Origin of the sequence: Pseudomonas sp. BE134 (assembly GCF_031456105.1) — a bacterium.
Lineage (GTDB): Bacteria > Pseudomonadota > Gammaproteobacteria > Pseudomonadales > Pseudomonadaceae > Aquipseudomonas.
In genome coordinates this window covers 56,806-112,940 of record NZ_JAVDUA010000022.1, presented here as the reverse complement: position 1 = coordinate 112,940, position 56,135 = coordinate 56,806, and the positions used below count along the sequence as shown (strand labels likewise).

Here is a 56,135-nt window from a genome sequence, read left to right as displayed (position 1 = left end):
AAGCCGGGAGACGTTCGGCTGGCGAACTGATTTCACGGTCCTACAGACGCGCTGATTTTGGGGAAGGATTCCGACGCGTTCTGTCGGTTGTTGGGTCAGACGGGATTTGGGTAGGCTTTGGGTGTCGCTGGAACTTCAGCGATCAGGCCTGGAAACCTGATAAACACGTCAACAGCTCATGGCATACTGCGGCGCTTTTTTCTGCTCGCAATGTTCTGTTATGGCAGCTGTGCGCGGGAGACCTTCGGGTCTGCCGGGTTTTGGCGGGTTTATCCGGTTTTCCAGCCTGCGCACGGCTGCCACCCTTTCGTCTGGAAGCGAAAATGGCGGCTCCAATAAATACGCCAATGAGTAATTTCCGCATGATCAAAGAAACTCCGAACCCTCCTGAAACCGACGACGTTTCCCCCTACGAATCCGTCGATTCCAAAAAATTCCACGACGCCGCCGAACGCGCACTGAATCACTACCTCAATCCCGCAGCCCTGAAATCACCGGCCACCCGCAAACCCAGCACGATGTTCATGCTTGCGCCCGATATCAAAGACGAAGACCTGTTGGCCCACACCTGTGAATCACTGGCCCAGGCCAGTGTGATGGCCAGCGATTTTGCCGGCTATCTGGAAGGCCCGCATCGCAACACCGCCATGGCGATCCAGCAAATCGTCATGCTGGCCGAACTGGCGGCGAAGCGGATGCTCGACAATCTGGAACTACCCAAATCCACGCCACACCGCTGATCCCAAAACAAAAAGCCAATCCCTTGTGGGAGCGAGCCTGCTCGCGAAAGCGGTCGGACATTCAAAATTGATGTCGACTGACACACCGCTATCGCGAGCAGGCTCGCTCCCACAGTTTTGGTCGGTGTACATCCGGTAATCCGGGGACTCGCATAAAGCCGGGGAAGAATGTTAGCGTGCTTGGCATTCTCCACGCCCGACGAGCCCTCCTCCCATGAAAAAGACCGTCCTCGCCTTCAGCCGTGTCACTCCTGAAATGGTTGAACGCCTGCAACAAGAATTCGACGTCATCGTGCCGAACCCGAAAAACGGCGACATCAACGCCCAATTCAACGAAGCCCTGCCTCACGCCCACGGCCTGATCGGCGTCGGTCGCAAGCTTGGTCGCGCGCAACTGGAAAACGCCGCCAAACTGGAAGTGGTCTCCAGCGTCTCGGTCGGCTACGACAACTACGATGTCGCCTACTTCAATGAACGCGGGATCATGCTCACCAACACCCCCGACGTGCTCACCGAAAGCACCGCCGACCTGGCGTTTTCCCTGCTAATGAGCAGCGCTCGTCGTGTTGCCGAACTGGACGCCTGGACCAAGGCGGGCCAATGGCAAGCCACCGTCGGCGCACCGTTGTTCGGCACCGATGTGCACGGCAAAACCCTGGGCATCGTCGGCATGGGCAACATTGGCGCGGCCATTGCCCGCCGGGGTCGCTTGGGGTTCAACATGCCGATCATTTACAGCGGCAACAGCCGCAAGACCGAGCTGGAACAAGAACTCGGCGCTCAGTTCCGCACGCTGGATCAACTGCTGGCCGAAGCCGATTTCGTCTGCCTGGTCGTGCCGCTCAGCGAAAAAACCAAACATCTGATCAGCCACCGCGAACTGGCGCTGATGAAACCAAGCGCGATCCTGGTCAACATTGCGCGCGGCCCGGTCGTCGACGAACCGGCCCTGATCGAAGCGTTGCAAAACAACCGCATTCGCGGCGCCGGTCTGGACGTCTACGAAAAAGAACCGCTGGCCGAGTCGCCGCTGTTCCAATTGAAAAACGCGGTGACATTACCGCACATTGGTTCCGCGACTCACGAAACCCGCGAAGCCATGGCCAATCGCGCATTGGCCAACTTGCGCAGCGCCTTGCTGGGCGAGCGACCGCAGGATCTGGTCAACCCGCAAGTCTGGAAAGTCTAACTAAAACGGGCAGATACTTTTAATGTATCTGCCCGCTTGTTACACAACTTGCAATTCAGTCCAGCGACGAAAAAAAGTTCAGCCCTATACACTCCAGATACCTAATCCGAACTTACGGACAAACAGTGATGGAGCACTTTAACCTTGAACAACATTTCCACGGACAAACTCATCAGATACAGCAAGTTTTCGCTAATGGCTTATATAAGCTTTTTTGGCCTGCTGGTGATGTACAGTAATTTCACCGACTATTCATCCAACTATGAATATGTCGGTCATATCCTGAGCATGGACACCACTCGGGAAAACCTGAACCTGAGCTACAGGGCCATTACCTCGCCCATGCTGCACCACCGCATCTATTGGTTCATTATTACCCTGGAAGTGATCTACACGGCTTTTTGTCTGGTCGGTGCCTATCACCTTTACCGGAACATAAACGCGCCTGCCGAGGTTTTTCATGAAGCCAAAAAGTTTTCAATCATCGGATTAGTGATCGCCATATTTGTCTATTACGTCTGTTTGCAAGTGATCGGTGTCGAATGGTTCAACATTGATGAATCACAAACATGGAACGCCAAGGACTGGGCGCGGCATATTGTCGATTTCATACTCCCGTTGCTGATATTCGTCGCCCTCAGGACCGAGCGTTGAGTAGCCTCGACGCTCACTCCAAGCCGTTCATGCAAGTTTGCCAGTGCCTTGCGCCATCGGTGTCCTGGGCTTACGAAACACCAGGACATTGCCGAGCATTACCAACACCAAACCGACCAGTGCCGGTGCGGTCCATTGATAGCCTTCGACAAACGCCGAGACATTCAGCGCCACCACCGGGAACAACACCGTGCAATACGCCGCGCGCTCGGGCCCCATGCGACCAACCAGTGTCAGGTAAGCGGTGAAGCCAATCACGGAACCCGGAATGACCAGGTACAGCAGCGAACCGATGTAGCGCGCATTCCATTCGATATCGAACGGGATGCCTTTGACCAGGCACCACACCGTCAACATTGCCGCGCCATAGGCCATGCCCCAGGCGTTGGTGGTCAGCGGCTTCAGACCGGCCTTCTGTTGCAGGCTCGACAGCATGTTACCCGCCGAGAAGCACAGGGTTCCGAGCAGCGCCAGGCCCAGGCCGAGCAAGGTTTGCGGGCTGGCGGTGCGCCCGGCCAGTTCAGGCCAGAACAACAGACCAAGCCCGAACAAGCCCAGTGCGCCACCCATCAGCACATTGCGGGCAATTTTCTGACCGAAGAACACCCGCGCATTCAGCGCATTCCATAGCGTGGCGGTGGAAAACACCACCGCGACCAGGCCGCTGGGGATCCACTGGCTGGCGGTCAGGAAGCACATGAAGTTGACGCAGAACAGACACAACCCCTGCGCCAGACAGATCAAGTGTCCGCGACGGTTCATCACTTGCAGGCGCCGACTCAACAGCAACAGGGCAAACAGCACCAGCGCCGCGAGGCCGAAGCGATAGACGATCGACACCGGAATTGCCACCACGCCCAGTTGCCATTTCAAGGCAATCCAGGTGGTGCCCCAGATCAGCACGGTCAGCAAGTACAACGACAGGTTCATGGCAAGCGCTCCTCAATAGAGGTTCAGTGTCCTGCGTCGCCCCTTTTCGCACTTGCATAAACTTGCGCTTTTGTCAGCGCAGAGGCTGGCAGGTCATTGTCTACGGAGTAGGATGCAAGGCGTTGGAGATTACTGATCATGCCCGCACTGGAAACACTGCAAGTCTTTCAAGCCCTTAACCGTTCGCCCAATGCTCGCCTGGAGCACAGCGCCGAACTCGGTGACGGCATGGCTGCAGCCTTGTGGAGCAATCATCACGACGCCCAGGACTACGAAGCGCCGAGCCATCACACGCTGTCGTGTTACATCGCTGGCGGCACCGGCACCTTCCGCCGCGACCAGCCCGGCACCATGGGCGGCCCGGACAAATTGTGCATTCTGCCCGCCGAACATCAATCGGGCTGGGTGATCAACGGCGACATTCGCCTGGCCCACCTGTATTTCAGCCCCGAACAATTCGCCCTCGGCTGCGTCACGCTCCTGGACCGCGAACCGCGCGAGTTGCAATTGCGCGAGAGGACCTTTCTCGACGATCCGGCGCAAGCCCGGCGCTTTCGGCACATGCTCACCCTCAACTGGGACGAACCCGCAGAACGCTTGCTGACCAGCAGCCTGGCCCATGAAATGCTCAGCCACGTGTTGCTTGGCCAGGTCGGCATGCGTGAGGGGTTACGACTTAAGGGTGGATTGGCGGCGCATCAACGGCGGCAGTTGGTGGACTTCATCGATAACCAGTTGGCCGAGGCCATCAGCCTAGGGCAATTGGCTGCGCTGTGTGCGCTGTCGGAGTACCACTTTGCGCGGATGTTCAGGGAGAGTTTTGGCTTGCCGCCGCATCAGTACGTGCTGGCTCGAAGACTGAGTCGGGCGCGGGAGATATTACGTTCGACGTCGCAGCCGTTGGGGGAGATCGCATTGGCGTGCGGGTTTGCCAGTGCGAGTCATTTCACCAATCGATTTCGGCAGGCTTTGGGGGGGACGCCTGGGGAGTATCGGCAGGCGTTTTTGCGGTAATTCCCAAGATAATCGGTGACTGTCAGGCCGCCATCGCCGGCAAGCCGGTCTCGCTCCCACATTGGAATGCGTAAACCCTCGCAACCCCTGAAACAAGAACGGGCCTGCATCAGCAGGCCCGTTGTCAGTGGTGGAAAGGTAAAAGTGAATCGGCATCAGCCGTTCTGTGCAGCCTGTTCGTTCTCGAGGAACTCGTCTTCCAGCAGCGCATCGGCTGCGGCTCGCTCAAACGGCACAATAGCGGCACGTGGTTTGCCCCGCAGTTTGCCGAACAGGTGTTCCAGCGCATGTTCGAGTTTTTCGGCCGCGCCGTCGATCGCCAGTTCCAGGTTGGCGGCTTTATGGGTGACAGAAATCGGTTGGTGGCCTTTTGGCCGCGCTTCCAGTTGGCAGCGCATGTCATGCGGTCCGGGCTTGTCGCCGTTTTCGTCCCGCAGGTGAACCTCGACGCGGGTCAGGTCCTCTTCATAACGTTCGAGCGTGCTCTCAATGGTAGTACGTACCCACTCCTCCAGTCGGATGCTGCTTTGAATATGGTTATCGCTGTTGACTTGGATTTGCATAGTTCATCCCTTATTTCAGCTAGCTCGCGAGAGGCCTTTCGGCTAGCCCTTGGGCGTCGTCACCGTGACCTCTTACTTACACAATCGGTGTGTGCGCGGAACATTTCAACCCCTACAAAAAGATAAATATGGATTAGCAAAAAAACCCGGACAACGGACAAAAGCGCTGCTAAGGTCGGGAGTTGGGTCCGCTCGCTTGTTTGTCACAATTGCTCACATCTGTTGCTCTGCCAGCGGATGCAAACTTCGAAAAATCCCCGCCTCCTCTACCAGCCAGTCATGCACCGCGCGTACGCCCGGATGGCTCAAAGCCCCCGGCGCATACAGCAGCATATAGCGCTTGTGATTGGGCACCGCCAACCCGAACGGCACGATCAACGCCCCTCGCTCCAGTTCATCGTTGAGCAACGTGCGGCGTGCAATCGCCACGCCCATTCCGGCAATGGCCGCTTCGATGGTCAGGTGATTGCGATTGAAGGTATGCCCGCGTCGCACATCCGCACCCTCGAAGCCGATGGCGTCGAGATAGAACTCCCATTCCGCGTATTCGTAGCTGCCGCGCCACGCGGTGATGTCGTGCAACAACGGGAAATGCATCAGGTCCGACGGGCCATGCAGCGGCGGTCGACCTCGTAGCAGGCTGGGGGCGCAGACCGGGAAGATCTGTTCGTCGAGCAAGGCTGTGGATAACAGGCCGGGGTAACTGCCATCGTTCAGGTCGATGGCCAGATCGAATTCGCCCTCGTGCAGCGGCACGCTGCTGTCCTCGGCCACCAGGCGCAGCTGAATGTCCGGAAAGCGCTGCTGCAAACGTGGCAGGCGTGGGGTCAGCCATTTGCTCAGGAACGACGGAATCGAGCGCACCCGCAAAATTCCGCTGATCATTCCGGCGTCCAGACGGCGCAATTCTGCATCGATGCTGCCGTAAGCCTCGTTGACCGTAATGGCCAGGCGCTGGCCTTCAGCGCTCAGTTCCACGCCCCGGGCACGACGATGAAACAGACGAAAGCCCAAGCGCTCTTCCAGCTGGCGAATTTGCTGGCTGACCGCCCCCGGCGTGATGTGCAGTTCTTCGGCACAACGGGTGAACGACAAGTGCCGCGCGGCACAGGAAAACACGTGCAGCCAGACATAGGTCTGGGCATGCAATTGACGACTCATCGTTTAGTCCTGCTAAAGGCTGTCTTAGGAAGTTTCGTTGGTCACGTCAGACCGAGGTTGGCAGTATCGCCTACATTGCGCTCGTCCTACAAAAATGGCAGCGATTCCTCTTCCATTGCTTGTATAGGCTTTAGCATGGCTATCAGTGTTTTTGATCTCTTCAAAGTCGGCATCGGTCCGTCCAGTTCCCACACCGTCGGCCCGATGCGCGCCGCTGCGACCTTCGCCCAGGCATTGATGGACCAAGGTTTGCTCGACGCCGTACGTCGGGTGGAAATCCGCCTGTACGGTTCGCTATCCGCTACCGGCGTCGGCCACGCGACCGACCGCGCCTGTGTCATGGGCCTGATGGGCGAATGGCCGGACAGCATCGACCCCACGTCCATCGACAACCGCATTCAAACGCTGCGCGACACCGGTGAATTGTCCCTGGCCGGCAAAGCGGCGGTCCCCTTTGACTGGCAGCGCGACCTCCTGCTGCTGGACGAGAGCCTGCCCTACCACCCCAACGCAATGTCTCTGACAGCCTTCGGCGAAACCGGCGAACTCTACGAGCAAACGTACTATTCGATCGGCGGCGGTTTCATCGTCGAAGCGGCGCAAGCCGAGTCCGGCATTGCGCCCGGTAGCGATGTAGTGCTGCCCTACGATTTCTCCAGCGCTGCCGAATTGCTCAGGCTCTGCAACAAGCACGGTCTGCGGGTTTCTGAACTGATGATGGCCAACGAACTGGCGTGGCGCAGTGAAGCCGAAATCCGCCAGGGCTTGCTGCACATCTGGTCGGTGATGCGTGAGTGTGTCGAACAAGGCCTGCGTCACGAAGGCATCTTGCCGGGTGGTCTGAATGTGCCGCGTCGTGCCGCGAAATTGCACCGTAGCCTGCTGGAAATCGGCAAGCCGAATGTCATCACCTCCACCCTGTCGGCCATGGAGTGGGTCAACCTGTTCGCCCTCGCCGTGAACGAAGAGAATGCGGCGGGCGGGCGCATGGTCACGGCACCGACCAACGGAGCGGCGGGGATCATTCCGGCGGTGCTGCATTACTACATGAAGTTCAACCCGGACGCGTCGGACGATGATGTGGTCGCGTTCTTTCTGGGTGCGGCGGCCGTCGGCATTCTGTGCAAGAAAAACGCCTCGATATCCGGCGCTGAAGTCGGCTGTCAGGGGGAAGTCGGTTCGGCCTGTGCGATGGCCGCCGCCGGTCTGGCCGACGTACTCGGAGCCACGCCGGAGCAATTGGAAAATGCCGCCGAAATCGGCCTGGAGCACAACCTCGGACTGACCTGCGACCCGGTCGGCGGCCTGGTGCAAGTGCCTTGTATCGAGCGCAACGCGATTGCCGCCGTGAAGGCCATCAACGCCACGCAAATGGCCCTGCGCGGCGACGGCAAACACTTTATTTCCCTGGACCGGGTGATACGCACCATGCGCGATACCGGCGCTGACATGCAGGACAAATACAAAGAGACTTCACGGGGCGGACTGGCGGTGAGCTGGGTGGAGTGCTGATTGCACTGTCTGCGATCATCTCTTCATTTATGCCCTGAAACGGGCAGGCGCAATCGCACTTTGTAGCAGCTGGCGCAGCCTGCGTCCGGCTGCGCAGCAGTCGTAAAATCAGATGATGCGGTGTTTGATAAAGACCGCAATCTCAGGTTTTACGACTGCTGCGCAGTCGGACGCAGGCTTCGCCAGCTGCTACGGATCGCGGTGCACACAACGTCCGTCGCTTTTTTGCCGGGATCACTGTTCGACAATTTTTTCGGCATGCCCCTTGCTACGTCACCGGTGAGGCTGTTGAAACCTTAGCGAACGATCTGCCAATGGTCCGGAGTTGCGAACCAACCCGAACATGGCCGGTCAACAACTGCACGTTCAATCAGGCGGTGACGCATCATGGACAACCCTTTCCAAGTCATTACCGATGCCTTTGCACCGGAATACCAGATCAACCTGAGCATTCAAGGTCTGGATGGCAGCATCATGCTGACCCTCTCCAACACTGGCCGCGTGGTCGCCAAACGCATGATCAGCGCCGAGCAGCGCAACGACCCCAAACGCCTCAAACGGCTCGTGCAAAGCATTCAATTCGGCATCGCCATCGAACAAGGCCAGAGTGCCATGACGATCCTCGAAGCCATGACCGACGGCGACAATCACTCCCTGCCGCCGCCTCCGCTCAAAGGCCAGCCCCGACCTGCCATCAGGGTTTAAAGCTCGCCCTTCTCCACTTCAGGATGTTCACCGTAACCCGCACCGATCTTGCGTTGCGGGTGTTCGATCTTCACCGAAGGGAATTGCGACGAGGCGTAACGCACTACCAGAATCGCAAACGCCAGCAGCAGAATCCCGCCGCACAGGTAGATGATCCCGACATCCGGCGGATTATGGTGCGAAACGTTGGAGATCAGCAGCCGCGTCAACGCGGTGATTGCCACGTAGATCAGGAATCGCACCGGCATGTGATTGGTCTTGAAATAAATCCCGACCATCGCCCCCAATTCCAGGTAGATGAACAGCAGCAAGATGTCGTCGATCTTGATGTGTCCTGCTTCGATCATCCCCAGAAATTCCATCACGGCGGCCCACGCGGTCACCGCACCAATGGCAAACAGCGCCAGGTAGTGGAAGGTTTCGACGAACAGGTTGCCCAGGGACTCGGCCAGTTGATGCACGTTCTGCCGCAGGTTCTCGGCCCAGTTGATTTTCACGATGATGCTTCCTTAGCTCGGTTTGAGCGGATGATGCGGGATGGACGTGACGGTTGTTCTGCATGCAGAAAAAAGGCCAGAGGCTGTGGATGAGAAGGTGATGGATTGTTTCTGGACACTTTTGTAGTGTTTTCACCGACGCCATCGCGTGCAAGTCGAATCGTCGCACCGCCCGCTCCCACAGGGTTCATAAACGCCAATTTCGGTCTACATTGAAATGCCACTACCCAAAGCGCAGGGATTCGCTTATCCTTTTCGCTGTATATAAATACAGTGGTCTAAACAGACAACTAAATGTGAAGGCATGTGAGGTGGTGAATGGCCGTCGAAGTGGTATACCGCAGCAGCCGAGATCTGGAGCGCTTGTTCATGGATAAAGCCGAAGCTGACCGTCATGACAAAATGCTCGAACTGGCCGAATTGCTGGCTGAAGTGTTACAAAAAGCCGTTCCGTCCCTGACCGAGCAGCAAGTGGAAGAAGCCGGGATCTACATGGCGAAGAATCGCGATGTGTTCGCCAAGGCATTCAAGAGCCAGCCGGATGCACTGTCCGAACTGCTGAATGCGCCGGTTGAAGTCGCCGCGCAAGCCGAACCTGTCGAGGCCATTGAAGCCGCTGAGCCGACCAAGCCAGCCAAAGCGACCAAGACGCCGAAGTAAGCAACGCCCAAATTGAATAGGCCCTGAGTCGACTGACTCAGGGCCTTTTTCATGTCTGGAATAACGGATTGACTCAGCGGTACAACACCTTCTCTGCCAATTCATCCGCCACCCGCGCCGGAGAACGTTTTTCCGCCTGGGCATGGGCGAAGACCTCGGTCAGGCGTGAGGCGATTTTCGACAGGTGCGCGGTGATGGTCGTCAGTTCTTCGCCACGGTGTTTGAGGGAAACGTAGATCAGCCCGCCCGAATTGATCACGTAATCCGGCGCATACAGAATGCCTCGCCGTTCCAGTTGATCGGCGACTTCCAGGTGCGTCAGCTGGTTGTTCGCCGAGCCGGCCACCGCCGAGCAGCGCAATTGCGTCACGCTGTGGCTGTTGAGCACGCCACCCAGGCCACAGGGCGCGAGGATGTCGCACGGCGTGCTGAGCAGTGCGTCGTTGGCAATCGGGTGAGCGCCCAGTTGCTCCATCGCCAGTTGCACCTTGCCGTGATCAATATCGCTGACCAGCAATTCCGCGCCAGCCGCGTGCAGTTGTTCGGCGAGTGCATAACCGACGTTGCCCAAACCCTGGATGGCCACGCGCAAGCCTTCCAGATTATCGCTGCCCAGCCGCGCCATCGCCGTCGCTCGAATCCCGGTGAAAACGCCCATGGCGGCATGCGGCGCAGGGTCGCCCGCCGACGTGGTGCTGGTGACGTGTTGAGTCTGCTGGGCGATGCAATCCATGTCGGCCACCGAGGTGCCGCTGTCGATGGCGGTGATATAGCGGCCGTCGAGCTGGTCAATACAGCGCCCGAAGGCTTCGAACAGTGCGCCGCGATTTTCTACATGAACCGGGCGAACGATCACCGCCACGCCGCCGCCCTGGGCCAGCCCGGCCAGTGCAGCCTTGTAACTCATGCCTTGCGCAAGGCGTATGGCATCCTCGACCGCCGATTCGTCGCTGGGATAGGCAAGGTAACGACAACCACCCAGGGCAGGCCCGAGCCGACTGTTATGAATGGCAATGACCGCCTTCAACCCGGTGACCGAGTCGACACTCAGATGCAGCGATTCAAGGCGAGTGCTTTGCATGAGAGCGAACATCGTGGGGCTCCCGAATCACTTCTTGTAGTCGCCAGTATAGGCTTGCGCCTAAAAATTGCAGAAGCACACCGGAATAAGCAGCGTTGCTTTGAGGGCTTTTGGACATAACCCAAAACTGCATGTGTGAAGCACTGGACGAATGCCGGAGACGGGGCTAAAACGAGGCATTCGCCGGAGATTTTGATGACGCCTCGCCAATGCTTCTTCGATTGCCTGAACCGTTCACCGCCCGCGCTGTTCGAGGCGGCACTGTGGATGGCGGTCGAGCACGATACCCAGCTGAATCCCGAGGCGGTGCTGGCCAACTTCAACGACCTGACACAGCAGGTCAGCTATGGCTTGCCGATGCTACCGGTCAGCGAACTGGCCCAGCCATTGTTGCGGCGGATGAATGATCTGGGGTTCGCCCAGGACGACTTCACACCGCTGCGCCCACAAGTGGCCTTGCTCAATAAAGTGCTGGAACTGCGCCGCGGCCAGCCGTTGTCCCTTGGGCTGATTGCGCTGGAGTTGGCCAAGCGCCTGGAAATCCCGCTGGTGGGAGTCAACTTCCCCGGGCACTTCCTGTTGCGGGTTCCAGGGGCCGACCACCTGCTCGACCCCTGTGGCGGGCGTCGGTTGTACCCCAACGACTGCCGGGAACTGCTGCAACGCCAGTACGGCCCGAACATGCAACTCAGCGCCGACCATTTACTGATGGCTGATCCGGTGCAGATGCTGCAACGCCTGTCGCGAAACCTGCGTCAACTGCACCTCTCCCACGATGACTACATCGGCGCCCTGGTCGACGCCGAACGTGTGCTGGAACTGGGCAACGCCAACGCCGCCGATTACCTGGCTCGTGCGAGCCTCTATCAACGACTGGACTGCCCGAATGCCGAACGCTTCGACCTGGAGCATGCGCTATTGCTCAGCGACGACCCGATCCAGCGAATTCGCCTGACTGAGCGCCTCGGGCACCTGCCACCCAACGCCATCGTCCATTAATCGGCGATCCCCTGTGGGAGCGGGCTTGCTCGCGAAAGCGGTGTATCAGTCAAAGTAGATGTCGACTGACACTACGCCTTCGCGGGCAAGCCCGGCTCCCACAGAGTTCAGGTGCCCAGGGATCAGAGTCTGGCGTTATGGGGTGTCTGGCTGGTGGGCCGGGTGGGCTTTGAAGAAGGCCGGATGCGTGGCCGCCAGTGCCGCTACCCGGCGAATCCGTGGGTACGCCTCAAGGGAAATGTTGAATCGCTGCGCCGCATACAGCTGCGGGATCAGGTAGACATCCGCCAATCCCGGTTCGTCGCCAAAGCAATAACCTTCATCCCCGATCAACTGTTCCACCGTCGCCAGCCCCTGGCTGATCCAGTGCCCGATCCACTCCACCACTTGCGGTTCGTCATGGCCCAGCTGACGCAGCTTGTTGAGCACGCTGACGTTGTGCAGCGGATGCACATCGCAACCGATCACCGCCGCCACACCGCGCTCACGGGCGCGGGCAACGAGGTCCTTGGAGAGCAGCGGCACCTGTGGATAACGTTCTTCCAGGTACTCGATGATCGCCGGCGACTGAATCAACAGACTGCCTTCATCCGTGCGCAAGGCCGGCACCCGGCCTTGCGGGTTGATGCCCAGGTACGCCGGCTGTCGATGTTCGCCACCTGGCGGTGCAATCAGGTTGACCGGCAGGGCCTGGTAATCCAGGCCTTTGAGCGCCAGCGCGATACGCACCCGATAAGACGAGGTCGAACGGTAGTAGGTATAGAGTTCCATCACCCAATCCTCTTAACGCGCCGGCAATACTTTACCGCGGCACTCGCCGAAGCCGATGGAAGCAAATCCTTCGCGGCTGCAACGGGCACGCAGGATGATTTCGTCGCCGTCTTCAAGGAATTTACGCACTTCGCCCGACGCCAGTTCGATAGGTTTTTTACCGCCTTCGGTGATTTCCAGCAGGCTGCCGAACTGACCGTTTTGCGGCCCCGACAAGGTGCCCGAACCGAACAGGTCGCCGGCCTGCAACTGGCAACCGTTGACGCTGTGGTGCGCAACCATTTGCGCCACGGTCCAGTACATGTGTTGGGTGTTGCTGAGGGTCAGGCGATGGGCCGGCAGGTTTTGCTCGCGCAGGCCTTCGGTGAGCAGCAGCACTTCCAGTTCGATATCGAAACCGCCAGCGGCCTGGTCGCGCTTGTCGAACAGGTACGGCAGCGGCTGCGGATCGCCTTCAGGGCGCGCAGGCTGGGCACGACGGAACGGCTCCAGCGCCTCGGCGGTGACGACCCACGGCGAGATGCTGGTGATGAAGCTTTTCGACAGGAACGGCCCCAACGGCTGGTATTCCCACGCTTGAATGTCACGCGCCGACCAATCGTTCAGCAAGCAGAAACCGGCGATGTGATCAGCGGCGTCACCAATGGCGATCGAGTCGCCCATTTCGTTGCCCTGGCCGATCCAGATACCCAGTTCCAGTTCGTAATCCAGGCGCGCGCACGGACCAAATGTCGGCTCGGTCTGACCGGCCGGCAAGGTCTGCCCTATCGGACGTCGAACGTCAGTGCCGGACGGGCGGATGGTAGAGGCGCGACCGTGGTAGCCGATGGGCACGTACTTGTAGTTCGGCAGCAGCGGGTTGTCGGGGCGGAACAGTTTGCCGACGTTTTGCGCGTGCTCGATCCCGACATAAAAGTCGGTGTAATCGTTGATTTTCGCTGGCAGGTGCATCGCGCAATGGGCCGCCAAGGGCAGCAGTTTTGCGCCTTGGGCTTCGATCTTGCCGTGCAGGGTGCTGCCTTCCTTGAACAGTTCGATCAGGCGTTCACGCAGGGCAACACGAGCCTCGCGGCCCAGTTCGAAGAACGCATTCAACTGACCGCCACGGGTCGCTTCAACGGCAACTTTGGCAGCGCCATCGAACAGGCCTGCTTCCAGCGCTGCTTCCAGATCAAAAATTTGCTCGCCAATCGCCACGCCGCTGCGCGGGGCAGAGCCGTTTACGCTGAACACACCCAAGGGCAGGTTTTGCAGCGGGAAATCGACATGACCGTTGGCGGAGGCAACCCAGCTACGAGTGATGGAAGTCTGAGTCATGGGGTTATCTCCGGGTCGGGTCGAAAGTGGCGGGCAGCGTGGCCCAGCAGGCATCGTAATTAGTTTGTAGTTGCGGGCAATCCAGCGCGAAACGGCTAGGGCGCAATACCTGGCTGGTCTCGAACATGAAGGCCATGGTGTTGTCGATTTTCGCCGGAGCAAGGTCCGCGTTGATAGCCCTGGTGCAGGTTTCGCCATCCGGGCCGTGAGCGCTCATGCAACTGTGCAAGGACGCGCCGCCTGGCACGAAGCCTTCGGCCTTGGCATCGTACTCGCCCTTGATCAGGCCCATGAACTCGTTCATCAGGTTGCGGTGGAACCACGGCGGACGGAAGGTTTTCTCGGCGACCATCCAGCGTGGCGGGAAGATCACGAAGTCCAGGTTGGCCAGGCCATGCACACTGGTTGGCGAGGTCAGGACGGTGAAGATCGACGGGTCCGGGTGATCGAAACTGACCGTGCCGATGGTGTTGAAACGGCGCAGGTCATATTTGTACGGCACGTTATTGCCGTGCCAGGCGACCACGTTGAGCGGCGAATGATCGAGCTCGCAGCCCCACAACTGGCCAAGGAATTTCTGCACCAGCGTGGTCGGTTGTTTGAGGTTCTCGTAATGTGCAACCGGCGTCAGGAAGTCCCGCGGGTTGGCCAGGCCATTGCTGCCGATCGGCCCAAGGTCCGGCAGACGCAGCGGTGCGCCGTGGTTCTCGGCGATGTAACCGCGAGCTTGTGGGTCGAGCAGTTCGACGCGGAATTTCAGCCCGCGTGGCAGCACGGCGATTTCCAGCGGCGCAAGCTCCAGCACGCCGAGTTCGGTGGCGATGCGCAAACGGCCGAGCTCCGGCACCAGCAGCAATTCGCCGTCGGCGTTGAAGAACACGCGCTCCATGGAACGGTTGGCGCGGTAGCTATGGATGCTGATTCCGGCCGGTTTTTCCGCACCTGAGTTGGCGGCCATGCTCACTAGACCGTCGATGAAGTCTGTCGGCTCGGTCGGAATGTCCAACGGGTTCCAGCGCAGGCGGTTGGGGGTTACTTCACCCAAGGGGCCGCCAGCCAGTTGCCGATCCAGTTTGACGAACGCCGGGTGATTGGCCGAGGGCTGAATGCGGTACATCCAGGTACGCCGCGCTTCACTGCGGGCCATGGTGAACGCGGTGCCGGAGAACAATTCAGTGTAGAGGCCATAGGGGGCTTTTTGCGGGGAGTTCTGGCCAACGGGCAATGCGCCGGGCAACGCTTCACTGCTGAACTCGTTGCCGAAGCCAGACTGATAAGCCAGCGCTGGCGCGGTTGAATCAGGGTTCATGGAGCCTCCTGAACAGGGAGAAGGCGATGACCTGTCACTCTATTGCAGAGGTTCGGCACGCCGGGTTATTTTTATCGTAATTTGATTACGCATAACGTAATTTGATTGGTATTGACCGTCAAGCTATAAAGACGCCCATTCGTCCCGGGATCAGACCGCCTCCATGGAAACGCCGCGCAACAACGACAAGCAAAAAGTCCGCTCGGCCGAGGTCGGCACCGACATTCTCAAGGCCTTGGCCGAGTTGTCGCCCTCGACCTCGCTTTCGCGCCTGGCTGAACACGTGCAGATGCCGGCGAGCAAGGTTCACCGCTATTTGCAGGCGCTGATCGCCAGCGGATTTGCCGAACAAAACACCGCCACCAACCACTACGGCCTGGGCCGTGAAGCATTGCGCGTGGGGCTGGCGGCACTCAACAGTATGGACGTGCTGAAAGTCGGCGCCCTGCCCTTGGCCGAGCTGCGCGATGAACTGAACGAAACCTGCTTTCTGGCGGTGTGGGGCAATCAGGGTGCGACCGTGGTGCACATCGAACCCGCCGTACGCGCGGTGACGGTGGTGACGCAATTGGGATCGGTGTTGCCGCTGTTGAGTTCGTCCACGGGGCTGGTGTTCGGAGCGTTCCTGCCAAAGCGTGAAACCGTCGACTTGCGCGCGCAGGAGCTGCAAACCGGCAGCCTCCATGCTCTGGCGGACGACCAGGCTTACTCGGCATTGTGCGAACAGATTCGCGAACGCGGCCTGCACCATGTGCATGGTTTGCTGATGCCCGGGGTCGATGCATTGTCGGCACCGGTCTTCAACGCCATCGGGAACGTGGCAGCGGTCATGACCATTGTCGGCCCGGCCTCATTGTTTCACGCCGACGAGAACGGCCCGGCGGCGCAGCGTTTGCTGACGGCGACACGGGCCGTGAGTTGGCGGATGGGGTATCAGGCCGATGATGTCAGTCGCTGAGCCCGGCAGGACATCGGCGATCAGCCATTGCCATTAGCGGATGGTGGTTTTACTGGTGATGCTCTCAGGGTCGTCGAGAACTTCCTGAATGACCTCCAGCGCCCGCTCATGTAATCGGGGCTGCCCGGATATTTCAGCAAACAGTTTTTCCACGGTGTACACATCCCCCAGCAATCCGATCAGGCTTTTCTGCACTGCAGTAGCACCCGACTTTCCCAGACCTGCCTTGCCCAAGGCCGCCAACTCAATCACCGCCTTCGCGAAATGACTCAGGGCTTTGGACCGATTACCCTCGGTATAGGCATGAACACCTTGCACCAAATTCTGAGTAAGCAAGGCGACGCTCAATGCGATACCGACGGGGGCGTAAACAATGGCGATGACACTCACCGCCGATACCACAGCGTTGTAAATCAGGCCCGTGATAATCTCTTCAAGGCTTTGCGTTTTCTCGTCGACATCGGAAATGACCTTGGTCAACACGTCGTAATAGCACCAGTACAAATCTGTGACGCGACTATTACGCTCCAGTGTCGGCGCCTCGGTGAAGTTGGCCCGCTGCTCAAGATCAGTCAGATATGTACCCACCTGCGGCTGATATTTCCCAAACACCCGATCACAGAAGTAGTCGCCGAGGCCGTGGGTTTTCACCGCTCTCACGAAGTCCTCGAATGGCCTCAACTCACGTCCATCCGGAGCATCCGGGGTAAACAGATCTTCCACGATCTTCCCGGCAACATGCAGCCTGAAGACGAACACCCCGACGACTAAACGTCCCCTCAGATGAAGTTTGTACAGCGCACTGTGGCGCACATCGTCAGGTGCCTCGCCCAAGGGGCTTGCCTTTTGCGGTTGATCGAACGCTTCGACGACCTTCACCAGCTCCTCGAAATGTTCCTTGGCCAACCGGCCGGTGAACAGTGCCTGCATGATTGCCACGCGCATCTGGCGTTGCATGATCGCCTTGGATAATTGCTGCTTGAAATAACCTTTGGAGCGGTCGATATAATTGGCGCGCAACATGTCGATGTACTTTTCGCCGGGCCGTAATATTCTCGAATGTATGGCGAGATCATTGATAGGGAGATTATTGATTGAGGGGTGGCCAGCCTCCACAGTAAAACGCGGGTAATGGGACTTTTCGTTATCTGCGTAAAACACCACTTCGCCGACAATTAACTGCGTCAGCGTCATCTTTTGTTCCGGTGTAATTTCCACATAAATATGATCTGGGTTGATCTCGATACGCTCGCCTTTGCTCAGAAGGTGTTCTTCTATTCCTTGCTTGATCAGTTGATGACAAAAACGCTCATAGCTGACAAAACCACCCTCGCGAACTTCAATTGTTTTCAGTGCGCGGAGTTCGCAATTGATCCGGGTAAAGTTTTGGCGTTGCTGATCGGTCGCGGTGCGATAACCATAGGGCGTGTGGTTTTCTTCCTGCGCCACGAGCCAAGCCCGATGGTTGTAAACAACCGGGTTCAAAACTTCAGCCCCTGTGTAAGGGGTAGGCGCGAGCGCCACTCCTCGCCACAGATTGGGCAGTTTGGAGACCTGTTTCAGATAACCGCTGATTACCTCGCGATCCACCGCATGGGAGTGCCACTGCAGGTAGTCGCGTCCCTCTGACGTTGCCGTCCATCCGCCGATATCCAGGCTCAATCGCCTGAGGGATGGCAATTCGTACCAGTCTTGTCCACCCGGCGAATCCGGAGCATACAAAAGCCAATCATCCTCGCTGGGGATGCGGCTGCCGACGGTAACCAGTTCCCTGAGTGGGCGGGTTTCGTCGCGCAGTTGTAACGGCGCGATCATCAGGTTCGCATTTCCGTCCACCGCACGTTGAACACGATGAAGACCGGCATCGCCGAGATGCCCCTGAAGCTTCGCGCCAAAGGCACTCACCAGTAATTGACACCGGGTGACGCGGGTCATGGCGGCGAGCACCTCAGTGCGCTGGAACATAGCCCTTAGTTCAGCGCCATAAGCAGCGCGAACGTCTTCGGTCAGCACTTTCTCCAACCATTGCTGGTTCAATCCGGAAGGAAGATCCTCACCGACAAAGGTGATCCACCCCCGCCATCCTTCCTCGTGCAGGCCGCACAGGAGCAAATCCGTGAGGGACCGTTTGTCTTCCTGCATGACTCGACGCCCGCCCACATTGAAGCTGTAACGGCTGGTGGTCATCAGATTGTCGGGATCCAGCGTGCTGCCAAATTCCAGCTGCAGCAACTGACTGGCAATGCTTTTTGCGTAGGTCCGAAGACTGGCGTGTGCTCCCAGTTGTTTATCCAGTTCGGACTGACTGGCAACCAACTGTTGTTCAAGCTCGACAAAATCTAATTGCTCACTAATATTGGCACGTTCAAACCACTGCGGACGACGACCATTAGTATCGGGTAAGTAGTTGCTCACTACGTTCATATCGCTGCCTTTGGTTAATAAAATGGAAAGAGCGAAAAACTCGCACAGCCAAAATTACCCCAAGACAAAACAACACCCAAACCACTAAGCAATACCAGCTATTTACAATTAAAACTCTATGTAAAAACCCAACCCTTGAACATCAATCCTGGTGCTTTGCTGATCACCTGAATCACTCCCACAACCCCAACAACTTTGCCTTCGCCACTGCTTGCGTCCTGCGCTCAACCCGCAACTTTCCATGTATTCGCCGGCTATGGGTTTTAACGGTATGCAACGATATAAACAGAGCATCGGCAATTTCTTGATTGGAATGACCAAGCGCAATCAGCTTTAGAACTTGCAGCTCACGCTGACTTAATGTTTCCGTTGCATCTGCACGACTGTAAAGTTGATGGCAAGACAATAGTGAGGTCTGCTCATCGTGCAGCAACAAAGGCTGACGCAGGTGCAACTCATTTAACGCCTGGAATGTTTGATACCGGGTAACGCTGACCACTCCCTCCTGCAACACATCGCTGGCCTTCGTGGTTTGACCGCCAAGCCACAACACTTCCGCCAGAGCCAGTTGTAATTCGGTAGCGAGCGCCCACATTCCACGCGTCTGAGCCTGCTTCATCAAAGATTCAACCTGTGCTGCTGCATCGATTGCATCCAGCTCTGACCGAGTTCGGGCGAGGATCAACAAATACTCGATGCGCGGTATCAGCTCAAGCGTGGCCGGGGGCGCCTGACGCGCCTGGGGTCCGCGATAATGTTTGAGCACACGCCCCAAAGCCTCGCACGCCAGTTCGGCACGTCCCTGTTGCAACCAGAAATGGCTACTGATTTGCAGCAAGACACCGCGATAAACCGTGTCAGGAATATGCCGTTGCTGCATCAGTCGCTCTGCGTCGCGCAGCAGGACAAACGCTTGGGCATAATCGCGTTGATTAGCCGCCACTTGTGCCAGACCAAGAAAGCCATACAGCACGCGCTTGTCGTAGCTGCGTAAGCACTGCTGCAGGCCGGCCTGAAAAAAAGCCTCGGCGCGTTCATCGTGTCCCAGGCACAGTGCAAGCCGCCCCCTGCGCAGCGCGATTCGACCGAGCAACGGCACTGGTCGCTCGACTGGCTGACTCAGCAACTCATGAATGTTCGCGAGCAAGCTTTCCGCGCGCTGGGGAGCGCCACGCTGTTCAAGCAATTGCGCATGATCGAGCTCCAGGAGTCCTTCGAACACCAGCGAGCCTTGCGCACGCGCCAGGCACAACGCTTCACGGTTCAACGCCTGCGCCACATCGAGCTCGCCCCGCAGCAAGGCCTGCTGCGTCAAACCCGACAGGCTCATCACGCGCACGGTCCATAGGTCGGGGCCAAGGTCATTAAGTGCATCGATAAAATGTGCGCGCGAAGCTTCCATACGCCCCTGCAAATGCAGCAACCAGCCTTGTTGGGCCTGCCAGCGAGCGATCAATTGCTGCTGCAGAATCGCCGTCGGCTGCGGCGTGAATCGCGACAAGTGCCCGATGCATTCGGCGGCCTGCTCGAATCGCCCGGCAAACAACGAGGCTGCCGTGATCAAGCCGACCAGTTGCGGTGAGCCGAACATAAGCTCTTCGCCTTGATGCTCATACAATCGCAACAACAGCACGACGGTCTGTTCCTCGAACAAGTGCTCGAAACTGAAGTGCTGCAACAGGCTCACGGCGACTTCGAACTCTTCAGCCAGCAACGCCTGTTCGAAGGCCGCTTTCCAGTCCAGCTCTGTGGCGAACCACTGACACGCGCGACGATGCCAGGAACGCCCCGCGGGCCATTGTTCGTCGCGCATCAATTGCGTCAGCGGCGGGAAAATCTGTAGCCAGTCGGTCGAGTCTTGCCAGGGCTCGATGAAGCACCCCAGCTCCTGCAAGGTCTTGAGACATTGCGCGCCCTCACCCGCGCCAAACAGGTGATCGCATAACCGTGCATTGAATCGTGGCAAATGCGCGAGCACCCGCCAGGCCTCGGTCAACTCCGGGGTCAGGGAGGTGAAGAGTTCGTGTTCGAGGTAATCGAGCAACGTGTCCGCTCGACTGTGCAACGAGTCATTGCGTGACCAGTCGCATTTTTGCAGCAGAGCCACGCGAACCCCGGCACACCAGCCGCCGCTGCGCTGGATGATCTTGCTGGCGGCGGTGTTGGCATCGGCCGGCGTCAGGTGGTGCAACAGCGAGGTGATTTCAGCTTGATTGAAGGCCAGCGTCGAGGACTCACATTCGAACAGTTCGTCGTTGAGCAACAACCGTGGCCAATTGCATTGCGGGCGACGGCGAGTCCCCAGCCACCAGGTCAACATCGGACTGCTGACGGCCAGCATGCGATCCAGCAGCAGGTCGAGTTCCGGGTTTGGCACACGGCAATAATCGTCCAGAAACAGCCAGGTCGGCGCTTGCAAACGCGCCAGTGCGCGGAGCATCGTAGCCTCCTCCGAAGACGCCATCCCCAGTGACTCCGCCAGACGCTGACGAAACTCCTCCACGCTCATGGCAACACCTGACAGTGGCAACCAGCAGACGCGGCAATGCGGCGGTGCCTGCAACAGGCAGTCGGCGAGCAGCGCCGATTTGCCACTGCCGGCAGGAGCGCAGATTAATTTCACCCGCGCGGCCGACGCCAGCAACGGTTCGCTCAGGCGATCACGCGACAGGTGATGCGAAGAAAGTCGGGGCAAAAATCCAGATCGGTCCAGACACGGAGTCATGGCGGTCATTGCGGCGTGCCTTTTTATAATTGTGGGGCAACCCTAGACCTGTCTAGCCCGCTTGTTGAGAAGTATTCAGCACGCTTATTGGCGCCCATAAAAAAGGCGACCACCCGGTCGCCTTTTGCCCTGCGTCTGTATCCACCTCCTTATCTGACACCCTCGGCACGCAACGCCGATGGCGTGAAGTCGGCAGCCTTGGCTACAAAGCCAAACTGGTAACTGTGTTTCTCTTCGTTCTTCATTCCAAGCGCGATGTAGCGGCCGGCAATAATGTCGTAGAGCGCTTCCAGCGTATAAGCCTGAGCCTGGTGATCGTAGACGTACTCAGAATGCCCCTCTGCCACTCGCCACAATTGACCGCGACCGTCGTAGTGATCCACCAGCGCGGCTTGCCAGCTGTCTTCGTCGATGTACATGTGGCGCTTGGCGTAGATATGGCGCTCGCTCGGCTTGACTGTACCGATCACTTCCCAGACACGGTGCAGCTCATAACGGGTCAGGTCCTGATTGATATGGCCGGCCTTGACGATGTCGTCGTATTTGAGGCTCGGCGAGTCGAGTTTGTAGCTGTTGTAGGGGATGTACATTTCCTTCTTGCCGACCAGTTTCCAGTCGTAGCGATCCGGCGCACCGGAGAACAGGTCGAAGTTGTCGGACGTGCGCAGACCATCGGATGCGGTGCCCGGGCCATCATAGGCCACTTGCGGGGCGCGACGTACACGACGCTGCCCGGCGTTGTAGATCCACGCCAGACGCGGTTCCTTCACCTGATCGAGGGTTTCGTGCACCAGCAGCACGTTACCCGCCAGACGCGCCGGCGCGGTGACTGACTGTTTGAAGAAGGTCAACACGTTGGCGGCTTTGTCCGCGTCCAGATCCTTTATCAGTTCCGGGACGGAGATTTCTTCCTCGAAGCGAATCGGCGTGTAGCTGCCGTTCGTTTGCGGGGTCACCTGGGTGATGATGCGTTTGATGTTGCCACCGTGGTAACGGGTGATGTGGTTCCACAACACTTCGACGCCGTTCTTGGGAATCGGGAACGCGTAGTAACGTTCGCCCGTGAAACCCGTCAGGCCGTTACCGTCGTTGATGGTGGACGTATTCAGTGCGCTGCGCTTGGCCGACTCGAAGATTTCCGGTGGCGCGGTCACGGTACGGTGGGTTGGGTATACCGGGATCTTGTAGGTTTGCGGATAGCGCTTGAACATCGCCACCTGGCCTTCCGACAACTTGTCCTTGTACTTGTCGACGTTCGCGGCGGTGATGACAAACAGCGGCTTTTCGCTGGCGAACGGGTCAGACAGGAAGCCTTTGCTGTCCACCGGGGCGGCATTTTTCGGGAGGCCACCGGTCCAGGCCGGGATTGTGCCGTTGGCGTTGCCAGCCTTTTCGGCACCCAGCGGTGTGAGGCTGGTGCCGAGTTTGTTCGCTTCTTCCGGCGAGACTGCCGCCATCACGTTGACAGCCAGCAAGCTCAGGGCCAGGGCGCCGCATTGCAGAATCATCTTGTTCATTGAATTCATCCTTCTCAGCCAGATCAGAAGTTCACGCCGAAGCTCAACGCCACGAAGTCGCGGTCTTCGAGGACGTTGTAGTCACCGCCAAAGTAATCGGTGTAACTGAGGCTCGCGGTATAGGTGTTGCGGTAGTCGGCATCGACACCAACGCTGACCGCCTTGGAGCCTTTGTTGAACACCCCGTTGGGGGCGTAGCCGGCGACGTCGTGCGCCCAAGACAAGTTGGGTTTGAGGTTGACCCCGCCAATTACGTTGGCGTAGTCAAGGATGGCCCGGGCGCGGTAGCCCCAGGAAGTCGAGGTGATAAAGCCTTCGGTGTCGCCGCCGAAACCGTACTGGCCGTAGACCGAGTCACGGCCATAACGCAGTTCGCTGCGCGGCTCCAGACCACCAACGAATACCGCTGCCGCTTCACCGACAATGGTCAGACGTTGAGCGCCCAGCACCTGGTCGAAGAACTGCGTCATGGTGCTCTGGATTTGCGTGACTTCTTTGCGGCGATAGCCTTTGTTGTCACCGCCAGGTGTCGTGACGATGGGCGATGCGGCACCACCGGCAATCGGGTTGATCAACGCCAGCGTCAGGTCGTTGGTGCTGACCTGCACCGGAGCGTTCGGGCGATAGCTGATCTCACCGCTCCACGCGGTGCCGGTAGGCAAGGTGGTGGAGAAACTGGCACCGTAGAGTTGAATGTCTTCGGGGTAATCGAGGTAATACTGACCGCGACCCAGCATCACACTTTGGGCCAGACCCGCACCGCTTCCCGGTGCCAGACGGTTGGCTGTGGCGACCATGCCCGGCAGGCTGGCCAGCGTCGAGGCGCCGGCCGTGACGGTGCCGACATTGGGTGTGCGGCTGTGGTAGTTCATGAAATACAGGCCGTACTCGGTGTCATCACCGAGCCAGCGCAAGGCAGTACCCCATTGTCCGGAGTCCCGCGCATCGCGGTCGCCGCCACGGGGAACGACCACACCTTCGCGGGTAACCAGAATCGGCTGGCCGAACGCGGCGGCCACCGGCGCCAATGGAGCAATCGCGGGACTGCCGACGGTGTAATTGTTGTTGCAACCATCCGCCACGACGTCGACAGCGAAGAAGGTGCCGCAGTTGTCGACAACAGTCTGGTCCCACTCCAGTTGGTAGAACGCGTCGACCGAGAGCTGATCCGTCAGGCCTTGGGAAACGTACAGCATGTTCACCGGAATCAGGCCTTCCTTGATCTCGGCACCCGGACGACGAAACGCAGAAACGTCCACCGGGTTGATGCTGTTGATCGAGTTGCCGATGAACGTACTTTCACCCCAGCTCACCACTTGCTTACCGGCGCGCACGCTGCCCGGAAGTTCGGCGATGGAGTAGTTGTGATAAACGAAGGCGTCGAGAATTTGCGAGCCTGCGGACTTGGCGCCTTCTTTGCGGCCGTGGTCACTGATTTGCTTGAACGGGCGAGTTTCGTCCTGCAACTCGAAGTCGTACCAGTACTTGCCACGCACGAACACACCGGTATCGCCGTACTTCAACTCAAGGTCGTGAATACCCTTGAAGATTTTGGAGAAGGTTTCACCCTTCTCGAAATTCAGACGCCCGTCATCCCCCGTCGATGACTGCCCGGTCCCGCCATTGACAGTGCCCACCAAAGCATCTTTGGCATCGCGCATGCCCCAACTCGCGCCGACGGACAGTGAGGAGTCAAACGTCCCCTCGATCTCCCCGATATTGAATGAAACAGCCTGCGCCTGGGCACAGCAGCCCAAGGCAACCGCAGCGGCCAGCGCGTGCGGTGTGAAGATGGCGCGCATTGTTGTTTTTGTCATGCGTCTTCCCCGGTGAGTGACAGAAGGCCTCACCCTACTGCCGCAACCCGGGAGCGATAAGCGCACCAAGGAGGTATTCGTGGTGTACCTCTAAAGGATGAATGGCCAGGCAGGACGCGGGTTTGCGCGGGGCATGGATGGGCTGGATGGAGGGTTATCAGTCAGATGCATGGGTGAGGTGAATGCCGTGTTGAACGGGGAACTGTTGCTCAGACTGCAACACTGCATGTTGTGAATCGCTATTTTTCCTTTGGCCTCAGCGGCTTATTCTTGCCGGGCTTTCAGGGTGACCAGCCGGATAGCACGAAGCGATGGTGTGTGATCAGTCCACGCCATTGGCGACAGATTTCAGATGAGTCGACGCTCTATCGATTGATCGCCCTGTGTTCACTGACGTTGATTTGTAGCTCCTGATCCAACGTCTTACTTTGGCCGCTGCGTTTGCAGCGGCCTTTTTTATGGGCGTTGGTTTTGTGGCGGTGGTGATCGGAATTTTCGCTCAAGACACGCTTGCAAGATATTTCCTATAACAAGATAAGAAATCTCTTCTTTGCGCGAGAGATGTTCGCGCTTTTATTCCTGGCATAAAGAAATCCCTCTCAATTCCATATGTAATAACCCACACATCTCTCGGACCCAAACACTGTGTTTTCGTTGTAACTTTTAATGGCACGAAGCAATAACCGGCTACCCGCCAACACGCAATTCATCAGCCCATATGCACATTCAAAAGGATATGAATATGCAAAAACCACCCAAAGACTCCAACCAATCAAGGCCAGGCACATTTTATCTCGATACACCGGTCGAAATAAAAGGTATTGCACCTGACCACATGATTCCTGCACCACGAACATCAAAAGTACCGATAGATGGACCATTCGGCCACGGCCACAGTGCCTTTAATCAAAACCTGCTCACAATCCAACGCACAACCAAAGCGCTGGAGCAGGAATATCAAATCAGGTCCAGCCATCTACCGCAAACAATTGAAACTGAACTCGCTGCCACACGACTTGAGGGTTCAACCGATCCACTTCCGCCGGTCCAGTCGATTATTCGAGAGCTCGACGTACGAAACAAACTTACATCACGCAAAGCTGCAGAGCTCCACAGCAAAACAGCTATTGCCCATTCGTTTTATGGAGGAGATCCGTTTAATCGAAATATCAACGAATTTATGAAAAAAGCGACAACCCTTGAAAAGAGGCCGGTGCCAAACGGCATTGCCATGCAGGCGTTGTTTCAGTCCCTGCGGGCAGCACACGATGCAAGGTTGCTGTCTCAAGGCGTCGAATTGCTCAGTCAGCAACACGTCAATGTGCAGAACTTTCTCAGTGCCGTGCAAGCCAATGAGGAGGCCCAGAGAGTTGCAGCAGAGCTAGCGCGCGCCAATGAGGAGGCTGTGGCAAGAGCTCATGAGCAAGCGCGACTTGCTGCGCTGGATAACGCCCGGCGAGTGGCAGCAGAACAAGCTCAAGAGCAGGCGCGACTTGCCGCTTTGGAGAACGCGCGGCGAGTGGCGGAAGCACAGGCTCGAGAGCAAGCAAGACTGGCCGCATTGGAAAGCGCGCGGCAATTGGCGGTTGAGCAGGCGCGGATTGCAGCAGAAGCGGCAGCCCGGCAGGTCGCTGCGGAACGGGCGCTTCTCGAAGCACAAGCCGAAGTCAAACGGCAGGAAGAAAAGGCACGCGAAGAACAGGAGGAAAAAGAAAGGAAGGAGGCCGAAGCCAAAAAACACGCGCAAGAGCTCGAACGATTCAGAGCGATGGTTGCGATGTTCAAAGCGTGGGAAGCCGCCAAAACCAGTCGGCCGTTTCCCATATCAGGACAGTCTGCCGCAGCGGGTCCGGTATTCACCTTGGCAGCGGGTCGTCTCGCCATTGGTGTAGCGACAACCCAAGCCGTCAGGTCCGCACTGCACACCGCAGTTGCCGCAGTAACAACAGCGAGCACCGCAGCGGCAAGCGCTGTACTAGTCGGATTTGCCGCGCTTCTGTTTCCTTCTCCGCTGGCTGACGGTGAAAGCCGTCAACTGAGCACCCCGCTTTCGGATCTCGTCCCGGACGACTTCCATGCCTGGAGCCTCGCGCTTTCGGAGTATCAGCCCAACGAGCTCCACGCCTTGAGTATCCCGCTCTCGGATTTCGTACAGGGCAATCTTGACGACTTGTATGCAATTGCCCAAGTCAATGGAGAAGTCAGGCTACCGGTAGCAATCGGCTCCAGATCAGTGGGGAACATAACCGAATTCTTTGTCGCTGCCACAAACGACACATCGATACCTGGCAACGTCCCGGTGCGACTCGCCACTTTCGATCCAGCCGTCAATGCGTATAGGTCTTACAACCCGGATGCCCCGTCCATCGGCATGACCTGGACGCCAATCGTCAAGCCGAACAACGGGTCAACCACCCTCCCGGCAAGCGAGCCGAACATTGCCGTTTATGACGGCACGACCTTAAAAGCCCTTGAAGGAAGGACAGATACTTACCCTGAGTTTGATCTCTACAGCTTCGGTGGATTTATCACTGTTTTCCCGGCGGATTCAGGCATTCCACCGGTCTTTACGATGTTCAAGGATCGGCGGGATGATCCTGGTGTGGCCAGTGGTTATGGGGAACCGGTATCTGGGATTTGGCTGGAACTGGCCTCGCAAGGCGATGGCGCAGTGATCCCCAATCGGATTGCGGATAAGCTCCGAGGAGAGGATTTTTCGAATTTCAGATCTTTTAGAGAGGAGTTTTGGAGAATAGCAATTGACGACCCTGAATTGGCTAGCCAATTCAATTCCAACAACTTTAACGAAATGGGAAACGGAAGAGCTCCTTTTACGCGCAAAAACGACAGATTAGGAGGCAAAGTAAAATTTGAACTCCATCATGTGAATCCCATTTCCAAAGGTGGTGATGTATACGACATTGACAACATCCGGATTGTTACTCCAAAACGACACTCCGAGCTACATAAAGGAGGAAATTAACATGAGCAAATCCAACATTACAGACTATACCGAAGCAGAGTTTCTCGAATTCATAAGCATTATTTGTTTGTCTGAGCACCCTAATGAAAAAGAGCAAATAAACGCAGTGCTATTATTTGAGGAGCTCACCGAACATCCAGACGGATCTGACTTGATTTACTACGCAGATTCAGACGAAGAATCCACACCAGCAGCCATTATTGAAAAAATAAAAGCCTGGCGAACCGCCAACGGCAAACCAGGCTTCAAACCCGAGTAACCAAATAAAACAGGGTCAAGCGCTTGCTACTGACCCTGTTGCATTCAACATAAATAATATTCTTCAAACTCTAATTTCTCTTCAGTGCGGCAACATTGTTCTTCACCTCAATATCGATTCCTGCCAGCCACATGCACTGACAGCAGAGATAGTCCAGCCTTGACCTTCTAGCACCTACGCATTCTTCGGAAATCGACTACAGCATTCTGTAACCACGCGAACCGCCCCCGCCATTAATGTTAATTACAAGTCATTCATCCACGCCTATGGCGCGCAGACTTTTACTTAACTATTAACGAGCAATCCTTCATGAAACCTATCATCTACAACAAACTTCACTCTACCCAGAGCTCCAACAGCCGAGTCCGCTTTCTGATTTTCCACTACACCGCCGGCAACTTCTCCAGTTCGGTCAATGCATTGACCGGCCCTAATGTCAGCGCACACTATCTGGTTCCGGACATCACCGATCCGAGCTACGTGAACGCAGGTTACTCCGGTCAGGAAGTCTTCAGTCTTGTCGACGAAACCCGGCGCGCCTGGCATGCGGGCGTCAGTCAGTGGGGTAATCGAAGCAATCTGAACGATACGTCTATCGGTGTCGAAATCGTCAACCTGGCAACGTACAGCCAAGGGGTTTTCAGTTTCCCGCCGTATCAGCCTGAACAAATTGCCGCGATTGAAGAACTGGCGCTGAACATCCTTGAACGTTATCCGGATATCAGCCCGACCCAAGTCCTGGGCCACTCGGATATTGCGGTCGGTCGCAAGAGCGACCCAGGGCCGAAATTTCCCTGGCATGCACTTTATTTGAAAGGTGTTGGCGCGTGGTTCGACGATGCCACCCGAGACGCCTATCTGCAGCAATACACCGAAACCGGCATTCCAGCCCGAACCGAATTGCTCAAACTGTTCAAAAAGTATTGCTACGACGTTTCAAGTGCATCAACCGACCAAGGCTTCACCCAACTTGTTCGAGCCTTTCAGCTGCACTTCCGCCCTGATAACTACGACGGGATCATGGATGCGCAAACGGCCGCGAATCTGGCGGCATTGGTTTGCAAATATTTTCCTTGATAGCCACGGCAAACTGAAACGCCCTGAACATTGACAACCAGCAAGGTCGACAGACCTTGCTGGCTTCGATCAAAGCGAATACTTCTGCAGATTCCCCATCATTTCCTTCAGCGCTTCAATGTTGTCCTTCGGATGCGCAGCCCCCTCAAAATCACAAATCTGCTCCCACTGCGCCGCCACATCTTCTGGCGAGAACCCCACCCGTGGATCAAACCCGGCACCCAGGCTGCGCTCCCAACGCACTTTGCCCATCCAGCCGCCGCCCACTTCAAACAATCCGGATGTTTCTTTGCAATTTTCGCTGGCCAGATACACCACCAACGGGCTGACCAGTTCCGGTTTGAGTTGCTCGAATACTTGCGGCGGGATCAAGCCTTCGGTCATGCGAGTGCCGCCGGTAGGCGCGATGGCATTGACCAGGATGTTGTTCTTGCGGCCTTCAATGGCGAGTGTGCGAGTCAAGCCGTAGAGGCCGAGTTTGGCCATGCCGTAGTTGGACTGGCCGAAGTTGCCGTAAATGCCCGAGGTCGACGCAGTGAAGATCACGCGGCCATAGTTTTGCTCGCGCATGTGCGGCCAGGCGGCACGGGTGACTTTGTAGGCCCCTTCGACGTGGACGCGGTAAACCAGGTCCCAGTCGGCGTCGTCCATTTTGTGGAAGGTCTTGTCGCGCAGGATCCCGGCATTGTTGACCACTACATCGATACGACCAAAAACGTCGAGTGCGTGCTGAACGATTTTGTCGCCGTCAGTGACGGAGTCGTGATTGGCCTCGGCAATCCCGCCAGCCTCGCGAATTTCGGCCACTACACGGTCTGCTGCCGACGCGTTGGCGCCCTCACCCTGCGCCGAACCGCCGAGATCGTTGACCAGCACTTTGGCGCCCTGTTTGGCGAACAGCAGCGCATGTGCCCGACCCAGGCCGCCGCCTGCACCGGTGACGATCACGACTTTATCTTCGAAGCGCACAGACTCACTCATGGGGGGGAACTCCAACAGACCAGGGGACGATGGGTTCGAGTGTCAGGCACGGCGCTGCTGGTCACAACGAACAAGGGGCGGGCTGAATGGTGTCCGATAAGGCTGGGGGATAATCAGGAGCAGGCGGCCCTGCGCGGAGGCAACGCCAGCCGATCACGAAACTCCAGATAATGCTTGAGCACCTTCGCCGGCGCTTCAATCTGGGGATAGTGGCCAATTTCGGCCAGCAGGATGGTGTCCGGATGGGGGATCAGTTCGCGATAGCGCGCGACCATGTGCGCACCGGAAATCGGATCGACCTCGCCATCAATGACACGCAGCGGCACTTCACCGCGCTGCATGGCGCCGACCCAACGGTCGCGCTGGACCCGCCGCTCTGGAATATACGTGATGAGCTTGTGCATGATCCGCGGGCCGTGATTGCTGTTGATCAGCCCCCAGAAATCATCCATCTCACTTTCTGTCGGACGGGTCATCCGCCCGAAAATCTTCCTGAAGCTTTTCACCAGTGCGTCACGTGTGAACGCTCGGCCGATCATCCAGCCCAAAGGGCTGAGCAACAATTTTTGCGCCAACAGCGGGCGATGAGCTTCCGGGAACAGGCCGCCGTTGAGGAACACACAACTGGCGATGTGAATGCGGGTTTCGTAATGCCGGGCCAACAGTTCCTGCGCCACGCTGTCGCCATAATCGTGGGCCAGCACGTGCACCGGTTGCGTGACACTCAAATGCGCCAGCAACGCCTGTTGCACGTCGGCCTGTTCAAGCAGGCTGTATTCGTGGTTCACCGGTTTGGCGGAGTCGCCAAAGCCAAGCATGTCGCAGGCAATGACCCGATAGCGCTGTGCCAGTGGTTGCCACAGGTAATGCCAATCCCAACTGGCGGTCGGAAATCCGTGGATGAGCAACAGCGGCTCACCCTGCCCGGCCGTCCAATAGCGAATGGTCTGGCCACGGAATACAAACGTCTGGCCGCGTTTGCGCCAGACACACAGCGGGATCTCGGCAAGCGCCATTAGAGTTTATAACCCGGGTCTTGTTGATCGAGTTTGCGTAGCAATGCTGGCCAGGCCAACGCGCCACCCATCCCTTGAGCACTTTTGGTCACGCCGGCGATCATCGCCCTGGCGCCTGCCAGAATCTGCGGTTCGATGGTGATCAGTTCGGCACCGCCGTTCTGCGCCATCACCTGAATATCGCAGGCGCGCTGGAAGGTAAACATCATCAGGAACGTATCGGCGATGGTGCTGCCACAGGTCAGCAGACCGTGGTTGTGCAGCATCAGGAAATTGTTTTCACCGAGGTCGGCTTGCAGGCGCGCCTTCTCTTCATGGTTCAACGCAACGCCTTCATAGGCGTGGTAGGCCAGACTGGACAAGACAAACAAGGATTGCTGGCTGATCGGCAAAATACCCTGTTTTTGTGCCGAGACCGCAACGCCGGCAGCCGTGTGGGTATGCAACACGCAGACCACATCGTGGCGAACTTCATGCACGGCGCTGTGAATCGTGTAACCCGCCGGGTTGATGTCGTAAGGACTGTCCATTAACTTGTTGCCGGCCTGATCAACCTTGACCAGGCTCGACGCGGTGATCTCATGAAACATCAGCCCGAACGGGTTGATCAGAAAATCTTCGGTACCTGGCACCTTGGCCGAAATGTGCGTAAAGATCAGATCGTCCCAACCATGCGCCGCGACCAAACGATAACAAGCCGCCAGATCAACGCGGGTCTGCCATTCGGCGGCACTGACCTGGCTTTTGACACTGTGGGGCGACTGGACGGGAGCAACATTCACGGCATGACCTCCTGTTCTTATTGTGGTGCTGTCGTTATGCCAGTCTAGTCAGCCCCCGGCCTTCGTGTAGTTGCATTGGCAGCCAGCTTGATGACCGAGCGAGTCAGTGGCGCAATCTTCACTGCAATGCGCTGACCAACTGTGCCAGCCAGGGTTCGGCATCGGTTTCGGGGGTGACACTTTCGCTGGCGTCCAGGCGCAGCATGGGCAGCACTTCGCGCAGACCCAGTTCATTGAGCAATTCACGCATCTGCTCGCCACCGCCACAGAAGGTATCGCCATAGCTCGCATCACCCAGGCCGATCACCGCCCCCGGCAGACCGCGCCAGGCGGCAGGCAACTGATCGCGAATCATCGAATACAACGGTTGCAGGTTGTCCGGCAATTCACCCATGCCGGTGGTTGACGTCACTGCCAGAAACGCCTGGGGTTCGAATGCCAGAACATCAGCCAGTAACGCGCGTGGGTTGTGCATGGTTTCAAAACCGGCGGTCTTCAAAATACTCGCGGCGTGGCGGGCGACTTCTTCGGCCGTGCCGTACACCGAGCCGGAAAGGATGGCGACTTTCATCAATCTGATCCTGAAACTGAGTGAAAACCGGATATTAACAGCACGACCTGCATTGTTCTTTTAGAATGCTGCGCTCAATCACTCTGGAAAGGATTCTCCGATGATTAATGCCCAGCTGCTGCAAATGGTGATCAATGCTTCCAACGACGGCATCGTGATTGCCGAAAAGGAAGGCGAGCAGGACAACATCCTGATTTACGCCAACCCGGCATTCGAACGTCTGACGGGGTATACCAGCGAAGAAATCCTCTATCAGGACTGTCGCTTTCTGCAGTCCGGTGACCGGGATCAGGCCGCACTTGCCACCATTCGCGAGGCGCTGAACAAGGAAGGATCCTGCCGGGAAATCCTCAGGAACTATCGCAAGGACGGCACCCCCTTCTGGAACGAACTCTCACTGTCCACGGTAAAAAACCCGAACGACGGGCAGACTTACTTCGTCGGCGTACAGAAGGACGTCACGACCCAGGTCAAAGCCCAGCAACGTGTTGCGCAGCTGGAAACCCAGTTGGCCGAGGCGCACGCCGAGCTTTCTGCGCTGAAAGCGACGAACGGTAAAAACAAAACGGTGAATTAATGGTCACTAACTACAATCACCAATGACTTTGTATCTATATCTTTCGAGCAAGCCATGCAGCGCGACGCACTCCTGACCCAGGACGAACTGGATTTCATCCAGACCATGCAACACAACCCACAGCTCAATGTGCGTGATGCAACGTCGAGCCTGCTCGTTAACAGTGGCTCGCAGATACGTGATTTGCTCACGCGCCTCGCCGCTCATGAGCAAGTCACCATCCAGGCCCATTTCGAAAATCAGCAAATGACCTTTCCGCTGCACCTGGTGGAAGATGAATTTCATGCGCTGCATTTGCGTTTGGGCGTGCCAAGCATTTACGAAGACGGGCCAATGGTTCGTCCTTGGCGCCTGGTACTTGAAGAGCCGGTGGCACTGGAGAATGCCAAAGGCCAGCCCGGCACAATGTTTGTGCACGAAATCTCGTTCAAAGGGGTTTTGCTGGAGGTCCGCAACAAGACCAAGCCACCCAAACACTTTGCCTTATGGTTCAGCCCGTCAGGCTATGAACGGATTTCTTTGCGCGGCACCTTTGAGCGTCAAACCGAGCAAGGTTTCTACGCCTACGAATTGAGTCAGTCTGACAAGGACGAAACCGAACGTCTGCGCCAATACATCCTTCAGCAACATCGCCTGACACACCCCGCGCTGCATATCTGAGTTTCAGGTATCAAGGTTTCCCGCCAGGAACTGTTTCAGACGCTGGCGCATTACCCTTGCTTCGTTCCCCAGACATCCGATCGATGATCCGGCCAGGCTCTCTTGCGCCAGGTCTGACGCGTCCCCCGCCAGCAATAACTGACAATCAAGGCTCATGGCCAGTCGACTCAACCGACGCGGCAGCTCCGCAGCGGGCGCATGATTGGACACCAGCACCAGTGCCGCAGGTTTGACCCTCTCGCAAACCAGCGTCAACTCGTCGAAGGGCTGACCGATAGCCAGTAGTTGAATCGCCAGATCGACACTGCTCAGGTACAGCCCGGTGATCAGGACATCCAGCTCATGGGCCTGGTCGGCAATAGCACAGACAATCACTCGGCGCGGTTGCATGACACGCACCAGCAGCAGGCGTTGCAATACTCGGGAACGCAGAAAGGCATCCAGAAAAAGCCACTCGCTGGTCTGGCCGAACGTTTCATGGCGCTGAAGCAATTGCTTCCAGACCGGGAGCAAAATGTCCTGAAACACGACCGTCAGTGGGTAACTGGAAAAAATCTGACCATAGAGTTGCTCCAGTTGAACCTCGTCAAAGGCGCTGACCACCGCCTGAACCTGCTGTTGCCACTGGGCATAGTCAGCCTGAACGAGCTCGGTGGGTATGATCTGCGCCAGCGCCTTGAGCGGTTCGGTCCTGGCCAGGATCTTGCCGACTTTGCTGACCGCAACGCCGCGGTCGATCCAGTCGAGGATGCTGCGAACCTTCTCGATATCGTGCATCGAGTAAAGACGATGCCCACTTTCAGTGCGTGTGGGCTGGATCAATCCATAGCGCCTCTCCCAGGCGCGCAGCGTAACCGGGTTGATGCCCGTCAGACGCGCAACCTCACGAATAGGAAACAGCTCTTCCCGATCGAGAGGACGATCCGATTGCGGGGTAGAGGTAACGTCAGTCAGGACAGGCATCAAGTCGACGTCCATGTTCAAATTGGATCCCATTCTAACTCTCCCGCCGACTATTCAACACAGTGATAATCGACGCATCATGCTGGTGTATTGGCCAGAATCAGGAATAATCCTTGCTTGTCTCGAAGCGCAACCCACCACCCCGGCGTTGCGCCTGGCGAAACTCCTACCCGGAGTAACGCAACTGTTATATGGAGATTCACAATGTCTACCTCACCCGTCACGCTGATGGTTGCGCGCCGCGTTGCCGAAGGACGCTATCAGGACCTGATGGTCTGGTTGCGCGAAGGCGAACAACTGGCCACCGATTTTCCCGGTTATCTCGGCTCTGGCGTGCTGGCTCCGCCGCCCGACGATGACGAATTCCAGATTATTTTCCGCTTTGCCGACGAGCAGACCCTGCACGCGTGGGAACATTCTGCGTCGCGCACGGCCTGGCTGGCGCGCGGCAGTGACCTGTTTGGCCACAAAACAGAACATCGCGTCAGTGGAATCGAAGGCTGGTTCGGCGCGGTCGGTCAGCGCCCGCCACGCTGGAAACAGGCCGTGGCGATCTGGCTGGCGTTCTTTCCGGTGTCCCTGTTGTTCAATTTTTTACTCGGGCCTTTGCTGAGCGAAATGAGCCTGCTGCCACGGGTGTTCATCAGTACGTTGTGCCTGACGCCATTGATGGTCTATTTCTTCATTCCATTGTCGACCCGTCTGCTGGCCAACTGGCTGAACAGCGCGGCCCCACGGCCGCAGCCCTCCGAGCCCATCCCTCAAAATCAATGATCCGCATGGGGTCCGCTTCCACGGTAGGTGAATGCCGTCGCGCGCTGGTATAGTTTTGCTCTTACCGCGACGCGAGCCATTCATGACCTCTTCCGCAGCCCCCATCCTCATCACCGGTGCCGGCCAGCGTGTCGGCCTGCATTGTGCGCAGCGTTTGATTGAGGACGGCGAGCGGGTGATTTTCACCTACCGCAGCGAACGCCCCGGTGTCCAGACGCTGCGTGATCTGGGCGCCACCGCGGTGTTTGCCGACTTCTCCACTGAAGCCGGGATCCTCGCGTTCATCAGCACCCTGAAAACCCACACTGACAGCCTGCGGGCGATTATCCATAACGCCTCCGAATGGCTGACCGAAACGCCGGACACCGACGCCGCCGCCTTCACCCGCATGTTCAACGTGCACATGCTTGCGCCTTACCTGATCAACCTGCACTGTGGCGACTTGCTGCAACGCTCAAGCCCGGCGGACATTGTGCACATCAGCGATGATGTGACCCGCAAGGGCAGCAGCAAACACATAGGCTACTGCGCCAGCAAAGCCGGGCTCGATAGCCTCACCCTGTCCTTCGCCGCGAAATACGCGCCGACAATCAAGGTCAACGGTATCGCGCCCGCCCTGCTAATGTTCAACCCCGAGGATGACGCGACTTACCGCGCCAAGGCGCTGGCCAAGTCCGCGCTGGGCATCGAACCCGGCAGCGAAGTGATCTATCAGAGCCTGCGCTATTTGCTCGACAACCCTTATGTCACCGGCACCACCCTGACCGTCAACGGCGGACGGCACATCAAATAAGATGCCCCGCGAGGATGCTCCATGCCACTAACCCTGCCTCAGAACGCCCTAACCCAGAGCTACCGTGAGATTCTCATCGGTCTCGGTGAGAATCCGGATCGTGAAGGCCTGATAGACACTCCGCTGCGGGCGGCCAAAGCCATGCAGTACCTCTGTCATGGTTACGAACAAAGTGTCGAAGAGATCGTCAACGGCGCGTTGTTCGCCTCCGACAACGATGAAATGATTATTGTCGACAACATCGAGCTGTACTCGCTCTGTGAACATCACCTGCTGCCCTTCATCGGCAAGGCCCATGTGGCTTATATTCCAACGGGCAAGGTGCTGGGCCTGTCGAAAATTGCGCGGTTGGTGGACATGTTCGCCCGTCGCCTGCAAATCCAGGAAAACCTCACCCGGCAGATCGCCGAAGCAGTGCAACAGGTGACCAATGCCGCCGGCGTCGCGGTGGTCATTGAAGCGCGGCACATGTGCATGATGATGCGCGGTGTCGAGAAACAGAATTCGACCATGAACACCTCGGTGATGCTCGGCGCCTTCCGCGAGTCGAGCAACACCCGCCAGGAGTTCCTGCAATTGATTGGACGGAGCACGTCGTAATGCCACAACTTCAACCAGGAATGGCACGCATCCGGGTCAAGGACCTGTGTCTGCGAACCTACATCGGAATCAACGAGGATGAAATCCTCAACAAGCAGGATGTGCTGATCAACCTGACCATCCTGTATGCAGCCCAGGAAGCGGTGCGCGACAACGACATTGATCACGCGCTGAACTACCGCACCATCACCAAGGCAATCATCGCCCACGTGGAAGGCAATCGCTTTGCGCTGCTCGAACGCCTGACCCAGGAAATCCTCGATTTGGTCATGGCTAACACCTCGGTGCTGTACGCCGAGGTTGAAGTCGATAAGCCTCACGCACTTCGATTCGCCGAATCGGTATCGATTACGCTCGCGGCAAGCCGCCAAGCTTCAAGCGTTTAGCTACAAGCGTTAAGCTACAAGCCACCGCAATCCAACTTGCAGCTTGAAGCTTGCCGCTTGAAGCTGCCTCGCAGAGGCCCCCATGACCGATCAACAACGCCTGGAACTTGAAGCCGCCGCCTTTCGCCGGCTGGTGGCCCATCTGGACAGCCGCAAGGATGTACAGAACATCGACCTGATGAACCTCTCCGGTTTCTGCCGCAACTGCCTGTCCAAGTGGTACAAGGCCGCTGCCGACGAACGCCAGATCGACGTCAGCCTTGATGACGCTCGCGAAGTGGTTTACGGCATGCCGTACGCCGAATGGAAAGCCCAATACCAGCAAGAAGCCAGCGCCGAACAACAAGCGGCGTTTGCCAAAGGAAAACCCAATGTGTGATTTGAACACCCTGCGCGCCAGCCTCAAGAGCGGCGAACACGTCTTTGCCGACACCCTGGCCTTCATCGCCGCCGGTTACGACTATCAACCACAGGCTTTCAATAACGGTGGTGTGGAAAACTCAGCTGGTCAGAACGAAGGTTCGTGCAAGACCCTGGGTCTGGCGCTGCTGGAAGGTCTGAGCGATGAAGAAGCGCTGCTGGCGTTTGGCGAGCATTACCGTTCGGTGGTTGCAACGCCTGATGGCAGCGACCACGGCAATATCCGCGCATTGATTGCCCATGGGCTGGCTGGCGTGAAGTTCACTCAGCAACCACTGACTCGCCGCTGATTCAAAATCAAAAGATCGCAGCCTCGTTTCACTCGACAGCTCCTACGGGGATCGTGTTTCTCTGTAGGAGCTGTCGAGTGAAACGAGGCTGCGATCCTTTGGTCTTCCAGGGCACATCCCGACTTTAAAGATTGACCCGGCAACTTTATTTCGTTTGCCGGGCACCGCTGCTCACGGCTTAGATAAAAAGAAGTATCCCTTCTTCAGAGTCGGTCATCCATGAGCAGCGAATCCATCAGCCAGTCGATCAACATCGTTCATCCTGTCACGCTCAGCCACGGTAAAAACGCCGAGGTCTGGGACACCGATGGCAAACGCTACATCGACTTCGTCGGCGGCATCGGCGTACTGAACCTCGGCCATTGCCACCCACGCATCGTCGAAGCCATTCGCGAACAAGCCACCCGGCTGACCCACTACGCCTTCAACGCCGCCCCGCATGTGCCTTACATCGAGCTGATGGATCGCCTGAGCGCGTTCATTCCGGTGGATTACCCGGTCAGTGGCATGCTCACCAACAGCGGCGCGGAAGCGGCGGAAAACGCCCTCAAAATCGTCCGTGGCGCTACCGGCCGCACTGCCGTGATTGCCTTCGACGGCGCTTTCCACGGCCGTACGCTTGCCACCCTCAACCTCAACGGCAAAGTCGCCCCCTACAAACAGAAAGTCGGTGTGCTGCCGGGGCCGGTGTTTCACTTGCCATACCCGAGCAAGGACAACGGCGTGACCTGTGCCGAAGCGCTGAAGGCCCTGGATCGCCTGTTCAGCGTCGAGATCGATGTCAATGACGTGGCATGTTTTATCGTCGAGCCGGTGCAGGGTGAAGCGGGCTTCCTGGCGATGGACGTAGAGTTTGCCCAAGGGCTGCGCAAGTTCTGCGATGAAAAGAACATCCTGCTGATCGCCGATGAAATCCAGTCTGGCTTCGGCCGCACCGGCCAGCGTTTCGCATTCTCGCGACTGGGCATCGAGCCGGACTTGATCCTGCTGGGCAAAAGCATTGCCGGCGGCGTGCCGCTGGGTGCGGTGGTCGGGCGCAAAGCGTTACTCGACACCTTGCCCAAGGGCGGTCTGGGCGGTACTTATTCGGGCAACCCCATCGCCTGCGCCGCCGCGCTGGCGACGCTGGATGAAATGACCGACACGCAGTTGCAAGCCTGGGGCGCGCAACAGGAAGAAGCGATTGTCAGCCGCTACGAAGCCTGGCGCGACAGCAAGCTATCGCCGTATCTGGGGCGTTTGACCGGCGTGGGTGCGATGCGTGGCATCGAGTTGATCAATGCTGACGGCACGCCAGCATCGGCCCAGTTGACGCAACTCCTGAGCCTTGCGCGGGACGCAGGCTTGTTGTTGATGCCCAGCGGCAAGTCGCGCAATATCATTCGGTTGCTGGCGCCATTGACCACCGAAGCCTCGGTGCTGGAGGAAGGCCTGGACATTCTCGAAGCGTGCCTCTCCAAATTATCTTGATTGCAAAATGCGTTCTGGGACTGACATAGCGAATTAAGTTCGCTTGTTGTCCCCGAATTCGTGTCGCAATACTGACCAAAGCCCCCTTTACCTAGCGAGAACATCACCACCTACACATTGAGGCCGTCATGTATCACGACAATATAATTTATAAGAAAAAGTCCAACGATCCTCAATTCCTGCTCGCCGTCGCCGTGGTGCTGTTCCTCGGTTCTTACCTGATGAACCTGGGCAACAGCGCCCTAAGCCATTTTTTGCAACCGCTGTTGGGCAATACCCCGGACAGCCTCACCGCTCGCAACATCGCCACTGGCCTTGGCATTGCCGTACTGGGCACGCTGAACTTCCATGTCCTCGGGCGCTTGAAGTTCAAGGTGCAGACCACCGTGGTGTGGGTCGAGCTGCTGATCCTGTTTCTCGCGTTCTTCGATACTTTCGACCTCTCCTACAGCTTCATTCTCGACAAAGTCGGTTTCCTGATCCTCCAGGGCGCTGCCACCACTTTGTACATCTCCGCGTTGGCCATTGTGATCGCGTTTGTTCTGGCGCTGATCGGCGCGGTGGCGAAGCTGTCGAATAACGGTTTGGCCAATGCCCTCGCCTCTTTCTACACCTCGTTCTTTCGCGGCGTGCCGCTGCTGATTCAGATCTACCTGATTTACCTGGGCCTGCCGCAACTCGGCTATGTGGTTGACGCGGTGCCGGCCGGCATCCTCGCCCTGTCACTGTGCTACGGCGCCTACATGACCGAGATTTTCCGTGCCGGTATCCAGAGCATTCCGGTCGGCCAGTGGGAAGCTTCGCGAGCCCTGAACATCAGCCCGTTCAAAACCCTCAGCCGCGTGATCATGCCCCAGGCCTTGCGGGTGATCATTCCGCCGACCGGCAATCAGTTTATCGCCATGCTCAAGGACAGTTCGCTGGTGTCGGTGATCGGTGTCTGGGAACTGATGTACCTGGCCAAGACCCAGGGCCGGGCAGACTTCCGCCACCTGGAGATGCTGATTACTGCGGCAATGATTTACTGGGCGCTGTCGTTCATTCTCGAACGGGTGCAGGCGCGAATCGAAAAGCGGGTCAACCGTTCCACGGCAAGGGGCTGATACGTGATGACTCGAACCAACACCGCTGAACAACTCGACCTGGCCCCGGCTGTAAATCCCGGCCCTTCGATGATCTCGATTACGGGCCTGAACAAGTGGTACGGCAATTTTCACGCCTTGCGCGATGTCGACCTGAACGTCGCCACCGGCGAAATTCTGGTGGTGTGCGGGCCGTCAGGCTCGGGTAAATCGACGATGATTCGCTGCATCAACCACCTGGAAAACTTTCAGAAAGGACACATTCAGGTCAACGGCATCACCCTCACCAGCGAAGCGGAAAGTGTCAGCGCCGTGCGCAGCGAAATCGGCATGGTGTTTCAGAGCTTCAACCTGTTCCCGCACTTGAGTGTGATGGACAACCTGACCCTGGCCCCGCAATTGGTACAGGGCGTTTCATCCGCCGAAGCGAAGAAACGCGCACAGGTTTATCTCGAACGCGTACGCATTGCCGAGCATGCCGACAAGTATCCCTCGCAACTGTCCGGCGGTCAGCAGCAGCGCGTGGCGATTGCCCGGGCGCTGTGCATGAACCCCAAAGTGATGCTGTTCGACGAACCGACCTCCGCGCTGGACCCGGAAATGGTCCACGAAGTGCTGGACGTCATGAGCGAATTGGCCACCGACGGCATGACCATGATCTGCGTGACCCACGAAATGGGTTTTGCCAGCAAGGTCGCCGACCGGGTGTTGTTCATGGATCAGGGCCAGGTCATCGAACAGGCCACCCCTGCCGAGTTTTTCAACAACCCGCAGACCGAACGCGCGCAGAAATTTCTGTCGCAAATTATCGGTCACTGAGAAGCGTTTTACCCCGCATAACAATAACGAGAAGTGGAGATGGACATGCTCAGTAAGAAACACGCAATCACCCTCGCAGCCTCCCTGTCACTGTTGTTTGTCGGCGTCGCCAATGCCGGTGCCGTGCTGGACAAGATCCAGAGCAGCAAGACGTTGACCGTCGCTACGTCGGCGACCTGGCCGCCGCAGGGGTTCATCAACGACAAAAATGAAATCGACGGTTTTGATATCGATGTGTCCAAGGAGATTGCCAAGCGTCTCGGCGTCGAGGCCAAATTCATCACGCCCGACTGGGATGTGATTACCGCCGGCAAATGGAATGGTCGCTGGGACGTTTCCGTGGGCTCGATGACCGCGACGAAAAGTCGGGCACGGATTCTCGATTTCCCCGGGACTTACTACTACGTGCCTTATGTGTTTGCGGTGCACAACAAATCCACGGTCTCCGACCACAAGGCACTCAATGGCAAAACCATCGGCGTCGAAGGCGGCACCACGTCAGAAGACTATTTCAGCCAGGCGCTGGCCATCGAAACCACTGACGTACCGCCCGTCGTCTATGACGTAAAAACCGAAAAAATGAAGACCTACGCAGGCTCTGTCGGCCCGCTCGACGATCTGCGCCTGGGCGATGGTACCCGACTGGATGCCATCCTCACGCAACGCAGCACCCTGGATGCCGCCGTAAAGAAAGGCTACCCGCTGCGCGCCGTCGACAACACCGTGGTGTTTTTCGAACCTCTGGCCATTGCCACCGACAAGGGTGATCCGGAGCTAAAAGCCAAGCTGGGTGAAATCATCGGCGAGATGCACAAGGACGGCACGCTGACCAAGCTGTCGGACAAGTGGTACGGCGTGGATTACTCGACTCTCAAGTAGTACGCCTTCCCACTGTGGGAGCGAGCCTGCTCGCGATGGACGTCAACGATGACACGGCTTTGCTGAATGCCCGCGTCGACCTTGCGTTTTTTCGCGAGCAGGCCCGCTCCCACAATGTTTGACGTACGCATAATTTACTGGCCATTTCTCAAGGATCGACCATGTCCTTCCCCAACACCTGGTATTCCCAAACCTCGCTGCCACGCGCGGCCAGGCCAGAATTGAACACGGACGAAACTTGCGACGTGTGCATCATCGGTGCCGGCATCACCGGCCTCACTGCCGCCCTGGAGCTGACGCGTCGCGGCAAGCGGGTGATCATTCTTGAAGCCAATCAGGTGGCCTGGGGTGCGTCCGGCCGCAATGGCGGCGTGGTCTCGCCCGGTTGGGCTGAGGGGTCCGGAGCGATTCGCAAGAAACTTGGGCTGGACCACGCCAGGGCGCTGTTCCAGATGTCGGCCGAAGGCGTGGAGATTGTCCGCCGCAACATCATCGAACTGGCTCTGCCCGGTTGCGCGCCATCTGCGGGCACGATTCGGGTCAAGCGCTACGACGACGGCGCGGGCGTGAAAAACCACATCGAAACCATGCGCCGCGACTTCGGTTATGAACTCAACTACCTCGATACCGCTCAGGTCCGCGAACGGGCACACACCGTTCGCTACTTTCAGGGTGTCGAAGATCCGAACGCCATGCATTTCCACCCGCTCAATTATTGCCTGGGCCTGGCCCTCGCCATTGAAACGGCGGGAGGCAGAATTTTCGAGCAATCGAAAATGCTCGCCTGGCATCGCGAAGGCAACGACAAAATCGCCAAGACCGCGCGTGGCACCGTGCGCTGCAAGGGTCTGGTGTTCTGCGCGGGGGGGTACGGTGGCCCCGAGCTGCAAAAACTCAGTCGCGCGTACCTGCCCATCGCCACTTACGTAGTGTTGACTGAACACTTGGGCGACTCGATCAAAACCGTCCTCGACTCCGGTGCGGCCTTCTCCGATGACCGTCGCGCTTCGGATTACTATCGCATCGTCGAAGGCGACCGCCTGCTTTGGGGTGGACGCATTACCACCCGCAATGAACAGAACGAGAAAGCACTGGCAGCCATGCTCAAGGCCGACATGGTGTCGGTCTATCCACAACTGGCTCCGGTAAAAATCGAAATGGCCTGGTCCGGCCTGATGGGTTACTCCACCAACAAAATGCCCAACCTGGGGCTACTGGAGCCGGGCGTCTGGGCCTGCACTTCTTTTGGTGGACACGGTTTGAATACCGGCTCAATCGGCGGCAGGGTGATTGCCGAAGCCGTGTGCGGGGAAAGTGCGCGCCATGAGTTGTTCAAGCCGTACTTGCTGGACTGGAACGGCGGGCCGTTCGGTCGAGTGGCTGCCAATGCGATCTATAAATCACTGAAGGTGATGGACTTTGTCCAAGAGCGGTTCAAAGGCTGATGAACACAGGCGAACCTGTGGGAGCGAGCCTGCTCGCGATAGCAATTTATCATTCAACATAGATGTCGGCTGATACTCCGCTATCGCGAGCAGGCTCGCTCCCACATTGGAATGTGATCAGGCATTAAATTGTGGGCACAAAAAAACCGGCTGCAAAACCGGTTTTTTCATTTCAACGATCTCAGATCGTGGCGTTCTGCAGGTCGTCCAGGTAACGCTCGGTGTCCAGTGCGGCCATGCAGCCAGCGCCGGCCGAGGTGATGGCCTGACGGTAAACGTGGTCAGCCACGTCACCGGCGGCAAAGATACCTTCGACGCTGGTCGCCGTCGCGTTGCCTTCACGACCGCCTTGCACCACCAGATAACCGTCTTTCAGCGTCAGCTGACCTTCGAACAACGAGGTGTTCGGGGTGTGGCCGATGGCGATGAACACGCCGTCGACTTTCAGCTCGTCGAAGCTGCCGTCGTTGTTCTTCAGGCGAGCACCGGTCACACCCATGTTGTCGCCCAGGACTTCGTCCAGGTTCGAGTTCAATTTCAACTCGATCTTGCCTTCGGCAACCCGGGCATTGAGCTTGTCGATCAGGATCTTCTCGGCGCGGAAGGTTTCGCGGCGGTGGATCAGGGTCACTTTGCTGGCGATATTGGCCAGGTACAGGGCTTCTTCAACAGCGGTGTTGCCGCCGCCGACCACAGCCACAGGCTTGTTGCGATAGAAGAAACCGTCGCAGGTCGCGCAGGCCGAAACGCCTTTGCCCATGAATGCTTCTTCGGACGGCAGGCCCAGGTAACGAGCGCTGGCGCCGGTGGCGATGATCAGAGCGTCGCAGGTGTACGTCGCGCTGTCGCCGACCAGGGTGTACGGCTTGGAAGCGAAGTCCACGGCATTGATGTGATCGAAAACGATCTCGGTTTCAAAGCGCTCGGCGTGTTCTTTCATGCGCTCCATCAACGCCGGGCCGGTCAGGCCGTGGACATCGCCCGGCCAGTTGTCGACTTCGGTGGTGGTGGTCAGTTGACCGCCGGCTTGCATGCCGGTGATCAGCAGTGGCTTGAGGTTGGCACGGGCGGCATAGACCGCAGCGCTGTAACCGGCAGGGCCGGAACCGAGAATAATCACTCGCGAATGACGGGCTTCAGACATGACCTGCTCCTGTTGACCGGCCCTGTACACCGGGCGCGGAACGCCGGGTTGCCGGCGGGAATAAAAAAGAACCGTGGTAAACCTTGGGGAAGGCTTGAGTACGACAGTCCTGCAAAAAGATTGGGTGCAGCGTATCGAGGGGGCGAAGATTAAGGAAATACGGTTTAACAATCCAGCTCATAGGTGGTCTCTATCCCACCGACGAGACTATAAAGACGTCTTTGTTACAGTGAATGTCGATTCCACTGCTGCGCTTTCCCCCTTCCGGCAAAGCCGGTAAGGTCGGCGCGTTTCCCTCTGCCCGGAGCACGTTATGCCCGCACCTGTCCTGTCCGGACCGCAATACCTGCGCGAAGGCCTCAAGCTGGTTCTGAGTCCCAGCTTGCGTTTATTCGTGTTATTGCCGCTGGCAATCAACCTCGTGCTGTTCGTCGGATTGATTTATCTGGCCGGCCATCAATTCAGCCTGTGGGTCGATACGCTGATGCCGACCTTGCCCGACTGGCTGAATTTTCTCAGTTACATCCTCTGGCCGATTTTTGTGGTGCTGGTGGTGTTGATGGTGTTTTTCACCTTCACCATGCTCGCCAACGTCATCGCCGCGCCTTTCAACGGCTTCCTCGCGGAAAAAGTCGAAGTGGTGGTGCGTGGCACCGACGACTTCCCGGCCTTCAGCTGGGGTGAGCTGACCGCCATGGTCCCGCGCACCCTGGCTCGGGAGATGCGCAAACTCGGCTACTTCCTGCCACGGGCCATCGGGCTGTTCATCCTGTCCTTCATCCCGGTGGTGAACATCATTGCCGCACCGCTGTGGCTGCTGTTCGGGGTGTGGATGATGGCGATCCAGTACATCGACTACCCGGCAGACAACCACAAGCTGGGCTGGAACGAGATGCTCGCCTGGCTGCGCGAGAAGCGCTGGCAGAGTATGAGTTTCGGCGGCAGCGTGTATCTGGTGCTGCTGATCCCAGTGGTGAACATCCTGATGATGCCGGCCGCCGTGGCCGGGGCGACGTTGTTCTGGGTGCGTGAGCGCGGCGCGGAGAATCTCGTAACCCAGCGCTGAACGGGTCATAAATCCATCATCAAAGCGCCACAATGCCGACATGGCCTCAGCCGACACTGAGGTCATGACGACAGCTCTGCATATCACCCTCATCACTGAAACATTCCCACCGGAAATCAACGGCGTGGCCAATACCCTTGGCCGTTTGTGCGACGGCTTGCGCGCGCGCGGGCATCAGGTGGAGTTGGTGCGGCCACGCCAGGTGTGTGATCAGCAGCTGAGCAACAACGATGATTTGCTGTTGTGTCGCGGCTGGCCGCTGCCGGGTTATCCCGGTTTGCAATGGGGCCAGTCGTCGATGCACAAGCTGTTAAGGCGCTGGACGCGCCATCGCCCGGACGTGCTGTACATCGCCACCGAAGGGCCCTTGGGGTTGTCCGCATTACGCGCAGCACGGCGATTGGGGATCTCGGTGGTCAGCGGCTTTCACACCAACTTTCAGCAGTACTCCAGTCAATACGGGCTGGGGATGCTGACCCGATTGCTGACTCACTATTTGCGCTGGTTTCACAACCGCTCGACCCTGACACTGGTGCCGAGCCCCAGCCAGCGGCTGGAGCTTGAGCGTCGGCATTTCGAGCGTCTGGCTTTGCTCTCCCGGGGTGTCGACAGCCAATTGTTTCACCCGAGCAAAAGGCTGACCTCGCTGCGCGAACAATGGGGGCTGGCCGAGGATGACATTGCGGTCATTCATGTCGGGCGTTTGGCTCCCGAGAAAAACCTGGGCTTGCTCAAGCGTAGTTTCGGTGTACTGAAAGCCACTTTTCCACAGCGCCACCTACGCTTGATCGTGATTGGCGACGGCCCTCAACGAGCGGCGCTGGAGCAGGAACTGCCCGAGGCTGTTTTCTGTGGCGCACATCGCGGCGAAGCGTTAGCCAGTCACTACGCGTCCGGCGATGTGTTTCTGTTTCCGAGCATGACCGAAACCTTTGGTAACGTGGTGCTTGAGGCATTGGCGTCAGGTTTGGGAGTGGTGGCATACGACCAGGCGGCAGCGGCCCAACATATTCGCCATGGCTACAACGGCGTGTTGGCGATGCCGGGGGATGAAGAGGCGTTTTGCGATGCGGCAGCGTGGCTGCTGGAAAAGCGTGAGACCTTGCGTTGCGTGCGATTGAATGCGCGCCAGCATGCGAGCAGACAGGGTTGGGCGGCGATTATCGAACAGTTTGAGGGGCAGTTGCGAGGGGCTTGTGCCGGGGAGTTGTTGGTTCCTGAGGCACAGACTTTATCCTGACCCTTTGGTGACTTTGAATCCGCTTTCGCGAGCAGGCTCGCTCCCACAGTGGTTCTGTGTCGTTCACAAAACCTGTGGGAGCGAGCCTGCTCGCGAAGGGGTCCTTCCTGCTGCCGCTTAAACCAGGGTCATCAACGCCTCACGGCTGAAAGGCAGGATGTCTTCTTCACGCCCGTCGCGTACTTTCTGCGCCCAGTCCGGGTCTACCAACAAGGCACGACCGACGGCCACCAGGTCGAATTCGTCGTTATTCAAGCGTTCCAGCAGTTTTTCCAGGCTCGCCGGTTGGGCGATCTTGTCGGTGTTGACCATGAATTGCAGGAACTCGCCATCCAGGCCAACGCTGCCCACGGTGATGGTCGGCTTGCCGGTAAGCTTGCGGGTCCAGCCCGCCAGGTTCAGCTCGGAGCCGTCGAATTCCGGCTCCCAGAAACGGCGTGTCGAGCAATGGAAAATGTCCACGCCAGCCTCGGACAACGGCTTGAGGAACTCACCCAGCGCTTCTGGGGTTTGCACCAGACGCGCGGTGTAATCCTGCTGCTTCCACTGGGAGAAGCGGAAGATGATCGGGAAACCTTCGCCGACCGCTGCACGCACGGCCTGGATCAGTTCGATCGCGAAGCGTGAACGGTTGGCCAGATCACCACCGTATTCGTCGGTGCGCTGGTTGCTGCCTTCCCAGAAGAACTGGTCGACCAGATAACCATGGGCGCCGTGGATTTCCACGCCGTCCATGCCAATGCTCTGGGCATCTTTGGCAGCTTGGGCGAACGCGGCGATCACGTCCTGGATGTCTTGCCTGGTCATGCCGTGCACCACGACCTGACCGTCCTTCAGTTTTTCCGACGGGCCGTAACCCGGCACACTGGCGTCCGGCTCGGTGCCGATACGGCGCACACTGCCGACGTGCCATAGCTGTGGCACGATCTTGCCGCCTTCGGCATGCACGGCGTCGACGACTTTCTTCCAGCCGGCCAGCGCTGCGTCACCATAGAAATGCGGCACGTTCGGGTAGCCGTTCGAGGCTTTGTGACCGACGGTCGTGCCTTCGGTGATGATCAGACCCACGCCGGCAGCGGCGCGGCGACGGTAGTACTCGATCACTTTGGAGTTAGGTACGCCACCCGGCGAAAAAGAACGGGTCATCGGCGCCATGACGACACGGGTCGGCAGTTCAAGGGTGCCGAGATGGAACGGTTTGAACAGGGCTTTAACGGGCATGAGGCACTCCACGAAAACGATATCGACGGGATCATATTTTATGACGGCGATAATATGCGCAGTGGCGAGCGATGCCCAGCACTATTGATCCGGGTGATTAAGGGTCAAAAGGCAGACATAAAAAATCGCAGCCCGAGGGCTGCGATTTTTGAGGGTCAGCTCAGCGCTTTTTCAATCGCATGAACGATCGTCGGATCATCCGGCGCCGTACGGGGCGAAAACCGCGCCAGTACACGGCCGTCCTTGCCCAGCAGGAATTTTTCGAAGTTCCAGGTAATGTCACCCGGGAATTCCGCACCCTCGCCCGCCAGCAGGCGATACAACTGATGACGTTCATGACCGTTGACTTCCAGCTTGCTGGACAACGGAAAAGTCACGCCATAGTTGAGGCTACAAAACTCCTGAATCTCTTTCTCGGAACCTGGCTCCTGCCCGGCAAACTGGTTGCAAGGCAAGCCCAGCACGCTGAAACCTTTACCTTTGTATTGCTGGTAAAGGTTTTCCAGCGCCGCGTACTGTGGGGTCAAGCCACATTTGGAGGCGACGTTAACCACCAGCACGACTTGCCCCTTGAAGGGCGCCAGCGGTAGTTCCTGTCCATCCAAGGCTGTCAACTTAAGGTCGTGAAAAGCACTCATGACGAACTCCAAATTCCCGTGTTCTTCTCGAAACAGCCACTTGGTAATGCCACCAAGGACAGCCGCGGACTAAAAAGGCGCCCTCGGGCGCCTCTCCAGTTCTCTGAGCTTAGCGCAGAAAATCAGTGGTGATGGCCACCTTCGCCATGGACGTGACCATGAGCGATTTCTTCCTGGCTGGCGTCACGGATGTCGATGATTTTGACCTTGAAATTCAGGCGCTGACCAGCCAACGGGTGGTTGCCGTCAACGGTGACATCGTCGCCGTCCAGATCACGAATGGTGACGATCTGCATCTGGCCATCCGGAGCGGAAGCGTGGAACTGCATACCCACTTCCAGTTCATCGACGCCTTCGAACATGCTGCGGCTCAGGGTGCTGACCAGTTCGGCAGCGTATTCGCCGTAGGCATCTTCAGGTTCAACGGCTACGGTCAGCTCGTCGCCGACTGCTTTGCCTTCCAGAGCCTTTTCCAGGCCCGGGATGATGTTACCTGCGCCTTGCAGGTAGACCAGCGGCGCGCCACCGGCGGAGCTGTCGATGACCTCACCAGCGTCGTTGGTCAGGGTATAGTCGATGGAGACAGCCTTATTGGCGGCGATCAGCATGGGGCGAGACCTTTTGCATAAGAATGAAGAAAGGCCAAGTTTAGCGAAGCAATCGTCCGAAAGCGAACAGAACCCGGACGGAAGGTTCGAGGCGCCTGGCGTAACGGTCACCGGCTTCCATCAGGATGAGGACGGGCATTGGGTGGCCGAGCTTTCCTGCGGCCACACCCAGCACCTGCGCCACCAGCCACCGTGGCAATCGCGCGCCTGGGTCTTGGACCCCGCGCAACGTATTGAAAAAATAGGCCAGCCCTTTGATTGCGGTTGGTGCGCACAAGGCCCGGTTAGCGATAACCTTGACGACTGAATTTCGGTAGACGACCAGACATAGATCGTCACCATTGCCATGCACCTCCAGAGAATCCGCATGCAAACTTTTTTTATTGCACCCACCGACTTTGGTGTGGGTCTGACCTCCATCAGCCTCGGGCTGGTACGCACACTTGAGCGTGCGGGCCTCAAGGTCGGTTTCTTCAAACCGATTGCCCAGCCACATCCGGGTGACACCGGCCCGGAACGTTCCACCGAACTGGTAGCCCGCACCCACGGCTTGAAGCCGCCTCAGCCGCTGGGCCTGGCACACGTCGAGCGCATGCTCGGCGATGGTCAACTGGATGAGCTGCTCGAAGAAATCATCACCCTCTATCAGCAAGCCGCCATCGGCAAAGATGTGCTGGTCGTCGAAGGCATGGTCCCGACCCGCAGCGCCAGCTACGCCGCGCGGGTCAACCTGCATTTGGCCAAAAGCCTCGATGCCGACGTGATTCTGGTCTCTGCGCCGGAAAGCGAAGCCCTGACTGAGCTTTCTGGCCGCGTGGAATTACAGGCGCAATTGTTCGGTGGCCCGAAAGACCCGAAAGTCCTCGGTGTGATCCTCAACAAGGTGAAGACCGACGAAAGCATGGACGTCTTCGCCACGCGCATGAAGGAACACTCGCCATTGCTGCGCAGCGGTGATTTCCGTCTGCTGGGCTGCATTCCGTTCCGGCCGGAATTGAACGCCCCGCGCACTCGCGACGTGGCGGATTTGATGGGCGCACAAATCCTTAATGCCGGAGATTACGAAACCCGGCGCATGACCAACATCATCATCTGCGCCCGTACCATGCGCAACACCGTGGAGCTGCTCAAGCCCGGTGTGCTGGTGGTAACCCCCGGTGATCGTGACGACATCATTCTTGCCGTCAGCCTCGCGGCCATGAACGGCGTGCCATTGGCCGGCCTGCTGCTGACCAGCGACACCCTCCCCGACCCACGCATCATGGACCTGTGCCGTGGCGCGTTGCAGGCGGGTTTGCCGGTATTGTCGGTGAGCACCGGCTCCTACGACACCGCCAATCAGTTGAACGGTTTGAACAAGGAAATCCCGATCGACGACCGCGAGCGCGCGGAGATCATCACCGATTTCGTCGCCAGCCACCTCGATGCCAACTGGCTGCACCAGCGCTGCGGCACCCCGCGTGAAATGCGCCTGTCGCCCGCCGTGTTCCGCTACCAATTGATCCAGCGCGCCCAGGCGGCCAACAAACGCATCGTGCTGCCAGAAGGCAGTGAGCCGCTGACCGTGCAAGCGGCGGCGATCTGTCAGGCGCGTGGCATTGCCCGTTGCGTACTGTTGGCCAAACCGGCGGACGTCGAAGCCGTGGCTCGCGCTCAAGGTATCGAGCTGCCACCGGGGCTCGAGATTCTTGACCCGGACCTGGTTCGCGAACGCTACATCGAGCCGATGGTCGCCCTGCGCAAAAGCAAAAGCCTCAACGCGCCGATGGCCGAGCAGCAACTGGAAGACACCGTGGTGATCGGCACCATGATGCTGGCGCTGGATGAAGTCGACGGCCTCGTCTCTGGCGTCATTCACTCCACGGCCAACACGATCCGCCCGGCCCTGCAGCTGATTAAAACGGCGCCGGGCTGCACCTTGGTGTCGTCCGTGTTCTTCATGCTGTTCCCCGAAGAAGTGCTGGTCTACGGCGACTGCGTGATGAACCCGCATCCGAGCGCCAGCGAACTGGCCGAAATCGCCCTGCAAAGCGCCGACTCGGCTGCCGCGTTCGGCATCACCCCGCGCGTGGCGATGATCAGCTACTCCAGTGGTGAGTCCGCCAGCGGTGAAGAAGTCGAGAAAGTGCGTGAAGCGACGTTGCTCGCCCACGAGCAGCAAAACTCGCTGCTGATCGACGGTCCGTTGCAGTACGACGCCGCCGCCAACGAAACCGTGGCCCGGCAATTGGCACCCAACAGCCAGGTCGCCGGTCGCGCCACGGTGTTCGTGTTCCCCGACCTGAACACCGGCAATACCACCCACAAAGCCGTGCAGCGCAGCGCTGACTGCGTGAGCCTCGGCCCGATGCTGCAAGGCCTGCGAAAACCGGTGAACGACCTGCCGCGCGGTGCGCAAGTCGATGACATCGTCTACACGATCGCATTGACCGCGATCCAGGCTGCCAACCGACCTATGGATGTTTAAATGCTGGATTTCCTGCCTGCCGCCGTACGCGGCGTGATTGCCTCGTTGTTGTTGGCCCTCAATACCATTTTGCTGTGCTCGTTTCTGTTCTGCGTGGCGATTTTCAAGGTGCTGCCATTCGCCATCACACAACGCTTCACGCTCTGGTTGATGAGCCACACCCATGAGGCATGGATCAGCAACAACAAAGCGTGGATGAACCTGGTTTACCGTACCCGCTGGCACCTCAGCGGTCTGGAAGGCCTGGACTATCAACACTCGTACCTGATCACCAGCAACCACCAGAGCTGGGTCGACATCATGGTGCTGCAATACGTGCTCAATCGCCGCATCCAGCCATTGAAGTTTTTTCTCAAACAAGAGCTGATCTGGGTACCGGTGATTGGTCTGGCGTGGTGGACGCTGGGCTTTCCGTTCATGAAACGCTACTCCAAGGCGTATCTGGAAAAGCACCCGGAGAAGAAAGGCAAAGACCTGGAAACCACCCGAAAAACCTGCGCGAAGTTTCGTAATAGCCCGGTGGGGATTTTCAATTTCGTTGAGGGCACACGATTCACCGAAGGAAAACATGCGCAGCAGAAATCACCATTCAAGTATTTGCTTAAACCCAAGGCTGGCGGCATTGCGTTTGTGCTGGATGCCATGGGTGAGCAGCTGGAGTCCATCGTCAACGTGACGATTCACTATCCGGGCGGGCGTCCGGGGTATTGGGATTTGCTCTGCGGGAATGTGAAGGACGTTGTTGTGCATTTTCAGGAACTGAAGATTCCGCCGCAGTTTATCGGCAAGAACTACGACCAGGATGGGGAGTATCGATTGCAGTTTCAGGGGTGGATCAATCAGCTGTGGCTGGACAAGGATGCGCAGCTGGAGCAGATGCATCGGGAGTATCCGGCCAAGTCTTGAGGTGCCCGTACTGGCCTCATCGCGAGCAGGCTCACTCCCACAGTTGATCTACGGTAAACACTGAAATTGTGGGAGCGGGCTTGCCCGCGATGGCGATCTGAAGGACACAAAAAACCCGCCGATGATCACTCATCGGCGGGTTTTTTCTTGCAGCTTGAAGCTAAAAGCTTGTCGCTGCTTCTACCTTAGATCGCGCCGCGCTGACGCAACAGATCCAGCACTTGCTTGACGCTTTCTTCCAGCGACAGCGACTGGGTGTCGACCACGAGGTCTGCATCCAGCGGCACGTCGTACGGGAAGGAGTCGCCCGGGATGTTGTCGCCGCCAGCGGCGTACAACCCTTGTGGATCACGCTCGGCGCAAACAGTCGGCGACGCCTGTACGTAAACGGTGAGCAAACGCTCCTTGCCGATCAGCTCCCGAGCCTGCACGCGGCCTTCGGCGCTAGGCGCTACGAATGCAGCCAGGGTCAACAGACCGGCCTCGTTGAACTGACGAGCAACGTGCGCCGCACGACGCCAGTTCTCGGTACGTCCGGCGCGATCCTGTGGCAGACCTTTGTTCAGGTCGTGACGCAGGTTCTGGCCATCGAGTACAAACACCGCGCGGCCCAAGTCGAACAGTTTGCGTTCAACCGCGTAAGCCAGGGTGCTTTTGCCTGCGCCCGACAGGCCGCTGAACAATACGGTGGCCGGTTGCTGGCCGAAGCGCTGGGCGCGTTCTTCGGTGGCGACATGAGCAAGCTTGCCGTGGTGCGTGCTGCTGCCATGCGCCACCGGTTGGGCGATGATCATGCCGGCCGCGACGGTGCCATTGGTCAAACGATCGATGACGATGAACGAACCGGTGGTGCGGTTACTCGCATAACCGTCCAGCGCGATAGCGGTGTCGAGGCTGATCTTGACCCGACCGATCTCGTTCAGCTGCAAGGCGCTGGCCGGGCCTTCTTCCAGGGTGTTCACGTCAACGCGGTTGACGATGCTGGTGATCGAACCCGGCACGTACGTCGTGGCGCGTTTGATGTCGTATTTCTTGCCCGGCAGCATCGGCTCTTCGGCCATCCACACCAGCATGGCATCGAAGCCGTCAGTCACTTGCGGCAGGTTGTCGGCATGCACCAGCAAGTCGCCGCGGGAGATGTCGATTTCGTCTTCCATGGTCAGCGTCACAGCCTGACCCGGACCTGCGTGCTCCAGCTCACCTTCAAAGGTGACGATGGATTTCACGCGGCTGCTCTTGCCCGACGGCAGCACAACCACTTCGTCGCCCTTGTGCACGACGCCGCTGGCCAGGGTGCCGGCGAAACCACGGAAGTTCAGGTTCGGACGGTTGACGTACTGCACCGGGAAACGCAGGTCGGCGTAATTGCGGTCGCTGGCGATTTCGACGGTTTCAAGAATTTCCATCAGCGACTGGCCGGTGTACCACGGCGAGCGCTCGGACTTGTTCACCACGTTGTCGCCCTTGAGCGCCGACATCGGCACGAAGGCCATGGTGGTCGGCTTGAAGGCGATGCCTTCGGCGAACTTCAGGTAATCGGACTTGATCGACTCGAAGACTTTTTCGTCGAAGCCATTGAGGTCCATCTTGTTGATGGCGACCACGATGTGTTTGATACCCAGCAACGAGGCGATAAAGCTGTGGCGACGGGTCTGGGTCTGCACGCCGTAACGGGCATCGACCAGGATGATCGCCAGGTCACAGGTGGATGCACCCGTGGCCATGTTGCGGGTGTACTGCTCATGGCCGGGGGTGTCGGCAATGATGAATTTGCGCTTGGCGGTGGAGAAGTACCGGTAAGCGACATCGATGGTGATGCCCTGCTCACGCTCGGCCTGCAAGCCGTCGACCAGCAACGCCAGATCAATGTCATCGCCGGTGGTGCCGACTTTCTTCGAGTCGCGGGTAATGGCTTCCAGGTGATCTTCGTAAATCATCTTGGAGTCGTGCAGTAGGCGCCCGATCAGGGTGCTCTTGCCGTCATCGACGTTGCCACAGGTCAGAAAGCGCAGCATTTCCTTGCGTTCGTGCTGGCCCAGGTAGGCGAGGATGTCCTCGCTGATCAAATCGGATTGGTGGCTCATTGGGGTTAAGCTCCGAGCTGTAAGCTTCAAGCGGCAAGCTTGTCGGCGTACAGCTAGTCAGAAATTTTGTTGATCAAGCCGCAGAGCATTTTTGAAAGCTCGCGAGTTTCTGTAATCCAATTTTCAGCCAGTGGATCGGCGATGTATGCAATTTCACGGGCAATGAGGAGTTGGGTGCGTAACTCCCCACAGGAAGCCTTGGCGATCCAAAGAAAACGTACTTTTTCCTTTGAACTACGCCGTTCCATGCCTTCAGCAATATTGGAAGGTATCGAAAGTGCGGACCGGCTGATTTGATCCTTGAAACCAAAGTCCCGGCAACGCGCAAACTCTCTATAAATACCCACCGCCAAACACTTGCTACGCTGCCAAACAACCAGTCTCTCGAAGTCCATAACGAGTAACCCGATCACGGCTCGCAGCAACTGGCCACAAGCACCAAACCACAACGTTACGCATACCGCCCTTAACTTGCAGCTTGCCGCTTGTAACTCAAAGCTTAGAAATACCCCTGCCGTTTCTTTTCTTCCATCGAGCCTGCGCCATCGTGGTCGATGACCCGGCCCTGGCGTTCGGAAGTTCGCGTTAGGAGCATTTCCTGAATGATGTCGGTCAGGCTGGTCGCCTCGGACTCGACCGCACCGGTCAGCGGGTAGTCGCCGAGCGTACGGAACCGGACCTTCTTCTTGACGATGCGCGCCTTGTCTTCATCACTCAGGTGATTGAGCAGGCGTTCGTCGTCGATCATGATCCAGGTGCCGTTCATCTCGATAACGTCGCGCTCGGCGGCGAAATACAGCGGCACAATCGGGATGCCTTCGAGGTAGATGTACTGCCAGATGTCCAGTTCGGTCCAGTTCGACAACGGGAACACGCGGATCGATTCGCCCTTGTTGACGTTGCCGTTGTAGACGTTCCAGAGCTCCGGGCGCTGGTTTTTCGGGTCCCAGCGGTGCTTGGTATCACGGAAGGAATACACGCGCTCTTTGGCACGGGACTTCTCTTCGTCGCGGCGGGCGCCACCGAAAGCGGCGTCGAAACCATACTTGTCGAGGGCCTGCTTGAGGCCTTCGGTTTTCATGATGTCGGTGTGCTTGGCACTGCCGTGGGTCAGCGGGTTGATGCCCTGCGCAACCCCGTCAGGGTTGACGTGCACCAGCAGGTCCAGGCCGAGCTCTTCGACCATGCGGTCGCGGAACGCGTACATTTCCTTGAACTTCCACTGGGTGTCGACATGCATCACCGGAAACGGAAGTTTGCCCGGGAAGAACGCCTTGCGCGCAAGGTGCAGCATCACGGCGGAGTCTTTACCGACGGAGTACAGCATCACCGGGTTATCGAACTCGGCGGCGACCTCGCGGATGATGTGGATGCTTTCGGCCTCCAGCTGT

The 56,135-nt window shown here is 57.9% G+C and carries 54 protein-coding genes and 1 pseudogene (2 of these 55 only partly in view); 31 read left to right on the top strand and 24 right to left on the bottom strand.

The genetic code is table 11. From position 1 onward, the window contains the following. The 4 genes from J2Y56_RS18970 to J2Y56_RS18955 all read left to right on the top strand — a co-directional run. Nucleotides 1-55 carry the final stretch of a hypothetical protein gene (locus J2Y56_RS18970; protein ID WP_007944675.1) on the top strand. 176 nt of this gene lie to the left of the window's left edge, so 55 of the gene's 231 nt are visible here — the last part of the coding sequence; its start codon lies off the left edge, out of view; the stop codon is at nucleotides 53-55. A 307-nt stretch (nucleotides 56-362) separates the two neighbouring features. Further along, nucleotides 363-740: a DUF6124 family protein gene (locus J2Y56_RS18965; RefSeq protein WP_310351969.1), complete on the top strand. Its 378-nt coding sequence runs from the start codon at nucleotides 363-365 to the stop codon at nucleotides 738-740. Between the two features lie 214 nt (nucleotides 741-954). Beyond that, complete coding sequence (locus J2Y56_RS18960) at nucleotides 955-1,929, top strand: D-glycerate dehydrogenase (RefSeq protein WP_310351968.1); 975 nt, start codon at nucleotides 955-957, stop codon at nucleotides 1,927-1,929. 144 nt (nucleotides 1,930-2,073) lie between these two features. After that, nucleotides 2,074-2,583, top strand: coding sequence for a DUF2165 domain-containing protein (locus J2Y56_RS18955; RefSeq protein WP_310351966.1), 510 nt, complete (start codon nucleotides 2,074-2,076; stop codon nucleotides 2,581-2,583). Nucleotides 2,584-2,610: 27 nt separating this feature from the next. Here J2Y56_RS18955 and J2Y56_RS18950 read toward each other — a convergent pair whose 3' ends face one another. Then, a complete protein-coding gene (locus tag J2Y56_RS18950; RefSeq protein WP_310351963.1) occupies nucleotides 2,611-3,513 on the bottom strand; it encodes a DMT family transporter in 903 nt (300 codons plus the stop codon). Between the two features lie 138 nt (nucleotides 3,514-3,651). Here J2Y56_RS18950 and J2Y56_RS18945 point away from each other — a divergent pair, with 138 nt between their 5' ends. Next, nucleotides 3,652-4,527, top strand: a complete 876-nt coding sequence (locus J2Y56_RS18945; RefSeq protein ID WP_310351961.1) for an AraC family transcriptional regulator — start codon at nucleotides 3,652-3,654, stop codon at nucleotides 4,525-4,527. A 155-nt stretch (nucleotides 4,528-4,682) separates the two neighbouring features. On the opposite strand, the gene J2Y56_RS18940 is transcribed toward J2Y56_RS18945, so the two are convergent. Together J2Y56_RS18940 and J2Y56_RS18935 are read right to left on the bottom strand one after the other, a co-directional pair. After that, entirely contained in the window at nucleotides 4,683-5,090 is a 408-nt protein-coding gene (locus J2Y56_RS18940) for an HPF/RaiA family ribosome-associated protein (RefSeq protein ID WP_007944669.1), read from the bottom strand. Between the two features lie 213 nt (nucleotides 5,091-5,303). Next, entirely contained in the window at nucleotides 5,304-6,251 is a 948-nt protein-coding gene (locus tag J2Y56_RS18935; RefSeq protein WP_007944668.1) for a LysR substrate-binding domain-containing protein, read from the bottom strand. Between the two features lie 135 nt (nucleotides 6,252-6,386). Here J2Y56_RS18935 and J2Y56_RS18930 point away from each other — a divergent pair, with 135 nt between their 5' ends. After that, complete coding sequence (locus J2Y56_RS18930; protein WP_007944667.1) at nucleotides 6,387-7,763, top strand: L-serine ammonia-lyase; 1,377 nt, start codon at nucleotides 6,387-6,389, stop codon at nucleotides 7,761-7,763. A 387-nt stretch (nucleotides 7,764-8,150) separates the two neighbouring features. Then, complete coding sequence (locus J2Y56_RS18925) at nucleotides 8,151-8,468, top strand: DUF3509 domain-containing protein (protein WP_007944666.1); 318 nt, start codon at nucleotides 8,151-8,153, stop codon at nucleotides 8,466-8,468. Here the strand turns inward: J2Y56_RS18925 and J2Y56_RS18920 are convergent. Continuing rightward, nucleotides 8,465-8,965, bottom strand: coding sequence for a phosphate-starvation-inducible PsiE family protein (locus J2Y56_RS18920; RefSeq protein ID WP_310351955.1), 501 nt, complete (start codon nucleotides 8,963-8,965; stop codon nucleotides 8,465-8,467). The genes J2Y56_RS18925 and J2Y56_RS18920 overlap by 4 nt on opposite strands. Nucleotides 8,966-9,283: 318 nt before the next feature. On the opposite strand from J2Y56_RS18920, the pseudogene J2Y56_RS18915 reads away from it, so the two are divergent. After that, a pseudogene (locus J2Y56_RS18915) lies at nucleotides 9,284-9,523 on the top strand (YebG family protein); the annotation flags it as partial. Between the two features lie 175 nt (nucleotides 9,524-9,698). Here J2Y56_RS18915 and J2Y56_RS18910 read toward each other — a convergent pair. Next, nucleotides 9,699-10,718 carry a Glu/Leu/Phe/Val dehydrogenase dimerization domain-containing protein gene (locus tag J2Y56_RS18910; RefSeq protein WP_007944663.1) on the bottom strand — a complete coding sequence of 340 codons (1,020 nt, stop codon included), beginning with the start codon at nucleotides 10,716-10,718 and terminating at the stop codon, nucleotides 9,699-9,701. Between the two features lie 183 nt (nucleotides 10,719-10,901). Between J2Y56_RS18910 and J2Y56_RS18905 the strand changes: the two genes are divergently transcribed. After that, entirely contained in the window at nucleotides 10,902-11,705 is an 804-nt protein-coding gene (locus tag J2Y56_RS18905) for a transglutaminase family protein (protein WP_310351953.1), read from the top strand. Between the two features lie 135 nt (nucleotides 11,706-11,840). On the opposite strand, the gene maiA is transcribed toward J2Y56_RS18905, so the two are convergent. Genes maiA through hmgA form a run of 3 tightly spaced genes read right to left on the bottom strand, consistent with a single transcriptional unit; the run spans nucleotide 11,841 to nucleotide 15,102 of the window. Then, nucleotides 11,841-12,476 (bottom strand): maleylacetoacetate isomerase, encoded by a 636-nt coding sequence (maiA, locus tag J2Y56_RS18900; RefSeq protein ID WP_310351951.1) that lies wholly within the window; start codon nucleotides 12,474-12,476, stop codon nucleotides 11,841-11,843. Nucleotides 12,477-12,488: 12 nt separating this feature from the next. Next, nucleotides 12,489-13,793 (bottom strand): fumarylacetoacetase, encoded by a 1,305-nt coding sequence (gene fahA / locus J2Y56_RS18895; protein WP_310351949.1) that lies wholly within the window; start codon nucleotides 13,791-13,793, stop codon nucleotides 12,489-12,491. A gap of 4 nt (nucleotides 13,794-13,797) precedes the next feature. After that, nucleotides 13,798-15,102, bottom strand: a complete 1,305-nt coding sequence (gene hmgA / locus J2Y56_RS18890) for a homogentisate 1,2-dioxygenase (protein ID WP_150782594.1) — start codon at nucleotides 15,100-15,102, stop codon at nucleotides 13,798-13,800. Nucleotides 15,103-15,265: 163 nt separating this feature from the next. On the opposite strand from hmgA, the gene J2Y56_RS18885 reads away from it, so the two are divergent. Next, nucleotides 15,266-16,060 (top strand): IclR family transcriptional regulator, encoded by a 795-nt coding sequence (locus tag J2Y56_RS18885; protein ID WP_150782595.1) that lies wholly within the window; start codon nucleotides 15,266-15,268, stop codon nucleotides 16,058-16,060. A gap of 33 nt (nucleotides 16,061-16,093) precedes the next feature. Here J2Y56_RS18885 and J2Y56_RS18880 read toward each other — a convergent pair whose 3' ends face one another. From J2Y56_RS18880 to J2Y56_RS18865, 4 genes are all read right to left on the bottom strand, one after another. After that, on the bottom strand, nucleotides 16,094-18,484 hold the full coding sequence (locus J2Y56_RS18880; protein ID WP_310351943.1) for a dermonecrotic toxin domain-containing protein: 2,391 nt from the start codon (nucleotides 18,482-18,484) through the stop codon (nucleotides 16,094-16,096). A 172-nt stretch (nucleotides 18,485-18,656) separates the two neighbouring features. Continuing rightward, entirely contained in the window at nucleotides 18,657-21,218 is a 2,562-nt protein-coding gene (locus tag J2Y56_RS18875; protein WP_310351940.1) for a LuxR C-terminal-related transcriptional regulator, read from the bottom strand. Nucleotides 21,219-21,358: 140 nt separating this feature from the next. Next, entirely contained in the window at nucleotides 21,359-22,726 is a 1,368-nt protein-coding gene (locus J2Y56_RS18870) for a DUF1329 domain-containing protein (RefSeq protein WP_310351937.1), read from the bottom strand. 23 nt (nucleotides 22,727-22,749) lie between these two features. Further along, entirely contained in the window at nucleotides 22,750-24,543 is a 1,794-nt protein-coding gene (locus tag J2Y56_RS18865; protein ID WP_007944653.1) for a DUF1302 domain-containing protein, read from the bottom strand. A gap of 742 nt (nucleotides 24,544-25,285) precedes the next feature. On the opposite strand from J2Y56_RS18865, the gene J2Y56_RS18860 reads away from it, so the two are divergent. The 3 genes from J2Y56_RS18860 to J2Y56_RS18850 all read left to right on the top strand — a co-directional run bounded on the left by J2Y56_RS18860 (nucleotide 25,286) and on the right by J2Y56_RS18850 (nucleotide 28,862). Beyond that, the gene (locus tag J2Y56_RS18860; protein ID WP_310351935.1) at nucleotides 25,286-27,526 is read left to right on the top strand and encodes an S-type pyocin domain-containing protein; all 2,241 of its coding nucleotides are present in this window, start codon (nucleotides 25,286-25,288) and stop codon (nucleotides 27,524-27,526) included. Nucleotide 27,527: 1 nt separating this feature from the next. Continuing rightward, nucleotides 27,528-27,785, top strand: coding sequence for a bacteriocin immunity protein (locus tag J2Y56_RS18855; RefSeq protein WP_310334202.1), 258 nt, complete (start codon nucleotides 27,528-27,530; stop codon nucleotides 27,783-27,785). Between the two features lie 309 nt (nucleotides 27,786-28,094). After that, nucleotides 28,095-28,862, top strand: coding sequence for an N-acetylmuramoyl-L-alanine amidase (locus J2Y56_RS18850; RefSeq protein WP_310351931.1), 768 nt, complete (start codon nucleotides 28,095-28,097; stop codon nucleotides 28,860-28,862). A 69-nt stretch (nucleotides 28,863-28,931) separates the two neighbouring features. On the opposite strand, the gene J2Y56_RS18845 is transcribed toward J2Y56_RS18850, so the two are convergent. The 4 genes from J2Y56_RS18845 to J2Y56_RS18830 form a co-directional block, all read right to left on the bottom strand. Beyond that, nucleotides 28,932-29,843, bottom strand: a complete 912-nt coding sequence (locus J2Y56_RS18845; protein WP_007944645.1) for an SDR family oxidoreductase — start codon at nucleotides 29,841-29,843, stop codon at nucleotides 28,932-28,934. 113 nt (nucleotides 29,844-29,956) lie between these two features. Further along, complete coding sequence (locus J2Y56_RS18840) at nucleotides 29,957-30,859, bottom strand: alpha/beta fold hydrolase (RefSeq protein ID WP_007944644.1); 903 nt, start codon at nucleotides 30,857-30,859, stop codon at nucleotides 29,957-29,959. Continuing rightward, nucleotides 30,859-31,641, bottom strand: coding sequence for a class II aldolase/adducin family protein (locus J2Y56_RS18835; protein ID WP_150782127.1), 783 nt, complete (start codon nucleotides 31,639-31,641; stop codon nucleotides 30,859-30,861). The genes J2Y56_RS18840 and J2Y56_RS18835 overlap by 1 nt, the downstream gene beginning before the upstream one ends. Nucleotides 31,642-31,759: 118 nt before the next feature. After that, nucleotides 31,760-32,212, bottom strand: a complete 453-nt coding sequence (locus tag J2Y56_RS18830) for a flavodoxin (RefSeq protein WP_310351926.1) — start codon at nucleotides 32,210-32,212, stop codon at nucleotides 31,760-31,762. A 100-nt stretch (nucleotides 32,213-32,312) separates the two neighbouring features. Here J2Y56_RS18830 and J2Y56_RS18825 point away from each other — a divergent pair, with 100 nt between their 5' ends. Beyond that, on the top strand, nucleotides 32,313-32,789 hold the full coding sequence (locus tag J2Y56_RS18825) for a PAS domain-containing protein (protein ID WP_007944641.1): 477 nt from the start codon (nucleotides 32,313-32,315) through the stop codon (nucleotides 32,787-32,789). Nucleotides 32,790-32,843: 54 nt separating this feature from the next. Beyond that, nucleotides 32,844-33,449 (top strand): hypothetical protein, encoded by a 606-nt coding sequence (locus J2Y56_RS18820; protein ID WP_007944639.1) that lies wholly within the window; start codon nucleotides 32,844-32,846, stop codon nucleotides 33,447-33,449. Nucleotides 33,450-33,452: 3 nt separating this feature from the next. Here J2Y56_RS18820 and J2Y56_RS18815 read toward each other — a convergent pair whose 3' ends face one another. Then, nucleotides 33,453-34,445 (bottom strand): MerR family transcriptional regulator, encoded by a 993-nt coding sequence (locus J2Y56_RS18815; protein WP_310351923.1) that lies wholly within the window; start codon nucleotides 34,443-34,445, stop codon nucleotides 33,453-33,455. Nucleotides 34,446-34,616: 171 nt separating this feature from the next. Here J2Y56_RS18815 and J2Y56_RS18810 point away from each other — a divergent pair, with 171 nt between their 5' ends. The 11 genes from J2Y56_RS18810 (at nucleotide 34,617) to J2Y56_RS18760 (ending at nucleotide 43,370) form a co-directional block, all read left to right on the top strand. Then, nucleotides 34,617-35,186, top strand: a complete 570-nt coding sequence (locus tag J2Y56_RS18810) for an antibiotic biosynthesis monooxygenase (protein ID WP_007944637.1) — start codon at nucleotides 34,617-34,619, stop codon at nucleotides 35,184-35,186. Nucleotides 35,187-35,268: 82 nt separating this feature from the next. Continuing rightward, entirely contained in the window at nucleotides 35,269-35,979 is a 711-nt protein-coding gene (folM, locus tag J2Y56_RS18805) for a dihydromonapterin reductase (RefSeq protein WP_310351921.1), read from the top strand. A gap of 21 nt (nucleotides 35,980-36,000) precedes the next feature. Beyond that, nucleotides 36,001-36,579, top strand: coding sequence for a GTP cyclohydrolase I FolE (gene folE / locus J2Y56_RS18800; protein WP_007944635.1), 579 nt, complete (start codon nucleotides 36,001-36,003; stop codon nucleotides 36,577-36,579). Then, complete coding sequence (gene folX / locus J2Y56_RS18795; RefSeq protein WP_007944634.1) at nucleotides 36,579-36,965, top strand: dihydroneopterin triphosphate 2'-epimerase; 387 nt, start codon at nucleotides 36,579-36,581, stop codon at nucleotides 36,963-36,965. The genes folE and folX overlap by 1 nt, the downstream gene beginning before the upstream one ends. 82 nt (nucleotides 36,966-37,047) lie before the next feature. Then, nucleotides 37,048-37,344: a DUF1244 domain-containing protein gene (locus J2Y56_RS18790; protein WP_310351918.1), complete on the top strand. Its 297-nt coding sequence runs from the start codon at nucleotides 37,048-37,050 to the stop codon at nucleotides 37,342-37,344. After that, nucleotides 37,337-37,675, top strand: a complete 339-nt coding sequence (locus J2Y56_RS18785) for a HopJ type III effector protein (protein ID WP_310351915.1) — start codon at nucleotides 37,337-37,339, stop codon at nucleotides 37,673-37,675. Before J2Y56_RS18790 ends, J2Y56_RS18785 begins: the two co-directional genes overlap by 8 nt. Nucleotides 37,676-37,894: 219 nt before the next feature. Beyond that, complete coding sequence (locus J2Y56_RS18780; protein ID WP_310351912.1) at nucleotides 37,895-39,145, top strand: aspartate aminotransferase family protein; 1,251 nt, start codon at nucleotides 37,895-37,897, stop codon at nucleotides 39,143-39,145. A gap of 128 nt (nucleotides 39,146-39,273) precedes the next feature. After that, a complete protein-coding gene (locus J2Y56_RS18775) occupies nucleotides 39,274-40,248 on the top strand; it encodes an amino acid ABC transporter permease (protein ID WP_310351911.1) in 975 nt (324 codons plus the stop codon). Between the two features lie 6 nt (nucleotides 40,249-40,254). Next, a complete protein-coding gene (locus J2Y56_RS18770; RefSeq protein WP_310351909.1) occupies nucleotides 40,255-41,046 on the top strand; it encodes an amino acid ABC transporter ATP-binding protein in 792 nt (263 codons plus the stop codon). Between the two features lie 45 nt (nucleotides 41,047-41,091). Continuing rightward, on the top strand, nucleotides 41,092-41,925 hold the full coding sequence (locus tag J2Y56_RS18765; RefSeq protein ID WP_007944627.1) for a transporter substrate-binding domain-containing protein: 834 nt from the start codon (nucleotides 41,092-41,094) through the stop codon (nucleotides 41,923-41,925). A 161-nt stretch (nucleotides 41,926-42,086) separates the two neighbouring features. Then, complete coding sequence (locus J2Y56_RS18760; RefSeq protein WP_310351908.1) at nucleotides 42,087-43,370, top strand: FAD-binding oxidoreductase; 1,284 nt, start codon at nucleotides 42,087-42,089, stop codon at nucleotides 43,368-43,370. 181 nt (nucleotides 43,371-43,551) lie between these two features. Here J2Y56_RS18760 and trxB read toward each other — a convergent pair whose 3' ends face one another. Continuing rightward, entirely contained in the window at nucleotides 43,552-44,514 is a 963-nt protein-coding gene (gene trxB, locus J2Y56_RS18755; RefSeq protein WP_310351905.1) for a thioredoxin-disulfide reductase, read from the bottom strand. Nucleotides 44,515-44,827: 313 nt separating this feature from the next. Between trxB and cysZ the strand changes: the two genes are divergently transcribed. Both cysZ and J2Y56_RS18745 read left to right on the top strand, forming a co-directional pair. Continuing rightward, nucleotides 44,828-45,580, top strand: a complete 753-nt coding sequence (gene cysZ, locus J2Y56_RS18750) for a sulfate transporter CysZ (protein ID WP_007942718.1) — start codon at nucleotides 44,828-44,830, stop codon at nucleotides 45,578-45,580. 40 nt (nucleotides 45,581-45,620) lie between these two features. After that, nucleotides 45,621-46,820, top strand: a complete 1,200-nt coding sequence (locus J2Y56_RS18745; RefSeq protein ID WP_310334220.1) for a glycosyltransferase family 1 protein — start codon at nucleotides 45,621-45,623, stop codon at nucleotides 46,818-46,820. Nucleotides 46,821-46,937: 117 nt separating this feature from the next. On the opposite strand, the gene J2Y56_RS18740 is transcribed toward J2Y56_RS18745, so the two are convergent. The 3 genes from J2Y56_RS18740 to J2Y56_RS18730 form a co-directional block, all read right to left on the bottom strand. Further along, entirely contained in the window at nucleotides 46,938-48,041 is a 1,104-nt protein-coding gene (locus J2Y56_RS18740) for an NADH:flavin oxidoreductase (protein WP_310351901.1), read from the bottom strand. Between the two features lie 155 nt (nucleotides 48,042-48,196). Beyond that, on the bottom strand, nucleotides 48,197-48,679 hold the full coding sequence (locus J2Y56_RS18735) for a glutathione peroxidase (protein ID WP_007942723.1): 483 nt from the start codon (nucleotides 48,677-48,679) through the stop codon (nucleotides 48,197-48,199). A 122-nt stretch (nucleotides 48,680-48,801) separates the two neighbouring features. Continuing rightward, on the bottom strand, nucleotides 48,802-49,287 hold the full coding sequence (locus J2Y56_RS18730; RefSeq protein ID WP_007942724.1) for a peptidylprolyl isomerase: 486 nt from the start codon (nucleotides 49,285-49,287) through the stop codon (nucleotides 48,802-48,804). On the opposite strand from J2Y56_RS18730, the gene J2Y56_RS18725 reads away from it, so the two are divergent. Genes J2Y56_RS18725 through J2Y56_RS18715 form a run of 3 tightly spaced genes read left to right on the top strand, consistent with a single transcriptional unit; the run spans nucleotide 49,256 to nucleotide 52,660 of the window. After that, the gene (locus J2Y56_RS18725; RefSeq protein ID WP_033048681.1) at nucleotides 49,256-49,594 is read left to right on the top strand and encodes a DUF3565 domain-containing protein; all 339 of its coding nucleotides are present in this window, start codon (nucleotides 49,256-49,258) and stop codon (nucleotides 49,592-49,594) included. The two genes, J2Y56_RS18730 and J2Y56_RS18725, sit on opposite strands and share 32 nt — an antisense overlap. Nucleotides 49,595-49,654: 60 nt before the next feature. Further along, nucleotides 49,655-51,754 (top strand): phosphate acetyltransferase, encoded by a 2,100-nt coding sequence (gene pta / locus J2Y56_RS18720; RefSeq protein WP_310351899.1) that lies wholly within the window; start codon nucleotides 49,655-49,657, stop codon nucleotides 51,752-51,754. Beyond that, entirely contained in the window at nucleotides 51,755-52,660 is a 906-nt protein-coding gene (locus tag J2Y56_RS18715; protein WP_310351896.1) for an acyltransferase, read from the top strand. A gap of 185 nt (nucleotides 52,661-52,845) precedes the next feature. Here J2Y56_RS18715 and cysN read toward each other — a convergent pair whose 3' ends face one another. From cysN to cysD, 3 genes are all read right to left on the bottom strand, one after another. Further along, the gene (gene cysN, locus J2Y56_RS18710) at nucleotides 52,846-54,744 is read right to left on the bottom strand and encodes a sulfate adenylyltransferase subunit CysN (RefSeq protein WP_310351893.1); all 1,899 of its coding nucleotides are present in this window, start codon (nucleotides 54,742-54,744) and stop codon (nucleotides 52,846-52,848) included. Between the two features lie 53 nt (nucleotides 54,745-54,797). Next, nucleotides 54,798-55,139: a four helix bundle protein gene (locus J2Y56_RS18705; protein WP_033048668.1), complete on the bottom strand. Its 342-nt coding sequence runs from the start codon at nucleotides 55,137-55,139 to the stop codon at nucleotides 54,798-54,800. A gap of 104 nt (nucleotides 55,140-55,243) precedes the next feature. Beyond that, on the bottom strand, nucleotides 55,244-56,135 hold the 3' portion of the coding sequence (gene cysD, locus J2Y56_RS18700; protein WP_007942729.1) for a sulfate adenylyltransferase subunit CysD. Its footprint extends 26 nt past the window's final position; 892 of the gene's 918 nt are visible here — the last part of the coding sequence; its start codon lies off the right edge, out of view; it ends in the stop codon at nucleotides 55,244-55,246.

What these genes read in the sequence shown, in the direction of transcription:
- J2Y56_RS18705 (WP_033048668.1), bottom strand. Translation starts at nt 55,139, where the DNA reads ATGGACTTCGAGAGACTGGTTGTTTGGCAGCGTAGCAAGTGTTTGGCG.
- J2Y56_RS18905 (WP_310351953.1), top strand. Translation starts at nt 10,902, where the DNA reads ATGACGCCTCGCCAATGCTTCTTCGATTGCCTGAACCGTTCACCGCCC.
- J2Y56_RS18950 (WP_310351963.1), bottom strand. Translation starts at nt 3,513, where the DNA reads ATGAACCTGTCGTTGTACTTGCTGACCGTGCTGATCTGGGGCACCACC.
- J2Y56_RS18760 (WP_310351908.1), top strand. Translation starts at nt 42,087, where the DNA reads ATGTCCTTCCCCAACACCTGGTATTCCCAAACCTCGCTGCCACGCGCG.
- folX (WP_007944634.1), top strand. Translation starts at nt 36,579, where the DNA reads ATGCCACAACTTCAACCAGGAATGGCACGCATCCGGGTCAAGGACCTG.
- J2Y56_RS18965 (WP_310351969.1), top strand. Translation starts at nt 363, where the DNA reads ATGATCAAAGAAACTCCGAACCCTCCTGAAACCGACGACGTTTCCCCC.
- J2Y56_RS18775 (WP_310351911.1), top strand. Translation starts at nt 39,274, where the DNA reads ATGTATCACGACAATATAATTTATAAGAAAAAGTCCAACGATCCTCAA.
- J2Y56_RS18785 (WP_310351915.1), top strand. Translation starts at nt 37,337, where the DNA reads ATGTGTGATTTGAACACCCTGCGCGCCAGCCTCAAGAGCGGCGAACAC.
- folE (WP_007944635.1), top strand. Translation starts at nt 36,001, where the DNA reads ATGCCACTAACCCTGCCTCAGAACGCCCTAACCCAGAGCTACCGTGAG.
- J2Y56_RS18845 (WP_007944645.1), bottom strand. Translation starts at nt 29,843, where the DNA reads ATGAGTGAGTCTGTGCGCTTCGAAGATAAAGTCGTGATCGTCACCGGT.
- J2Y56_RS18815 (WP_310351923.1), bottom strand. Translation starts at nt 34,445, where the DNA reads ATGGGATCCAATTTGAACATGGACGTCGACTTGATGCCTGTCCTGACT.
- J2Y56_RS18745 (WP_310334220.1), top strand. Translation starts at nt 45,621, where the DNA reads ATGGCCTCAGCCGACACTGAGGTCATGACGACAGCTCTGCATATCACC.
- J2Y56_RS18875 (WP_310351940.1), bottom strand. Translation starts at nt 21,218, where the DNA reads ATGACCGCCATGACTCCGTGTCTGGACCGATCTGGATTTTTGCCCCGA.
- J2Y56_RS18725 (WP_033048681.1), top strand. Translation starts at nt 49,256, where the DNA reads ATGGAGACAGCCTTATTGGCGGCGATCAGCATGGGGCGAGACCTTTTG.
- J2Y56_RS18930 (WP_007944667.1), top strand. Translation starts at nt 6,387, where the DNA reads ATGGCTATCAGTGTTTTTGATCTCTTCAAAGTCGGCATCGGTCCGTCC.
- J2Y56_RS18940 (WP_007944669.1), bottom strand. Translation starts at nt 5,090, where the DNA reads ATGCAAATCCAAGTCAACAGCGATAACCATATTCAAAGCAGCATCCGA.
- J2Y56_RS18945 (WP_310351961.1), top strand. Translation starts at nt 3,652, where the DNA reads ATGCCCGCACTGGAAACACTGCAAGTCTTTCAAGCCCTTAACCGTTCG.
- folM (WP_310351921.1), top strand. Translation starts at nt 35,269, where the DNA reads ATGACCTCTTCCGCAGCCCCCATCCTCATCACCGGTGCCGGCCAGCGT.
- J2Y56_RS18865 (WP_007944653.1), bottom strand. Translation starts at nt 24,543, where the DNA reads ATGACAAAAACAACAATGCGCGCCATCTTCACACCGCACGCGCTGGCC.
- fahA (WP_310351949.1), bottom strand. Translation starts at nt 13,793, where the DNA reads ATGACTCAGACTTCCATCACTCGTAGCTGGGTTGCCTCCGCCAACGGT.
- cysZ (WP_007942718.1), top strand. Translation starts at nt 44,828, where the DNA reads ATGCCCGCACCTGTCCTGTCCGGACCGCAATACCTGCGCGAAGGCCTC.
- J2Y56_RS18850 (WP_310351931.1), top strand. Translation starts at nt 28,095, where the DNA reads ATGAAACCTATCATCTACAACAAACTTCACTCTACCCAGAGCTCCAAC.
- J2Y56_RS18735 (WP_007942723.1), bottom strand. Translation starts at nt 48,679, where the DNA reads ATGAGTGCTTTTCACGACCTTAAGTTGACAGCCTTGGATGGACAGGAA.
- J2Y56_RS18925 (WP_007944666.1), top strand. Translation starts at nt 8,151, where the DNA reads ATGGACAACCCTTTCCAAGTCATTACCGATGCCTTTGCACCGGAATAC.
- J2Y56_RS18870 (WP_310351937.1), bottom strand. Translation starts at nt 22,726, where the DNA reads ATGAACAAGATGATTCTGCAATGCGGCGCCCTGGCCCTGAGCTTGCTG.
- maiA (WP_310351951.1), bottom strand. Translation starts at nt 12,476, where the DNA reads ATGGAACTCTATACCTACTACCGTTCGACCTCGTCTTATCGGGTGCGT.
- J2Y56_RS18860 (WP_310351935.1), top strand. Translation starts at nt 25,286, where the DNA reads ATGCAAAAACCACCCAAAGACTCCAACCAATCAAGGCCAGGCACATTT.
- J2Y56_RS18820 (WP_007944639.1), top strand. Translation starts at nt 32,844, where the DNA reads ATGCAGCGCGACGCACTCCTGACCCAGGACGAACTGGATTTCATCCAG.
- hmgA (WP_150782594.1), bottom strand. Translation starts at nt 15,102, where the DNA reads ATGAACCCTGATTCAACCGCGCCAGCGCTGGCTTATCAGTCTGGCTTC.
- J2Y56_RS18885 (WP_150782595.1), top strand. Translation starts at nt 15,266, where the DNA reads ATGGAAACGCCGCGCAACAACGACAAGCAAAAAGTCCGCTCGGCCGAG.
- J2Y56_RS18765 (WP_007944627.1), top strand. Translation starts at nt 41,092, where the DNA reads ATGCTCAGTAAGAAACACGCAATCACCCTCGCAGCCTCCCTGTCACTG.
- J2Y56_RS18770 (WP_310351909.1), top strand. Translation starts at nt 40,255, where the DNA reads ATGACTCGAACCAACACCGCTGAACAACTCGACCTGGCCCCGGCTGTA.
- cysN (WP_310351893.1), bottom strand. Translation starts at nt 54,744, where the DNA reads ATGAGCCACCAATCCGATTTGATCAGCGAGGACATCCTCGCCTACCTG.
- J2Y56_RS18740 (WP_310351901.1), bottom strand. Translation starts at nt 48,041, where the DNA reads ATGCCCGTTAAAGCCCTGTTCAAACCGTTCCATCTCGGCACCCTTGAA.
- J2Y56_RS18790 (WP_310351918.1), top strand. Translation starts at nt 37,048, where the DNA reads ATGACCGATCAACAACGCCTGGAACTTGAAGCCGCCGCCTTTCGCCGG.
- trxB (WP_310351905.1), bottom strand. Translation starts at nt 44,514, where the DNA reads ATGTCTGAAGCCCGTCATTCGCGAGTGATTATTCTCGGTTCCGGCCCT.
- J2Y56_RS18730 (WP_007942724.1), bottom strand. Translation starts at nt 49,287, where the DNA reads ATGCTGATCGCCGCCAATAAGGCTGTCTCCATCGACTATACCCTGACC.
- J2Y56_RS18880 (WP_310351943.1), bottom strand. Translation starts at nt 18,484, where the DNA reads ATGAACGTAGTGAGCAACTACTTACCCGATACTAATGGTCGTCGTCCG.
- J2Y56_RS18830 (WP_310351926.1), bottom strand. Translation starts at nt 32,212, where the DNA reads ATGAAAGTCGCCATCCTTTCCGGCTCGGTGTACGGCACGGCCGAAGAA.
- J2Y56_RS18780 (WP_310351912.1), top strand. Translation starts at nt 37,895, where the DNA reads ATGAGCAGCGAATCCATCAGCCAGTCGATCAACATCGTTCATCCTGTC.
- J2Y56_RS18935 (WP_007944668.1), bottom strand. Translation starts at nt 6,251, where the DNA reads ATGAGTCGTCAATTGCATGCCCAGACCTATGTCTGGCTGCACGTGTTT.
- J2Y56_RS18810 (WP_007944637.1), top strand. Translation starts at nt 34,617, where the DNA reads ATGTCTACCTCACCCGTCACGCTGATGGTTGCGCGCCGCGTTGCCGAA.
- J2Y56_RS18910 (WP_007944663.1), bottom strand. Translation starts at nt 10,718, where the DNA reads ATGTTCGCTCTCATGCAAAGCACTCGCCTTGAATCGCTGCATCTGAGT.
- J2Y56_RS18715 (WP_310351896.1), top strand. Translation starts at nt 51,755, where the DNA reads ATGCTGGATTTCCTGCCTGCCGCCGTACGCGGCGTGATTGCCTCGTTG.
- J2Y56_RS18840 (WP_007944644.1), bottom strand. Translation starts at nt 30,859, where the DNA reads ATGGCGCTTGCCGAGATCCCGCTGTGTGTCTGGCGCAAACGCGGCCAG.
- J2Y56_RS18825 (WP_007944641.1), top strand. Translation starts at nt 32,313, where the DNA reads ATGATTAATGCCCAGCTGCTGCAAATGGTGATCAATGCTTCCAACGAC.
- J2Y56_RS18960 (WP_310351968.1), top strand. Translation starts at nt 955, where the DNA reads ATGAAAAAGACCGTCCTCGCCTTCAGCCGTGTCACTCCTGAAATGGTT.
- J2Y56_RS18855 (WP_310334202.1), top strand. Translation starts at nt 27,528, where the DNA reads ATGAGCAAATCCAACATTACAGACTATACCGAAGCAGAGTTTCTCGAA.
- pta (WP_310351899.1), top strand. Translation starts at nt 49,655, where the DNA reads ATGCAAACTTTTTTTATTGCACCCACCGACTTTGGTGTGGGTCTGACC.